Below are 57,395 nucleotides of genomic sequence, written 5' to 3' on the forward strand. Positions count from 1 at the left end.
CTTCATGGTCAGGTGTCCGCCTTGTTTCTTGGGCATGCTGGAGCACCTCCTTCCGGCGCCCAAGGAGGAATGCCAGCATAGCAAGCGGAAACATGGCATGGCTAGTCAGTTTTGACAGACTTAAGTTAGACAAATATACGTTCGAAATGTCAATCTTGGGGGAAGTGCCGGAGTGCTAGCCCCAAGTTGAGTTGCCTTTGGGGGTTGTGCCCAGGTCGGTGCCGGGTGCGAGGTTTCCGTAATCGCCGGATTCGATGGCCTCGAGCACGGCCGGGTACATGAGGTACGCGGAAACCGCGTTCAGGACCAGCGCGATACTGCATACGGCGATACCGATTATGCAAGACCGTTTAAGTCGCTTCGCTGGCGCGGCGACATCGGTCAACCTGGTAGACAGCGCGTTCAGCTTCTTGAGCGCGATGATGGCGCACACCAGTCCGGCGGTTGCAAGGAACACGCCTCCAATGAACAAAGATACCGGCCCGGCGATGCTTGCCACCATGACGAGGTTCTGGGCCACCTTCAGGTCGCGAACGTCGCGTTCGTTGGGCCGCAGCCTCGGGCCTTGGTTCGGAGGTTCGGGGTATCCGGGTGGCTTGGGTGGCTGATTTTGGTCATCCATAGTCGATTTCGTCCAATCTGTCAAAATATCGCGTCTCTGACCTGCGGTTTTATAAACGAGGCTTTGAGAGCCGTTCTAAGGCCCTATCTTGCCCTTCGACGAGTCCTAGGTCATGGAAACAGGGCGTTTTCTAGCGCTTCGCCCACGCACTATAGCATGCCGTGTCCTTGGGAGCGTTCCGCAGCTTCCAAATCCACCGTAGCGGCATGGAGGCGTTTCAGGCTCTCGTCCAGCTCCTCGCGCTGGTACTCGAGCACGGTCTCTTGCGCCCGCAAGATCGACAGGCGTTCGGCCCGGGTGGTGCCGCCACGCTTGCAGAGGCGCACGAAGTACTGGATGCCCTCGATGGACAGGCCGCTTTTGCGAAGCGCCTCGACCAGGTGCAGTTGGGCAACGTCGGCCTCGGAGAACGTCCGCACGCCGCGCTTGTCGCGATGAAGGTTCGGGAAGAACCCGCACTTGTCGTAATAGCGGATGGTGAAAGCCGAGATTCCCGTCAAGGCGACAACGTCGCCGATGCCGTAGATCGGATCGGCTTGCGTAGCCGGGACGTCAACGATCCGGCTATTATGTCCCTCGTCGCCCATAGGCCTCCTCGGAAGTCGACTTGAGTACGGGCTTAGAGTTACTCTAACCAATAACGATTTTAACTTAGAGTAACTCTAAGTGCAATATGAAAGCCTCGACCTATCCGGAACCGCTATGCGCCGATGCCGCTGCTGCCGAACCCGCCGGCGCCCCGATCGGTAGCAGGAAGATCCCCACACGAATCAAACACGGCCTCGGCCACGCGCATGATGACAAGCTGCGCGATACGGTCCCCCCGCTTGACCTCGAAAGGCTCGCGCGGGTCTAGGTTGACGAGGATGGCCTTGATCTCGCCACGGTAGTTGCTGTCGATGAGCCCCGGTGCATTCACGAGCGATACGCCGTGCCTCGCCGCCAACCCGCTGCGCGGCAGGACGAAACCAGCGTAGCCGACCGGAATGGCGACGGCAATGCCGCAGGGCACGAGCTTGCGCTCGAACGGCTGCAGCGTCTCGTCGATCGTCGAGCGCAGGTCGACGGCAGCATCGCCCGCGTAGGCGCAGGCAGGCACCGGAAGTTCGGCATCGAGCGCCTTGAGGGGAATCGCGAGGCGCTCCATCAGCGCAGCCCCTCGAGGGCGGCTGCGAACTCCTCTACGTTTTGGAAGTCCTTGTAGACGCTCGCGAACCGCACGTAGGCAACATCGTCGAGCTTCGCCAGACGCACGAGAACCATATCGCCAAGTTCCTTTGACCTGATCTCGTTGCAGGAGGCGTTGCGAAGCTCGGTTTCAATACTATCGACGAGCGACGCTATCTGCTCGGGTGAGATAGGCCGCTTCCCGCAGGCAATGAGCAGGCCGCGCATGAGCTTCTGGCGGTCATAGGCTTCGGAGGACCCATCCGCCTTGATAACGATGAGCGGGTTCTCGCCCAAACGCTCGTAGGTGGTGAATCGACGGCCGCAATCAAGGCATTCGCGTCGGCGCCGGATAGCCGTGCCATCCTCGGAAGGGCGCGAGTCCACCACTTTTGATTCGGGGTTTCCGCAGGAAGGACAGCGCATGAAAGGCTCCTTTGCTCGATTTTGGATCAGCCTAGCATACAAGATATTGTGCTTCAATCCGCATTGTCGATCCCTGCAAAAAAACCGCCCCCTGCGGAAAGGAGGCGGTCCGAAGCGGGTGTGGATCTCGGCTTCACCGGTGTTCGACCACGGGGAAAAGGTCAAAGCTCCACCCTTACATGGGTGTCGCCGAGCCCTCTCCCTTCGGCACGGCCAACGTCGAACACCCATCGTGTTGCGGTGAGCGCGTCGAGGAAGCGCTCGTCGTGGGACACGAGCATCAGGGCGCAGGGACAATCGGCCAGCACGTCCTGCAAGGCTTCGACAGAGCGTATATCCAGGTGGTTCGTCGGCTCGTCCATGACGATGAGATGCGGTCGTCCTGTCAGGCCCTGCGCCAACAGGAGCTTGCGCACCTCGCCGGGGCTCAAGTCGTCTCCCTCCAAGATGCGTGCCGGCGGCGAATCGAGCCGGGCGACAATGGAGAGCAGGCGCCCGCGCTCTGCCGGCGCGAGAGCCTTCACCGAGGCGAGAAGGGCGCGCGCCCGGTCACTTCCTATCTCTTGCGGGACGTACACCATGCCCTCTTCCGGCATTTGCCGCAGCACTTCGGCAAGCAGCGTCGATTTGCCTGCACCGTTCCTGCCCACCAGGCCGATGCGGTCGGTGTTGCCCACGTACAGCTGCGGATGGTGCAGCATGCGCCCCTCGCCCAGCGTCAGGGACCCGGCCTCGCATCGGACGAGCACCGTGCGCGCGGCGGGCTCGGCTTCCAGGTCGAGCGCACCCTCGTACACCTTGGCGACGCGAACCTCGGCCATGCGCTTCTCTGCACGCTCGACTTTCTTCCCCATCTGCGACGAGAGCCGCCCGGTCTTGCCATCCTGGCCGGAATAGATGGCCAGCTTGATCTTCGCGCGCCCGTCATGGTCGTGCCGGTCGAGATGCCGAGCCGAGCGCCGTGCAGCCGAACGCGCCGCCACCCCGTCTCGACGATTGCTCTCCGTCTTGAGGCGCGCCAGTTCGCGACGGGCATGGGACCGCTCCTCTACGGCAGTCTGGCGGCGTAGGTCTAGCTGCTCCTTCGCCTGAGAGTACGTGCCGGGCACGGTCACAGCACGCCCTCGATCCACGAACACGCACGAGCTCACCAGCCCGTCGAGCAACGCGCGGTCGTGCGAGACGAGAAGGCCCGTCCCGCGATACTCGGCAAGCGCACGCGCCACCAGTTCGCGGGTTTCAGCGTCGAGGTGGTTTGTGGGCTCGTCGAGTGCAAGCAGCACAGGATCGGCTGCGAGGGCACATGCTATCTGGATACGCTTGCACTCGCCATGTGACAGGGTGTCGTAGCGCCATAGCCATGCGTCGTCGATGCCGAGCAGGTAGCGCAGGCGCACGGCCTCGGGGCGGTAGTCGTAGGAGAACTCCTCGAGCCCCGTTGGCGCGACATCGGTCGACTGGGCGCAGAACGATCCTGCGACCTGCGGAGAAACGCTTCCTTTCTGGGGCTCGAGCATCCCGCATACGATCTTGAGCAACGTGCTCTTGCCGGCTCCGTTCGGGCCGACCACGCCGGTCCAGCCGGGCGCGAACACGGCGGATGCGTCATCGAGCGCCAAGGCATCGGCGCCGTCGTAGGTATAGGTAAGATGGCGGGCTGAAACGAACACGGAAGGGCCTCCCTTCGAGAGGCACCGGATTCAATGCTTTTCGCGCTGGCAACCTGGCGCCGATGAGACGGCGAGGCTAGGGATAGGAACATCAAGGAACAGCAACGAAAGCGCACCCGGTGCGGAGCTTGCATGACCTGGCGGGTGCCCGAAGGCTTTCGTTAGAACTTCATGTTCCTTGTCTCCTTCTCGAAGGCCGCATTCACAGCAGCCTGTCTGGGATTTCGGTTCAAAAGGCAGTCTACCACATGAACCTGCAAGGAGGAAGGGTCCTGCGGGGTGGAAAGGCGATGGAACGGCAGCGCCATGGTGGCGAGGATGCCGCGCAGTCACAGAAATGCAGTATCCATGGGCGTTCCGAAGTCGCTAGAAGCTGATGAAAATGCTGAGGAAGGCGAAAACGGAGAAGACGCATCCGGCAAGAGCGCCTTGCCACGGCCTCACACGGCCGTAAGCGCGACCTGCCGCACTGCCATGACGAAGAACCCGCGCCATCTCCGTAGCGCCAAGTCTGCGAGCACGGCACGCAGCAGACGGTACCTGACGCGCGTGCGAATGCTGCAGCGGCGCGCAAGCACCTTGGGAACCGCTCCCTGGAAACTCGATGATAGCCCCGGCTGCGGATACACGGTTGAACTCCGGCTGCAGGGCCGACGTGCCATCGAAGGGGCACCGCATCTCGAAATTCTTCATCTTTCTGCCTCCTAGGCCTTGCGTAGAACCTTTGTTCGCATATATAATAGAACGAACAAAAGTTCATGTCAATACGTATTTAAAACATTTGTTCGTTCAAGGGAAAGGAACGGGGCATGTCCGACAAAGTGACGAAACGCCAGAAGGCGGTGCTCGACTGCATCGAGGAGTGCATCCGCGAGAAGGGCTACGGTCCCACGGTGCGCGAGGTCTGCCAAAGCTTGGGCCTTTCCTCCCCTTCGACAGTCCACGTGCACCTCAAAGCACTCGAGGACAAGGGGCTCATCAAGCGCGATCCCCTCAAGTCGCGTTCCATCGCGCTCACCTATCCGCTTGGCGATGCAGAGAGCACTTCCAACGTCATCAAGCCCAGCTTCAACAAGGTGGTGAACGTGCCGCTCGTGGGCAATGTGGCGGCCGGCTCCCCCATCCTCGCCGAGGAGAACATCACCGACACCATCTCGCTTCCCACCGACATCGTGGGCGATGCACCGTCGTTCCTGCTGTCGGTACGGGGCGAATCGATGATCGAGGCGGGCATCAACGACGGCGACTACGTGGTGGTGAAAGAACAGCCCGTCGCCAACAACGGCGACATCGTCGTGGCCATCATCGACGACGGCGCGACGGTCAAGCGCTTCTACAAGGAATCCGACCATATCCGCCTGCAGCCGGAGAACTCCACGATGGAGCCCATCATCACCACCGACTGCTCCATCGCGGGCAAGGTAGTGGCGGTGTTCCGTCGCCTGTAGGCGACGCCTTGCGGGGCCCTGCCGAAGGAGCGAGACGCCCTGTTGGATTACGGCCCCTGCAGGAGAAACGCCGGCCTTGGGATGAGGGGCGCTCGTTCGTCCCGAGACCGACCGGTGATCCGAGATCGCGTCATCCGGTCGCAAACTACTTGGTTAGAGTTACTCTAACCAAGTAGTTTGCAGCTTTCTGAAAGGGACGTGCCTAACAGTCCTTCTCCGCCACGTAGGGGCGAAACAGGCCGGCAAAGGACGGAGCAGCCAACATGACGAGGTGCGTACCGTCCTCCTCGTGCTTTTCCGACAGGATATGGCAACGCTCGTGCGCGAGGGAGACGAGATCTCCCCGGTTGTAGGGAATCACTATGGCGAGATGCTCGTCCTGCGCCGAGGCGACACGGGCGATATGCCCGACAAGCTCGCTTATGCCCTCCCCTGTTGCCGCCGATACGAATTGGGCCTGTGGATGACGCGCCTTGAGAGCATCGAAATGTTCCTTGTCGAGCAGGTCGCATTTGTTGAATACGAGCACGCGAAGCAAATCTTGAGCTTCGATCTGCCCGAGCACGTCCTCCACCGCAGCGATCTGCGCCTCGTACTCGTCCGACGACGCATCCACCACATGCAGCACGAGATCGGCTCCCGTGATCTCGTCGAGCGTGGACTTGAACGCCTCGATGAGCGTGGTCGGCAGCTTCTGGATGAACCCGACCGTGTCGGTGACGGTGATCTCGCGCCCTTCGGGCAGCTCGAACTTGCGCGTAGTGGAGTCCAGCGTGGCGAACAGCTTGTCGTAGGCCAGCACGTCCGCGTTCGTCAAGCGGTTGAGCAGGCTCGACTTTCCGGCGTTCGTGTAACCGGCCAGCGCCACTTTGAACATGCCGCTCTCGTAGCGGCTCTCGCGCTGGATGGCGCGTACCTCGGCCAGGTGCTTGAGCTCGCGCTTGATGGACGTGATGCGCTTGCGCACCATGCGACGGTCGACCTCGAGCTGGCTCTCGCCCTCGCCGAAGCGCGAGCCCACGCCGCCGCCCATGCGGTTCGAGGCCAAGTGGGCCCACATGCCGCGCAAACGCGGCAGCAGGTACTCGTTCTGGGCGAGCCGCACCTGCAGGCGGCCCTCCTTGCTGGTGGCATGCAGCGCGAAGATGTCGAGGATGAGCGCCGTGCGGTCGATGACCTTCACTTCCTTGCCGACTACCTTCTCGAGGTTCGACTGCTGCGAGGGCGTGAGCTCGTCGTCGAACACCACGAGATCGGCCGCGTGGGCGCGTGCCAGCTCGGCAACCTCCTCGGCCTTGCCCGAGCCGACGAACGTGCGCGGGTTCGGCGCGTCGAGCTTTTGCGTGGTGACGGCCGCAACGTCGGCGCCCGCCGTGTCCACGAGACGCTCGAGCTCGGCAAGCGACGAGGCCAGCGGCCAGGAGGCGCCGGGGCGGTCGACGCCCACCAGCACGGCCTTCTCGCGGCGCTCTTCGGAAACGGGGATCGCGCCCCGCGTGATTACGGATTCAAATTCAGACATGGAGCCAACCTTTCGAAGCAAGAAGGGACACGCCGGCGCGGATGGCGGCGTGCGGAGACAGTCGGGCGCGGTCGCAACCGCTAGAGAAACGCGTGTGCTGTCTGCATGATAGGTGCTCCGATCTTGAAGGCTCGGCAGGGTCGGCCTGCAGAACCGTATCATACCACAAGCTCGCCCTGCTGCGGAAACGCTCAGGCAACGACGCCTCCCACCAAGGAAAGCGCCTCGGCTGCCTGGGCCGCGGGGTCAGGGTCGGTTGCATCTATCCAGCGGATGCGCCGGTCCTTGCGGAACCAAGTGCGCTGCCGCTTCGCGTAGCGGTGCGTGGCCGTCTTGATGCACGACGCAGCTTCCTCCATCGTCGTCTCCCCCTCGAGGGCGGCGACGACCTCCTTGTACCCGATAGCCTGGGGAGCCGTGATGCCGTCCCGGAATCCGCTTTGCAGCAAACGCGCCACCTCGTCCACGAGCCCGGCGTCGAACATGGCGTCGACGCGCGCGTCGATGCGCGCGTTGAGCGCCGTCGGATCCACGGACAGCCCTATGAAGCATGCCGGTACCAGCTGTGGGATGCTCGCCAGCTTCGCGCGCTGCTCGGCCAGGCTTGTGCCGTCCTCCAACAGCTCGAAGGCGCGCACGACGCGCTTGACGTCGGCGGCGGGCACGATGGCGGCACTCGCGGGATCGCGCTCGCGCAGCAGCTCCCACAGGGCGCCGGCGCCTTGCTCGCCGGCAAGGCGGTTGTAATGCTCGCGCACAGGATTGCCCGTTTGCTCCCCCTTCGGGAACTCGTAGGCGTCGATGGCCGCGCGCACGTACAGGCCGGTGCCGCCGCACAGCACGGCACGCCTCCCGCGCGCGGCGATGTCCTCGAAGCAGGCGCGGGCGTATTCCTGGAAGAGGGCCGCCGAGTACGGCTCGCCGGGGTCGGCGAGGTCGAGGCCGTGGTGGGGCACAAGCCGCTCGTCGGGGGCGAGCTTGCCCGTGCCGATGTCCATGCCGCGGTACACCTGCATGGAATCGGCGCTCACCACCTCGCCATCGAGCGCGAGGGCGACGGCCTGCGCAAGGGCGGACTTGCCCGAGGCTGTGGGGCCGACGATGCAGACGACGGGGTCAGCGCCCATCCGCCGCCTCCGCGGGCGGCACGGCACCGCCCGCCACCTCGCCTGCCAGGTACCACGTCTTCGCCTCGTCGATGCGCACGCGCACCGTGGTACCGGCCAGCTCCTCGATCGAGGCGCCTTCGGGCAGCGGCGCATGCACGGTCTGGTTCTTCGGGCTCTTGCCCGCGAGCAGGCCCGCATCGCGCTTGGAAGCGCCCTCCACCAGCACGTCGACCGTGCTCCCCAGGTCGACCTGGTTCGCCTCGAAGGCCCGCTTCTGCACGAGATCGACCAGACGGTCGAACCGCCCCTGGATCACGTCGCGTGGCGTGGGATCGTCGACCGAGGCGGCAGGCGTGCCCTCGCGCTTGGAGTAGATGAACGTGAACACCTGGTGGTAGCCCACCTCGTCCACAAGGCGGTACGTGTCTTCGAAGTCCTTCGCCGTCTCGCCGGGGAATCCCACGATGATGTCGGTGGAGAGCGCGATCTCCGGCAGCGCCTCGCGCAGCTTGCGCACGAGCTCCAGGTAATGGGCGCGCGTGTAGCGGCGGTTCATGGCGGCGAGCACGGCATCGGAGCCGGACTGCACGGGCAGGTGCAGCGCCGGCATGAGCGAGCGCAGCGTGCCGAACCTGCCGATGACCTCGTCGGTGAGGTCCTTCGGATGGCTCGTCGCGAAGCGCAGGCGCTCGATGCCCGTGGCGTCGAGCGCATCGAGCACGGCCGCGAAGCGGGGCGAGCCGTACAGGTCGCGGCCGTAGGAGTTCACGTTCTGGCCCAGAAGGGTGATCTCCTTCACGCCGGCGGCCACGTAGCCCTCCGCCTCGGCTACGATATCCTCGAGCGGGCGCGACTTCTCTCGGCCGCGCACGTAGGGCACGATGCAGTACGAGCAGAAGTTGTTGCAACCCTGCGCGATGGGAAGCCAAGCGGCCCACGCGTGCTCGCGCGCCGTCGGCAGCTCCGAGGCAAACGACGAGCCGGCGTCGAGCACCTCCACGTGATGGCCCCCCTCGTCGAGCGCCTCTTCCAGCAGTCGCGGAAGCGAGCCCAGGTTGTGCGTGCCGAACACCACGTCCAGGTGCGGCAGCTCATCGACGAGCTTCTGCCCGTCGCGCTGCCCGATGCAGCCGCCCACGGCCACGACGCGCTTGGACAGGGGGGTGCCGGCGCGCAGCGGAGTGTTCTTGAGCGAGGCCACCTGACCGTAGAGGCGCGTGTCGGCGGCTTCGCGCACGCAGCACGTCATGAACACGACGAGGTCGGCATCCTCGATGGCATCGACGGGCAGCGCGCCCAGGCCTTCGAGCATGCCGGCGACGCGCTCGGAATCGTGCTTGTTCATCTGGCAGCCGAACGTGCGGATGCAGAACGCGAGGTTCGTGAACGGGGTATGCGTGTGCATGGCGATCCTCAGTGCGCAGGGGCGGACGGGGCGGCTTCCGCTTCCCCGCCGGCAGCGGGCATGGAGACGCCGCGCGTGTAGCGCGGTTCGACTGCGAAGCGAATGGCCGTGCGGTACTCGCCGTCGATAACGATGTCCGCAAAGGAGGGCACGCAGGCGATCTCGATGCCCACGGGCGACAGGAAACCGCGCGAGATGGCGATGGCCTTCACGGCTTGGTTCACCGCTCCGGCCCCGACGGCCTGTATCTCCACGCCGACGCCGTCCTTCACCATGCCGGCGATGGCTCCGGCCACGGAAGCGGGCGACGATTTCGATGAAACCTTCAGGCAGCCGATGTCCGGCTTGTGCTCGGGTGCGGTCATGCATATCCTTCGTCGTTTGAGTACGTTGCTCGTGCGTTTGGCGTGCGTTCAATATGCGTGCGGCGCCCGCGCGCCGCTTTTTCACGGTACCGTTATTCTAGCTATTAATGGTATGGCGTGCAACCTGCGGATATGGCCGTTCGCCGACCAGGCGGCGCAGCTTATGCGGAACTTAGCGGAGCTTGCTCACGGGGATATGGATGCGGATGCCGTCCTTGCCCACGCGCACCTCGGGCTGCACGTCGGGCTCCAAGTAGTAGCGTTGCGCGACGTCGCGGTAGGCGGCGGCCACCTGGCCCGCGAAGTCGTCCAGATCCTCGCGGGCCAGCTTGAGACCCCGCGCGTCTTCGGAGGCGGACGGGGCTGCGGTGCGCGGGGCTGCAGGCTCGGGAGCGTCGTTGCCGATGCGCACGCGGTCGAGCAGAGGGGACAGCGGCGTTATCTCGCCGTCCAGCACGCGGCGCGCCGAACGCTCGGACAGGGCGAGCCCCAGCGACCCGGCTATGCCCGCGAGCTCCGCCGGGTCTGCGGCGAGGGCCAGGCGCTTGCACACGGGCAGCTCGTCGGCATGCCCGAACGCGCGCGATGCCGCCGTGAGCGACGAGAGGCCGAACGCGTAGAGCGTGGCCACGACGTCGGTCACGGAGCCCAGGTAGACGGTGCAGTCGCGGCGGCACTCGAGAGCGAACTCGCACACGGTGCGCAGAATGTTCTTCGGCCCCCGCACGGCCACGGTCCCCGCGTCGGTGCGCTCGAAGACGGGAAAGCTGGACTGGTCGGCCTTCTCCCCCACGCGTGCCAGGTCTGTCTCCACGACGAACGAGGAACCCAGACCTGCATCCGAGGCGGCTATGCGCGCCGTCTCGGCGTTCACGGCGATGGAGTACAGGGCCATGCCGCGGCCGTGCACGCCCCACTTGTCCAAGTGCATGGTATCGAGCTTGGAGGTGACGCGCGGCTCGAACACCCGCTCGTGCAGAGCGGGCGGAACGCCGTCGCCGTCGTCCACCATGACGATGCGCCGGCGGCCGCCCTCGCGGGACACGGCCGCGAACACGCTCTTGGCATGGGCGTCGCGCGCGTTGCGCAGCATCTCGATGACGATGTCCTCCGTGGAGCGGATGTCGTGGGCGGCTTGCCGCCGCTCGGCCTCCGCGCTCCTCAAACGGACGAAACCATCCCCGAGGTCTGCCTCGACCCGGAGATGGCTGTCGCCGCTGACGTTCTCTATGAAGGCTTCCAGCGAGCCGTCGGCCATGCCGGGGTCGCCTTACTTCGCGACGCCGACCGCGCGGCTCTCGCGGATGACCACGACCTTCACCTGGCCGGGGTACTGCATCTCGTTCTCTATGCGGTGCGCGATGTCGTGGGCGAGCACGGTCGTGGCGGCCTCGTCCACCACCTCGGGCTCCACCATCACGCGCACTTCGCGACCGGCCTGGATAGCGTAGGTGCGCTCCACGCCCTTGTAGGAGTTCGCGATCTCCTCGAGCTTCTCGAGGCGCTTGATGTAGGCGTCGAGCGTCTCCTTGCGGGCGCCGGGGCGGGCAGCCGACACGGCGTCGGCGGCCTGCACGAGCACGGCGAGCACGCTCGAGGGCTCCACGTCGTTGTGGTGCGCCTCGATGGCATGGACGATGTCCTGCTTCTCGCCGAAGCGGCGCGCCAGGTCGGCGCCGATGACGGCATGGCTGCCCTCGACCTCGTGGTCGACGGCCTTGCCCAGGTCGTGCAAGAGCCCTGCGCGCTTGGCCGGGATGGGGTCGAGCCCCAGCTCCGCAGCCATGACGCCCGAGAGGTAGGCCACCTCGAGCGAGTGGTTCAGCACGTTCTGGCCGTAGGAGGTGCGGTAGCGCAGGCGGCCGAGCGTGCGCACGAGCTCGGGATGCAGGTCGTGGATGCCGGTGTCGAAGGCGGCCTGCTCGCCCGCCTCCTGCACGCGCTGGTTCACGAACGCCTCGGCCTTGCCGAACATCTCCTCGATGCGCGCCGGGTGGATGCGCCCGTCGGCCACGAGGTTCTCCATGGTCACGCGGCCTATCTCGCGGCGCACCGGGTCGAAGCACGAGATGGTCACGCACTCCGGGGTGTCGTCGATGATGAGGTTCGTGCCGGTGAGCTGCTCGAACGAGCGGATGTTGCGGCCCTCGCGCCCGATGATGCGGCCCTTGAGGTCATCCGACGGGATATGGATGGCGCTCACCGTGTTCTCGGCGGAGTGGTCGGCCGCCACGCGCTGGATGGCCAGGCTCAGGATGGAGCGGGCCTTCTTGTCGGCCTCGGCCTTCGTGCGGGCCTCGGAGTCGCGGATGATGGCGGCGGACTCGTGCACGACCTCGTCCTTGAGGGTGTCGAGCAGCTCGGCTTTCGCCTCCTCCGGCGTCATGCCGGCCACGCGCTCCAGGCGGCGGTCGATCTCCCGGGCAGCTTCCTCGAGGTCGCGCTCGCGACGGTCGAGCTGGCCCTGCTGGGACGATATCTGATGCTCGCGGGCGTCGAGCGACTCCACGCGGCGATCGAGCGACTCCTCGCGCTGCGACACGCGGTTCTCCGCGGCGCGCACCTCGCGCATGCGCTCCTTGTTCTCGGCCTGGGCCTCCTGCTTCAGCTTCAGGACTTCGTCCTTGGCTTCGACGATGGCCTCGCGACGCAGTGTTTCGGCTTGACGTTTCGCGTCGGCCACCACGGTCTCGGCCTCTTGCGCCGCACGTTTCGCGGACGAGCTGGCCAGGAAGCGGGCACCGACGAAGCCGAGGGCGATGCCTATCACGGCACCGATGAGCAGCCAGATGATCTCGGGCATGCCTCCCCCTTTCGTTTTGGTTTCTGATATGCGTTGTTCACATTGCTCGGTTTACATAAAAAGGCCGGTTCCACGAACCGGGCATGAGCGAAGAGCACGCAATACGGGGGCGATCATATGGAATTGTATCTATATGAAATACCCTATCGGGTACGTCTCACTCAAGCTATACCACATGATAAGGCTTGTTCCCCATTTGGTGAAGTCCTGTCAGAAAAATAGCGGAAAACGAGGTCGGTGGGCGGTTTTGAGCTCTGCGGGCCGCGCTGCATGCGCACAATGCAGGCAATCAGCACTGGCACTCCTCCCCCTCGCTCCAAACACGGGCGGCGGTGGAAGCCACCGACGCTCCGAAGCCCTTCTGGACAAGGCGGCGGAACGCGGCGTCGCGCCCGTTCTTCGCGCGGGGAGGCTTGCGGTCGAGCAGGGCGAGCGCGCGCTCCACCTCGCTCTCGTGGTCGACGGCGAACTCTTCGGGCCAACCGGGCACGACGGACGCGTCGATGCCCAGGGCGTCGAGCTCGGCCGCGATCCCCTGGGCCCCGCGGCCCTGGGACAGGCGGCTGCGCACCAGCACCTCGGCATAGCGGGCGTCGTCAACGAGCCCGCAGGAGAGCGCACGGTCCACCGCGGCGGACGCCGCCTCGGGCGCGAAGCCCTCGCGCGCGAGGCGCGCCCGCAGCGCGGCCGAGGCTTGCTCGCGCGCGAGGGCGAGGCGCTCGATCTTGCGGAAGGCGCGCTCGGCTTCGTCGGCAGCGGAGGCTCCGGTTCGCGCCGCCAGCGGGACACGGCCCCCGCTCGAGTCTGCAGGGCTGCCGGCTGCGGCGCCCAGGCCGTCATCCTCCTGCGAGAACCCGGGCACCACGCGGCCAAGGCAGTCGGCTGCATCGCGAAGGGCTCGAGCGCCCGTGCAGGAAGAGCGGGAAGCCCTGCGGAAAGCCCCGGCGCCCTCATCGGGGGCGCAGGACCCCTCGGAGACCTCCGCCTCTCGACAGGGGCCGACGGCTCCGCGGGAGGCGCTGTCCTTGCAGGCGGGCGACGATCCCTCGATGGCGGCTATCTGGGCACGCAGGCGCGCCTTCACCTCGGCGTCGGACATGCTACTTCTTTTTGGCAGGCTTCGCCACGGGAGACAGCGCGTCGGCCTCGTCGGCGGTGCGGGTGATAACGGGGATCTCGAAGGCCTCGCGTACCTTGAGCTCAATCTCCTCGCGCAGGTCGGGATTCTCCTTGAGCGTCTGCTTCGCCGCCTCGCGGCCCTGGCCCAGGCGCTCCTCGCCGTAGGTGTACCACGCGCCGCTCTTCTTGGCCACGCCGGCCTCCACCGCCATGTCGACGATGCAGCCTTCTCGCGAGATGCCCTCTCCGTACATGAGGTCGAACTCGGCCTGCTTGAACGGCGGCGCCACCTTGTTCTTCACAACCTTGGCGCGCACGCGGTTGCCCGTGATCTCGCCGTCCTTCTTGATGGAGTCGATACGGCGGATGTCGATGCGCACGCTGGAGAAGAACTTGAGGGCGCGGCCGCCCGTGGTGGTCTCGGGGTTGCCGAACATGACGCCGATCTTCTCGCGCAGCTGGTTGATGAAGATGCAGGTGGTGTTCGACTTGGAGAGCGAGCCCGCCAGCTTGCGCAGGGCCTGCGACATGAGGCGCGCCTGCAGGCCTACCGTGGTGTCGCCGATCTCCCCCTCGATCTCGGCACGGGGCACGAGCGCGGCCACGGAGTCCACGACCACCGCGTCGATGGCGCCGGAGCGCACGAGCATGTCGCAGATCTCGAGGGCCTGCTCGCCGGTGTCGGGCTGAGAGATGAGCACCTCGTCGATATCCACGCCCAGGCGCGCCGCGTACACCGGGTCGAGCGCGTGCTCGGCATCGATGAACGCCACAATGCCGCCCATGGCCTGCGCCTCCGCGAGGATCTGCAGCGCGAGCGTGGTCTTGCCGCTCGACTCGGGGCCGTACACCTCGATGATGCGGCCCCGCGGCACGCCGCCGATACCGAGCGCGGCATCGAGCGGCAGCGCGCCCGTGGGGATCACGCCGATGTTGAGCTCCTTGCCGTCCTCGCCGAGCTTCATGATGGATCCTTGCCCGAACTTCGACTCGATCTGGTCGGTCGTGAGCTTGAGCATCTTCGCTTTTTCGTCGTTCATGGTCCTTCTTCCCCCGGCGTAGCGGCTTTTCGTCATTCCTCTATTATGCGTACATCTGTTTGTCTGTCAAGACGTGCAGCCTGATTCGCTGCTGGAAAAGCATACTGCCGCAACCTTGCACGGCAACCGGAGAAAAGCCGTCGGGGAGCCGCCGAAACCTTGCGCGGACCACGCGCGGCGACCGTGCAGACCTTGCAGGAACCTTGCCCGCTCACCGTGCGGACCTTGCCCGTTTCCAGTGCGAGTCCAGCGGAAATGCAACGAGGCCCGCAGCGGCGCGGAGCATCATTTGCCAGCGCCCTCCAAGGCCTCTTCCAGCCGCTCCAGCGCGGCGCGCACGGTCAGCAGGCGCACCTGGCCGCGATCACCCGGGAACTCGTGCAGGCGCGCCTCGGCGCCCTCCGCATCGGCCAGCCCGATCCACACCGTGCCCACCGGCTTCCCCGGCTCGGCCCCGCCCGGCCCGGCTATGCCCGTGACGGATACCGCCACGTCGGCATCCATATCGCGCCGCGCGCCCTGGGCCATGGCGCGCGCCGTTTCCGCGCTCACCGCGCCGTGCCGCTCAAGCGTCTCGCGCGGCACGCCCAGAACCTCGTGCTTCACGTCGTCCACGTAGCTCACCACGCCGCCGCGCACCGTCTCCGAGCTGCCCGGCACGCCGGTGAGCACGGCGGCTATCAGGCCCCCGGTGAGGCTCTCTGCCGTGCCGAGCCGCACCCCGGCCCGCCGTGCGGACCCGAGCACCCTGCGCGCCAGGGCGTCGAGGGCCTCGGGCTCGATGGAGGCCGCCTCGGCATCCGTGATCGGCCGGGACTTCCCTGCCGCGCCCGCAACGGCCGCGCCTTCCATGGGAACCGGCCCTTCGGCCGGCGCGCCGTTCCCGGAGTCGCCCGCAGGCGCGTCCTTGGGCTTGCGCCCGAACCCTATGAGATGGCGCGCCTTCGCGATGTAGTCGAGCATGGACACCACGGTCAGCACGAGCGCGACGATCATCACGCCCCAGCTCAGCACCCACAGCCAGTCGTTGAAAGCCGCGTTCAGGCTGCCCACCATGTAGGAGTCCTTCACGCAGAACAGCACGATGGCGACCATCTGGAACACGGTCTTGAACTTGCCGTACCAGCTGGCCGCGATGACCACGCCCTCGCTGGCGGCCACCATGCGCACGCCCGACACGATGAACTCGCGCGCCAGGATGACGAGCGCGACCCAGCTGGGCAGCGACCCCAGCTCGATGAGCGCGAGCAGCGCCGCGGCCACGAGTATCTTGTCGGCCAGCGGGTCCATGAACTTGCCGAAGTCCGTGACCTCGCCGCGGCTGCGGGCCAGGTAGCCGTCGAGCCAGTCGGTGCACGATATGAGGATGAAGATGCCGGCCGCGATGAGGCTCTTCGCATCGTCGGCCACCTGCGGCAGCCCCAGCCACTGCGGCCACGGGCTGATGAGCACGACCACGAACACCGGCACGAGGCAGATGCGCGCGAGCGTGACGATGTTGGCGGGCGTCCACAGCTTGTCGGTCGAAGCCGGCCTCGCCTGGTCGGTTGGGGCCATGGGCCTGGATCACGCCCCTTCCATCTCATAGAGCAGCGTGTCCCCTATCGTCACGCGCACGACCTGCCCCACCTCGCCGGCCTCGAGGTAGGTGACGCCGTCGACCTCGGGAGCCTGGCACATGGCGCGGCCGAACAGCTGCCCGTCCTCCTCGCGGCCCTCCACGAGCACATCGAGCTCGCGGCCGATACGCTCGGCAACGCGCGCCGCGCACACGGCGTCCGCCACGTCGCGCAGGCGCTGGGCCCGGTCGGCTTTCTCGTCATCGTCCACCTGGCCTGGCAGGTCGAACGCGCGCGTGCCCTCCTCGCGCGAGTAGGGGAACACGCCCACGTAGTCGAAGCCGGCATCCTCCACGAAAGCGCAGAGATCCTCGAACTGGTCGTCCGTCTCGCCGGGGAATCCCGCGATGAGCGTCGTGCGCAGCGTGGCGTCCGGGATGCGGCGACGCACGCGCGCGAGCAGCGCCTCGAACTCGTCGCGCGACCCTGTGCGGTTCATGGCGCGCAGGATCCCCGCGTCAACGTGCTGCAATGGGATGTCGAAGTAGTCGCACACGTTGGCATGTGCCGCCACGGCCTCGAGGTACTCGTCGGTCAGCCCCTCGGGTTGCAGGTACATGACGCGGAACCACGTGCCGGGATGCTCCTCGGCCAGCGTGCCCACGAGCGCGGCCAGCGTCGAGGGCTCCTCGAAGTCCGCGCCCCAGCGGCCCGTGTCCTGGGCGATGAGCACGATCTCGCGCACGCCGGCCGCCACCTTGGCCGTCACCTCGGAACGCACGTCGTCGAGCGGGAAGCTGCGATAGCGTCCGCGGATGTACGGGATGGTGCAGTACGAGCAGAAGCGGTCGCAGCCGTCCGATATCTTCACGTAGGCCGACACGGGGCCGCGCTCCTCCGCCCCGGCGCCCGCGTCCTCCAGGCTCTCCGCCCCGGGCGACGCCTCGCCGATGACGCCGGCCAGCACGAGCGCGATGTCGTCCTCGCGCGAGCAGGGCACGAAGGCGCCCGCCTCGGTCAGCTCGGCCTCGAGATCCTCGCCGTAGCGCGCCGGCATGCAGCCGGCCACGACGAGTGCGGCCCCGCCGTCGCGCACGTTCGGCAGGTCGGCCGCCTCGAAGATCGCCTCGAGGCTCTCCTCGGTGGCCGCCTGTATGAACGAGCACGTGTTCACCACGATGGCGTCGGCCGTCTCGGGGTCGTCCGTCAGCGCGTAGCCTGCCCCGGTCGCCCGGGCGCGCATGTGCTCGGTGTCCACCTCGTTCTTGGCGCATCCCAGCGTGACGAACGCCACGGACTTCCGGCCCTCGCCCCCGCGCGCCCTCTCGTTGCCCACCGCGCGGCCTAGCGGTAGTTGACGTACTGGAGCGGCTGGCCGTAGTCCTGGCCCTTCAGGAAGGCGATGACCTCTTGGAGCGTGTCGCGGGAGGTGCTCGACACGCGCAGCTTGTCGCCCTCGATCTGCACCTTCACCTTGAGCTTCGTGGCCTTGATGTCCTTGTTGATCTTGCCGGCCGTGTCCTTGTCGATGCCCTCGACGACGTTGGCCGTCTGGCGCACGCTCTGCCCGGCCGCCGGCTGCACCTCGCCCCACTTCACGGCGCCCAAATCAATGCCGCGCTTCACGAGCTTCGAGGCGATGACGTCGATGACCTGCTTGGCCACGAACTCCGCCGGGGCGGCCACCGTGATGGCCTTGTTCGCCTTGTCGAGCGTGATCTCCGCGCCGGAATCCTTCAGGTCGTAGCGCTGCGCGAGCTCCTTCTTCGCCTGCTGGAACGCGTTGTCGACCTCCTGCATGTCCACCGTGGACACGACGTCGAAGCTGCACTCTTTCGCCATGGGTGCTCCCTTCCTCATCGGCCCGCCAAGCGCGCGGGCCGTCTCGTTTTTTCGTTTCCGACCAGCATACCGCATTTCGTCCCGCCCGCGCCGTGATTGCAGGCGAGTTACACAGAGCTCGAAGGGAACGGGACGAGACGGCTCTTCTTCGTCAGGGACCCTAAGGGTGCGAAGGAAAAGGGACGGCGAGCGGCTTTTTCTTTACCAGCCGGCGAGTTTCGCAAGGTGCGAAGGGAGGGGCCGAGGCGTTCTTCTCCAACAGCGGCCGAGAGCATGCGCGCAAAAATGGCCGTCCCGGGCGCGCGGCAACCTCGGAGGCTGGCCGGATGCGCCGGGGCGGCCGGCATCGAACGCGCGTCCTCGGCCAGCCGAGTCAGGGAGGCAGCCCGAACATGCACGTAGGCGATCAGCCGACGAAGGGCTAGGCGGCCGGCGTGCTCGCGCCGTCCGTCGTGCCAGAGCCGGACGAGCCCGTTCCCGCTGTGCCGGCTGTTCCCGCCGTGCCGGCGGTCGGATGGTCGGCCTTCCACTGCTCGAGGATGGCCGGGAAGTCCACGCTGAAGGAATAGATGCCGGTGCTCTCGTCGCCCGTCGACTCGAGCTTCGTCCCGTCTACGGTGACGGTCACGCCGCCAGGGTTCGAAGTGACGATCTTGAACGTGCCGGTGACGTCGAACTCCTTCTTGGCAGGTCCGTCGACGGTGCCGCCCGAGGTGATGTTTCCGTCCTCGTAGATGTCCATGTACACCGACTCCCCCGACGCCACCTCGTACACGACCTTGGCGCTCGTGGGCGCCACCGGCGCAGGCGGCGCGACGGGTTCCTGGGAGCCCTCGTCCCCCTCGCCCTGGGTGGTGTCGTCGATGCCCGTCACGGGCACGGTCGGCAGGTCCTCCTCGCCGCCGCCCTTGCCCCCGAACGCGAACACGAGCACGACGACCAGCACCACGAGGATAACCGCTCCCGCAATGAGGAACGGGAGCTTCGACTGCACCCCGCTCGGGGCCTTGGGCCCCGCGTAGAAGTTCGTGTACTGGCCGTTCGGCAGCGCCGAATGGCGGCTCGTGTGCGTGCGGCCCTCGGAGTAGACGCGCCCCCCGGCTGCCGGAGCCGCACTGCGGCCGTAGTCGGAGCGCGTGTAGGCGGTGCGATCGTCGTAGAGCGTGCGCCCGAACGCGTTCTGGCGCGGCACCCGCTCCTCGGGCTCCTCGGGCGGGACCGGACGCGCGACGCCGGAGCGCTTCGTGCGCGACGTGCCGCCCATGTCGAAGCCGCTCGGCCGTACATCCGATCGCGCGCGGCCCACCTGGTAGGCGTAGGCCTCGTCCAGGTACATGCGGGTGATCTCGGTGGGGTTAAGCCCTAGAAGGCGCGCGTAGGCGTTCACCATGTTGCGCGTGTAGCCGCGTGGGGGCATGCGCGCGAAGTCGTCTTCCTCGATGGATCGCAGGATATCGGGCCTGATGCGCAGGCGCCGGGCCGCCGTGGACAGATCCATGCCCTTCCGTTCGCGGGCTTCCTGCAAAACCGTTCCGAATGTCACCTGTGCCACGTCGCTACTCCTCGCATGAGTCCTGCGCCTCGAACGCCTTCAACGTTTCCAACTCCATGGCGTCCACCAGGACCTCACGGGGCTTGCTGCCGTTCGGCGGCCCCACGACGCCCTTTTCCTCGAGCATGTCCATTATACGCCCGGCGCGCGAATAGCCAACTTTCAGGCGCCGCTGTATGTTCGACGTCGAGCCGAGGCCGCTCGACACCACGATCTCGGCCGCCTCCCACACAAGGGGGTCGTCCGAGGTGCACGAGCCGCCGCTGCCGTCCGGCTGCGACGCGCCCAGCGTGATGAGGTTCGTCTGGAGGATCTCCGAGTGGTACTCGGGCTCGCCCTGCGCCTTGAGCAGCTCCACCACGGCGTTGATCTCGTCTTCGGACACGTAGCAGCCCTGGATGCGCTGGGGCTTGGCGTATTCGGGCTTCGACAGCAGGAGATCGCCCAGGCCGATGAGGCGCTCGGCGCCCGGCGTGTCGAGCACGACGCGGCTGTCGATGCCGCTGGCCACGTTGAACGCGATGCGGTTCGTGATGTTCGCCTTGATAAGGCCCGTGACCACGTTCGTGGACGGGCGCTGGGTGGCCACGATGAGGTGGATGCCGGCCGCGCGCGCGAGCTGCGCGATGCGGCTGATGGAGAACTCAACCTCCTTGCCCACGTTCATCATGAGGTCGGCCAGCTCGTCGATGATGATGACGATGTAGGGCAGCTCGTCGCCCAGCTCCGCGGCCGGCGGCTCCTTGCCCTCCTCCACGGCCTTCTCGATGGCGGCCTGCTCGACCTGAACCTTGGCGTTGTACTGGCCGATGTTGCGGGCGCCCACCTTCGAGAACACCTTCAGGCGCCGCTCCATCTCCGCCACGCCCCACGACAGGGCGCTCGCCGCCTCGCGGGCCTCGGTGACCACCGGCACGTAGAGGTGCGGGATGCCGTTGTAGGGCGTGAACTCCACGCGCTTCGGGTCGATCATGATGAAGCGCACCTCGGCGGGCGTGGCGCGCATGAGGATGGACATGATCATGGCGTTCACGGACACCGACTTGCCGGAGCCCGTGGTGCCGCCGATGAGCAGGTGGGGCATCTTGGCCAGGTCCGACACGATGGAGCGCCCCTCCACGTCCTTGCCGATGGCCACCTGCAAGGGGCCGGCCGGGGCGTCCTTCAGCACGTCGCCCAAGAGCACGGTCTGGCGCGTGCGGTTGGGCACCTCGATGCCCACGTAATTCGTACCGGGGATGGGCGCGAAGATGCGCACGCCGGGCGCGGCGAGCGCGAGCGCGATGTCCTGCTCGAGTGCCGTGATGCGGCTCACGCGCACGCCGGCGGGCAGGTCCACCTTGAAGAGCGTCACCGTGGGGCCGGCCACCCAGCCCACGACCTCGGCCATGATGGCGAAGCTCTCGAGCGTCTCCTGGAGGCAGGCCGCCGTCTCGGTGAGCTCGGCGTCGGTGGCCTTGTCCTTCTTGGCAGACGTGCTGGTGGCCAGGATGTCGAAGGGGGGCAGCTCGAAGCCGTCCGCCGGGCGGGGGGTGGCAAGCGGCGTGGCCGAGGAGGACGGCGCCTTGGGAGAGGAGGCCTTCTTCTCGGCGTCGGCTGCGGCCCGCGCGCGGCCGAGCTTGCGCGTCAGGGGCTGCTCCACGGCGTCGGGCGCGTCGAAGGGCGCGCGCCGCCCGCCGATGACCTGCGTGTCGAGCGAGGACGAGGGATGCTTCGGCTTGCCCTTCGCCTCCTCGCCGGCCGCGGCGCCTTCGCCCCGGCGCCCCTTCCTGGCACGTGGCAGCACGCTCGTGGGCGCGGCGCCCTCTCCTGCCGTGAGCGGCACGAAGCCGCCCGCCTCCCCGGCCTTCTTCACGCGGGCGTAGGCCGGTGCTCCCAGCACGTCCCCATCCCCCTCGGCCTCGGCGCGCCTGTCCTGCACGCGCTCGATGAGCTTCGAGAGCGAGAAACCGATGACCACGAATCCGGCCGCCATGACGCCGAACATGATGATGCACGAAATGACCTGCCCGAACAGCGTAAAGCCCACCCAGGCGACGCCGGCGCCCACGTAACCGCCGCGTGCGGAGAGCTGCACGGGGTCGAAGAGCGCCGCCGGCGCCCCCTCCTCGCCGGGAACCAGCGGCGTGAACAGCGCCAGCAGCACGAGCACGGCGGCCAGTATCATAACGAGGCCCACCGACACGCGCGCCGGAACGCGCTCGCGGTCGAAGCGAATGAGGAAGCTCGCGCCGATGACGAGCAGGAAGAACGGCAGCAGGTAGGCGCCCAGGCCGAGCGTCAGGTGCAGTGCCGTCGAGACGAACGACGTGACCACGGCATTCGTGGGCATGACGGCTGCCACGAACAGCACGACGGCCGCCACGGCGAACGCGACGCCCGTGATGTCGCGGCGCGTGCGATCGTCGATGAGATGCCCGTCTGGGGCAGGGGCGGCCTTCGCGGCCTTGCCGCCGCCCTTGCGGGCGCTCTTCTCGGCGGGCGAGGCCGCCTTGCCCTTCGGCTTGGCGCCGGGGGACGGTTTCGACTTGTTGGATGCGGGTGCTGACTGACGGGCCACGGCCCAGCTCCTTTTGCTGCGTTTAGAGTGCGTTTCTGGTTCGGTTGCGCGGCCGGAGAGCCGCATGCGCGCAGGCGCATGCGGCCATTATAGCCTAAACTTCCAGCAAGTTCACGATGGCCATGGGGCGCTGCTTCGTGCGCTCCCACAGAAGCGAGAGCAGCGCGTCGCGGGCGGCCTTCTTGAGCTCCTTCTGGCCGCCTCCCTTGCCCAGCTGGCGCTTGAGGGCGTTCTTCACCGTGGTGCGCGCCTCGCGCACGAGGTAGTCGTCGTCGCCTCCCGTGATGCCGTGCATCTCCACCTGCACCTCGCCCACCACGTCCTTGCGCTTGGACGAGATGGCGGCCGCCACCGAGGCGAAGCCCTGCGAGCCGAGCGCGTTGCGCTCGTCGAGCACGTCCTGCGACGTGTCGCCCACCGACAGGCCGTCCACGAACACGATGCCGCTTTGCACGGTCTCGCCGCGCTTCACGCCCCTGCTCGAAAGCTCCAGGCCCTCGCCGTTCTCGCAGATGAACACGTTCTCGGCGGGCACTCCTGTCGCCTCGGCCAGCTTGGCATGGGCGCGCAGGTGCGTGGCCTCGCCGTGCACGGGCATGAACGCGTTCGGCTGCACGATGGACAGCACCAGCTTCAGCTCCTCGGCGCCGGCGTGGCCGGACACGTGCACCATGGCGCGCTTCTTGTCGTAGACGTCGGCGCCTATCTTCGCCAGCGAGTTGATGACGCGGGTGACGGCCTTCTCGTTGCCGGGCACCGGCGTGGCCGAGATGATGACGGTGTCGCCCTGCTCCAGGTCGATGGTCTTGTGCTCGCCGTTCGCGATGCGGGCCAGCGCCGAGAGCGGCTCGCCCTGGCTGCCCGTGCACATGATGACCACCTGCTCGGGCGGGATGCCCTTGAGGTCGTAGGCGTCCACGATGTCCTCGTCGGGGATGTTCAGGTAGCCCAGGCGGCGCGCGATATCGGTGTTCTGGATCATGGAGCGGCCCGTGACCACGACCTTGCGGCCGTTGTCGCGCGCGGCGTCGCAGATCTGCTGCATGCGGTGGATGTGGCTGGCGAACGAGGCGATGATGACGCGGCCGCGCGCTTGGGAGATGATCTTGCGCAGCTCCTTGCCCACCTCGGCCTCCGAGGGCGTGAAGCTGGGGTTCTGGGCGTTCGTGGAGTCGCTCATCATAAGGTCGACGCCCGCCTTGGAGAACTTCGCAAGCGCGCCGAAGTCGGTGGTCACGCCGTCGATGGGCGTCTGGTCCAGCTTGAAGTCGCCCGTATGCAGCACGTTCCCGGCCGGGCTCTGGAAGAACACGCCCACGGCGCCCGGGATGGAGTGGTTCACGGCGAAGAACTCGGCCGTGAAGCAGCCGAGCTTCACCTGGTCGCCCGGCTTGATCTCGATGAGCTTGGCGTTCTTGATCTTGTGCTCGGCGAACTTGCCCTCGATGAGGCCGAGCGTCATCTTCGTGCCGTAGATGGGCACTTGGCGGTCGAGGTCCTTCATGAGGTACGGCAGCGTGCCGGTGTGGTCCTCGTGGCCGTGCGTGATGATGATGCCGCGCAGCTTGTCGGCGTTCTCCAGCACGTAGGTGTAGTCGGGCAGGATGAGGTCGATGCCCGGATGATCGTCGTCGGGGAACATGAGGCCCGCGTCGTCCAGGATCATGTCGCCCTTGCACTCGAACACGGTCATGTTCTTGCCGATGGCGTCGAGGCCGCCGAGCGGGATGATCTTGAGCGTGGCGTTCGGGTCCTTCTTCGGCGAGTTGAAGTTGGCGCGGCGCGCATTCTGCTGGCCGCCCTGCTTCTGCTGGCCCTGCCCCGCCTTAGAAAGCTGGGGACGGCGATGCTCGAGCTGCACGTGCTTGTAGGAGCGCGTCTTCTTCTCGGCGCCGCGCGCGGCTCCCTTGGCGCCGTTGCCGTTGCCCCCGCCGCGGCCGTTGCGGGACTGCTCCTGCGAACGGCGCTCGGAGCGCTGGTTGTTCTGCTGTTCCATAAGTACCTTGTCTTTCCGGTCTTGCGCGATCGGGTGCGCATAGACGAAGAGCCGGGATTCCCGGCTTCGCCTCGGCTCCGCTACCGCCGCAGCCGCCCGTTCGGGCGATCCTGCGGGCAGGGCGCTCCGATAGGAGGCGCGCCCGCTCGTCGCGGTTTGTCTTGCAGCGTCGCCCCGGGGCGACGCAACCTTGCGTTGTCAGTTTCGGACGCGCCTTACGCGTCCAGCACGCCGACTTCCCTCATGATGGCGGCCAGGCGCTCGGACTGCTCGGGGGTGGCGTCCACCAGAGGAAGGCGCACGCCTCCCACCGGGAAGCCCAAGAGCTTGAGCGCCTCCTTCACGAGGATGGGGTTCGACGTTTCGAACAGGCCCTTCATGAGCGGCATGAGCGCCTCGTTCGCGGCCGCAGCCGCCTCCCAGTCGCCTGCCGCGCACAAGTCCACGATCTCCTTCATGCGCCCGGGCGCCACGTTGCCGATGGTGGAGATGACGCCGGCGCCTCCCAGCCTCATGATGTCGTAGGTGGCGGCGTCGTCGCCCGAGTACACGGCGAAGCCTTCCGGCGCGTCTTCGACGATGGCCTTCACCTGGTCCAGCTTCCCCGAAGCCTCCTTGACGGCCACGACGTTGGCGCACTCGTGCGCCAGGCGCAGCGTGGTCTCGGCCTCCATGTTAACCACGCAGCGGCCCGGGATGTTGTACAGGATGATGGGCAGCTCCACCGCGTTCGCGATGGTGCGGAAGTGCTGGTAGATACCTTCTTGCGGGGGCTTGTTGTAGTACGGCACCACGCACATGAAGCCGTCGACGCCAAGCTCCGCCACCTCGCGCGCGAAGTCCACCGTGTCGGCCGTGCAGTTGTCGCCCACATTCGCGATGACGGGCACGCGGTCGCCCACGGCCTCCACCACGGCGCGGAACAGGTCGATCTTCTGCGGATAGAACACGGTCGGGCTCTCCCCCGTCGTGCCGTTTATGATGAGCGAGTCGCTGCCGCCGTCCACGAGGCGCGCGGCGAGAGCCTGGACCTTGTCCACGTCGAGCTCGCGGTTCTCGTCGAACGGGGTGACCATGGCCGGTATCATGCGGCCGAAACGGGGCTCTTGCGACATGCTGACTCCTCATCTCACTGCACGGCGGCGGGCGGATGGCATCCGCCGCGCCGAACCTTGCCTATCGTACAAACGTTTATTATGCCATGGGCGGAGGCTTGGTACCGCCCTCACGCCATGAAGTTCTCCAAACCTACAATCAGGCCCGACCGCCCGCCCACGCTGCGAATGCCCAGCAGCACGCCCGGCATGTACGACTCGCGGTCCCACGAGTCGTGGCGGATGGAGAGCGTTTGGCCGAGCGAGCCGAACACGACCTCCTGGCTGGCCACGTAGCCCATGGAGCGCACGGAGTGCACCGGCACGCCTGCCACGAGCGCGCCGCGCGCGCCCTCGGCGCCCTCGATCTCCGTCTCGCGCCCGGGCGCCTCGCTCGCGCGCCCGCCGCGCGCCGCGGAGATGATCTCGGCCGTGCGCACCGCGGTGCCCGAGGGGGCGTCCTTCTTGTTGCAGTGGTGGAACTCCATGACCTCGGCCTCCGGGAAGTAGGGCGCCGCGACCTTCGCGAACTCCATCATGAGCACGGCCCCCGTGGTGAAGTTCGGTGCGTAGAAGAGGCACGTGCCCGCAGGCGCGAGCGCGGCCAGCTCCTCGAGCGCGGCGTTCGAGAGCCCCGTGGTGCCCACGACGCAATCGACGCCCGCCGGCAGCGCCGCGCGCAGGTTGCCCGCCACGACGGAGGGCTGCGTGAAGTCCACGAGCACGTCGAACTCCGCGCCACCGAGCGCCTCGGCAACGCTGGCGAACACGGGGAACGCCGCGCTTTGCCCATGCGGGTCGATGCCGCAGGCCACCTCCATGTCCGGCGCCGCGCCCACCGCCTCCACGACGGTGGCGCCCATGCGGCCCGCACACCCCGACACTGCTACTCTGATCATGCGATTCCTGCCTTTCGTTCACGGTCTGGAACATCCTACCACGCGAAGCCGACCGAAAGGCGCATCGTTACCCCGGCGGCACCGTTTGGCGGACGGCAGGAGGGGATGCTTTTTCCTGTCGGCTTCGTCTTGTCAGCCGGCCGTTGTCGGGCGTTCGGGAGCGGCCGGACCGGCGCATCCATTCAACCTCGCAGGTTGGCAGGGTGCGCCGGGGCGGCCGCCTCTGCACGCACGGTCCCGGCCGGCTGGTTTGAGGGAGGGAGATGTCGAGGCGGGGCCGCAAGCCATCGCCATCGCCTGCGGGATGCGTGGGGCTCGCGGCGGGACAGGGGGACGGCGGGACAGGGGGACGGTTCTCTTGTCCCACAGTATCCGGGACCGCAGGACAGGGGCGCAGGACAGAGGGACGGTTCTCTTGTCCCGCAGCATCTGCAGGACAAGAGAACCGTCCCTCTGTCCCTCCTCTCCCTGTCCCTGTCCCTGCGTTCTGGGGCTTTTGATACGGCCCCTGAATAAAGAAGGAGGCCGCGTCCCCGCGGCCTCCCCGTTGTTTGCTAGCCCTCGTGGCGGCGGCGCGGCGTGCGGCCGTTGCCGTTGCCGTTGCCGTTGCGGTTGCTGCGGCCGGGACGGTTGTCCCGCTCGCTGCGCTCGCTGCGGTCCTCGCGGCGCGGGCGGTCGCTGCGCTCGCGCCGCTCCCCGCCGTTGTTCGCGCCCTCGGGGGCGTCCGGCTTGTCCAGGCGGTCGAGCGAGATCTTGCCCGTCTTCGGATCCACCTCGAGCACTTCCACCTTCACCACGTCGCCCAGCGTGAGCACGTCCTCCACGGAGGCCACGCGGCCGTTGGCCACGCGGGAGATGTGCAGCAGGCCGTCCTTGCCAGGCGTCAGCTTGACGAACGCGCCGAAGTCCTTGATGCCCACGACCTCGCCGTCGAACTGCTCGCCCACCTCGGGCTCCTTCACGATGCCCAGGATCATGGCCTTCGCGGCCTCGCCGGCCGGGCCCTCGATGGCGGCGATGTGGATGGTGCCGTCCTCCTCGATGTTGATCTGGGCGCCCGTCTCCTCCTGGATGCCGCGGACTACCTTGCCGCCGCTGCCGATGACGTCGCGGATCTTGTCCACCGGGATGTGGATCGTCTCGATGCGGGGCGCGAACTGCGAGAGCTCCTCGCGCGGCGCCTCGATGGTCTCCAGCATGGCGTCCAGGATGTGGGCGCGGCCCTCGCTCGCCTGCGCGAGCGCGCGGGCCAGGATCTCGACGGACAGGCCGCGGGCCTTGTTGTCCATCTGCAGGGCCGTGATGCCCTTCTCCGTGCCGCACACCTTGAAGTCCATGTCGCCGAGGAAGTCCTCGATGCCCTGGATGTCGGAGAGGATGACCACGTCATCGCCCTCCTTGATGAGGCCCATGGCGATGCCGGAGACCGGCGCCTTGATGGGCACGCCGGCGTCCATGAGGGCCAGCGTGGACCCGCAGGTGGAGGCCATGGACGAGGAGCCGTTGGACTCCAGCACCTCGGACACCACGCGGATGGCGTAGGGGAACTCGTCCTCGTCCGGCAGCACCGGCAGAAGCGCGCGCTCCGCCAGCGCCCCGTGGCCGATCTCGCGGCGCTTCGGCGCGCCCATGCGGCCCGCCTCGCCCGTGCAGTACGGCGGGAAGTTGTACTGGTGCATGTAGCGCTTGCCCTCGGCGGGGTCGATGGTGTCGAGGCGCTGCCACTCGTTCAGCATGCCGAGCGTCACCACGGACAGCACCTGGGTCTGGCCGCGCTGGAACAGGCCCGAGCCGTGCACGCGGGGCAGGTAGCCCGGCACGATGTAGAGCGGGCGGATCTCCTCGGGCGTGCGGCCGTCGGCGCGCTCGCCGGTGGCGATGACCATGGCGCGCATGGCCTTCTTCTCGAGCTTCTTCAGCTCGGCGGCGATGTCGCCCTTCCAGGCGGCGCGCTCCTCGTCGGAGAACTGCTCGGCCTTGATGCGCTCCTTGAGCTCCTCGACCTTGCCCATGCGCGACAGCTTGTCGGCGTCGTGCAGCGCGGCGGACATCTCGTCCATGAACGGCGCCACGCGGCTTGCGATGGCCGGGTCGGCCACGTGCACCGGCCACTCGACCGGCTGGATGTTCGCACGGTCGAGGAAGCGCTGCTGCACCTCGCAGAACGCGGCGATGGCCTCCTGGCCGAAGGCCATGGCGGCCAGCATGTCCTGCTCGGAGATCTCGTCGGCGCCCGCCTCCACCATGGAGATGTAGTCGGCCGTGCCGGCGATGGTGAGCTCCAGGTCGGAGTGCTCGGACTCCTCGAACGTCGGGTTCACGATGAACTCGCCCGTCTCGATGTCGCGGCCGATGCGCACGCAGGCGGCAGGGCCGTCGAAGGGGGCCGCGCCCAGCATGAGGGCGGCGCTCGCGCCCATGACGCAGATGGTGTCGGGCGGGTTCACGCTGTCCACCACGAGCGTCGTGCACACCACGTGCACCTCGCGCTTGAAGCCGTCCACGAAGCCGGGGCGGATGGGACGGTCCACCATGCGCGCCGTGAGCGTGCCCTTGTCCGAGGGGCGCGCCTCGCGCTTCAGGTAGCCGCCCGGGATGCGGCCGACGGCGTACATCTTCTCGATGAAGTCGACCGTGAGCGGGAAGAAGTCGTAGTCCTTCTCCTGCCCGATGACCGCCGTGACCAGCACGGTGGTGTCGCCCTGCGTGACGACCACGGAACCGGTCGCCTGCTTGGCCAGCTCGCCCGTCTCCAAGCGGTACTGCTTCCCGTACAGCTCGAAGGATTCGACGATTTTCTCCATATGCACATTTCTTTCTCTTCGCCTTGGACGCCCTAGTGCGGCCAAGCTTCTTCGGCGCCGTCCGCCCCCTGCGGGCGGGCCGCGAGCAGAAGCGCCCTTGCGCTTCCGACCGCTCTATACAGAAGGAAGCTGCGCGCTTCCGGCTGTCCTTTCCCCGCCGTCCCCGAAGGACGGCGCCCCTCCGACGCGCGGAGGGCGGCGGGCGGCTTGTCCGGCAGGTCCCCGCCGCCGCCTATGCGCGGGAGCCCGCATGTGCGGGCTCCCGGTTCGTGCTAGATGTTGTCGCGGATGCCGAGCTTCTTGATAAGGGCACGGTATTCCTCGATGTCGCGGTTCTTGACGTACTTCAAGAGGCCGCGGCGCTTGCCGATGAGCATCATGAGGCCACGCTGCGTGTGCTTGTCCTTCTTGTGCACCTTCAGGTGCTCGGTGAGGTTGCGGATGCGCTCCGTGAGGATGGCGATCTGCACTTCGGGGCTGCCGGAATCGCCCTCGCCCTTGCCGAACTCCTTGATGAGCTCCGCGGTGCGCTCCTTCGTGATGCTGAGCTTGTCGGCCATGGTTCCACCTTTCCTTGGGCGCGCTCGCGCGCCGCCTCGTCATCGCCCCCGCCCGGCCAGGGCGGTTGCGTTCGTTGCGCTCCCCTCTGGGTGGGCATGCGGTGAGACATGCGGACCAAGCGGAGAGTGCCTGCGTTTTCGCAGCCTGCCTATTGTAGGCGATGCCGGAAGGGCGGGCAAGCGCCCGTGGCCCTCACCCACAGGTTGCCCACATTGCGGCCGCCGGCAGGGCCTCGGCCGCTACCGCACCAGGTCCAGCTCCATGAACACGTCGGCCAGGGGGTTGTCGTCGTAGCGGTCGATGTCGCGGAAGCCTAAGCGGCGGTAGAGGCCGATGGCGTTCGCGGACGTGGAGATGGTGTCGAGGCGCATGGCCCGAAAGCCCCGGGAGCGCGCGAGGCCGATGGCCTGCTCGGCCAGGCGCCGACCCCAGCCGTGCCCTTGCAGGCGCTCGTAAACGAACAGCGTCTTGAGCTCGCACACGTCCTTGGAAAGCGCCCGCACGCCCACGCAGCCGGCCACGTCGCCGCCGTCCTCGACAAGGCACCAGAAGGCCTCGTAGGCCGCCTCGACGTCGAGCAGGTGAGCATGGCGCCTCCGGGTCGAACGTGCGCCCCGACTCGGGCAGGCAGCGCGCGAGGAAGGCGCGCAGGGGGGCGGCGAGGTCGGGGCGGTAGGGCTCGATGATGGGCATGGGGCTCCTCTCGGTCGGTTGCGTCCCGTGCGGGCGGCGCGGGCACGTGCATAACGCCTTCATGATAGCGGCCCTTTGTTGCCGATCGATTTCAAGCTGGAATTTCGGGAACGCGCGCTGCGGGCCGCGCCCGGATGCCGCGTGCGGCGGATACGGCGGCCGCCCTCCTCACTTCCCCACGCTCGGGCCCTGCGGGATCCATACGGTGAACGACGTAAGGCCCGCGTCGCTCGTGGCGTAGATGTCCCCGCCGTGGGCGCGCGCGATCTCGCGCGCGATGGCGAGCCCGAGCCCCGCGCCGCCCCCGTCCGAGCCGCGTGCGGCGTCGGCGCGGAAGAACTTCTCGAAGATGCGCTCGAGGTGCTCGGGCGACAGCTCGCGGCCGCGGTCGGTCACGGTGAGCTCCCACCACACGAAGCCGTCCGGCGCGACCACGAGCCCCGTGCGCACGCGCACCTCGGTGCCCGCATCGGCGTAGGCCACGGCGTTCTTCAGCACGTTGTTCAGCACGCGCGCCACCCGCCCCGCGTCGGCGAACACGGGCAGCTCGTCCGGCCCGTCGAACACGAGCGAGAGGGAGCGCCCCTCGGCCAGCGGGTAGAACTCCTCTATCACCTGGCTCACGAAAAGCGCGCCGTCGAAGCGCGAGCGCTCGATGGGGATGGTCTGCAGGTTGTAGCGCGTGATCTCGAAGAACTCGTCGAGCAGCTCCTCCAGGCGGTACGCCTTCGCCAGCGTTATGCCCGTGTAGCGCGCCCGCACGTCCACCGGCAGGTCGGGCGACTCCTCCAGGAGCGTCAGGTAGCCGATGATGGACGTGAGCGGCGTCTTGATGTCGTGGGCCAGGTACACCACGAGCTCGTTCTTGCGCTCCTCGGCCGCTTTCGCCGCGCGCTCGCTGCGCTCGCCCTCGGCCTTGATGCCGTTCAGGAACAAGGCCGTGGGCGCGAGCTCGCTCGGCAGCACGACGGGGCCCTCGCGCTTGGCCAGCACGTCGGTCACGGAGTCGAGCAGCAGGTCGAAGTAGCGCAGGGCCCGGTTGATGCCCGAGCGCACCACCAGCACGATTCCTGCGATGAAGCCTACGGCCACGCACACGAGGAACAGGTTCGCGATGGCCGTATGCACCCAGTAATTCTGGCCCACGAGGTTGTACGCGAGGTTCGACAGGCTCGATCCCAGCGTGTTCATGAAGCCGAGGAACAGCGCCAGGTACACGACGGCGAACACGACCACGTTCACCAGCGTGCGCCGCAGGACGCTGTTCGAGAGCCGTCTCGTCTGGTCCTGCTTCGCCTGGCTGAATCCGCTCGCATCCATCGCGCGTCCCTTCCCTCACATCCGCCGCACCCGCCGCCGGCCGTCCGTGCGACGCCGATACCGCTATCCCAGCTTGTAGCCCACGCCCCACACCGTCTCGACGAACTCCTGGGAGGAGTCGATGGCGGCCAGCTTCTTGCGCAGGTGGCGTATGTGCACCATGACCGTGTTGTTGGACTGGGCGTTCGCCTCCTCGCCCCAGACGGCCTCGAACAGATCGCGCGACGCCACCGGCCGTCCGGCGGCGCGCAGGAGGCACGCGAGGATGGCGAACTCCTTGGGCGTGAGCGCGAGCGGTTCGCCGTGGAGCGTGGCCGCGTACGCCTCCTCGTCCACCGCCACGCCGCGCGCCTCGAGCAGCTGGGAGCCGAGCGGGCGGCCGCCCTCTGCCGGCGGCGCGCTGCGGCGCAGGCGGGCTCTCACGCGGGCCAGGAGCTCGCGCGGCTTGAAGGGCTTGACCACGTAATCGTCCGCCCCCAGCTCGAAGCCCACCACCTTGTCGATCTCCTCGTCCTTGGCGGTGAGGAAGATGATGGGCACCGAGCTCGTGCGCCGAAGCTCGCGGCAGCAGGCGAACCCGTCCATGCCCGGCATCATGATGTCCAGGACGACGAGGTCGAACGCCTCGTGCGCGGCCGCGGCCAAAAGGTCGGCGCCCGCGTAGAACGTGCGCACCTCGAAGCCGCCCTGGGCAAGCAGCTGGGCTACCAGGTCGGCGATGGCCGCCTCGTCGTCGCATACCGCTATGAGCTTCGTCTCCGCCACGCCCCGCTCCTCGCCGTTCCGCGCCCTCCGGGCGCCGGGCCGCTGCGCGGCCCTCGCTTCTCCTTGCGGCCATTGTATCGGCCCCGCCCCCGCCCACGGTGTAAGGAGGGGCATTATTAAGGAAAACATAAGGGATCCGTAGACGGTTCTCAAGGGACGCGGGGGCGCTGCTTGGGGATACTGGGAGGGAGGAACCGAGGAAAGGAAGCACCCATGACGTACACGAACTCGTACCGCGCGGCGCATCGGCGGCCGGCGGGCCGCGCGGCGCGCGCCTCCGCCACCGCGCCGATGCCGCCCATAGGACGCAACGGAGCGCCCGCGTACTCGCGCACCTCCTACCGCGCACCGGCCCCCTCCGCGGCGCGCAGGCGCCGATCTCTCGCGGCGCGCGCGGCGCTGGCCGTCGCGCTCGTGGCCGCGCTCGCCGGGGTGGGCTGGTACGCCGTCGGCACGCTCTCGGCCCTCGCTCACGGCGGGGCGGCCGCTGGCACGGGCACGCCGGACGCCCCGCAGAGCACGCCCCGCAGCGCCTGGCGCGCCGGCGAGGTCCCCGCGCTCTACCAGCGCGACCCCGCCTGGTCGCAGGCCCTCTACGGCGGCGACGCGTTCGGGGTGACCGGCTGCGGCCCCACGTGCCTGGCCATGGCATACGTGGCGCTCACGGGCAAAAGCGACCTCTCCCCCGCCGACGCCGGCGCGCTGTCCGAGCGGATAGGGTGCGCCTCCTCGGACGGCACGGCCTGGGACTTCATGACCGAGGGCGCCGCCCAGCTGGGGCTTACCGCAGAAGAGCTGCCCGCCGACGAGCCATCGGTGCGCCGCGCGCTCGTGGCGGGCCGGCCCGTGATATGCAGCATGGGGCCCGGCGACTTCACCAGCACGGGCCACTTCATCGTGCTCGCGGGGATCGACGAGCACGGGCGCCTCGAGATCCGCGACCCGAACAGCCCCGAGCGCACGGCGCAGACCTGGGATTTCGATACGGTGCTACGGCAGTGCCGCAACCTCTGGGCCTATTCGGCCGCCTGAGCGGAGCGCAGCGCGCGCACGAGCTGGTCGGCGCACGACGTGGTGCGGCGGCCGCAGGTATTGCCCTCCAGCAGCGCCGCCACCTCGTCCACCGCCATGCCGCGGACGAGCTTCGACACGGCCTTGAGGTTGCCGTCGCAGCCGCCGGCGAACTCCACGTGGGACACGCGGTCGCCGTCCAGCTCGACGCTGATGGCGCGCGAGCAGACGCCGCGCGGGGTGTAGGTATGCATGGTTCCTTCTCCTTCTTCGCGGGCCGCCGCCTTGCAGCTGCGCGCCCGGCGGCGGCCCTTGCCGGACGACGCGTTCGCGGTTCAGAACAGGCCGCAGGTGAACAGGAAGTTCAGCGACTTCAGGTTCGCGCCCACGTGCTCGTGCGCCCACTGCTGGCAGAAGCGCAGCACGGCGAACGACGCGGACGGGGGGACGTCGATCTCGGCGATCTCGGCGAACGTCGAGCCCATGAGCGCCCTGCACCAGGCCACGGTCGCGCCCGGCACGTCCCGGGCTTCCACGGACGGACGGCAGGCGGGACACACGATGCCGCCCTCGCAGAAGGACAGGGGCACCGTCCCCGCTCCCGCACCGCCCCGGACTTCGGCCCCGCACACGGCGCACGACGACAGGCTCGGCCGCAGCCCCGAGAGCGCGAGCGCCTTCAGCAGGTGCGCCGCGCACACGGCCGGGGCCTGCGGCGCCTTGGAGGCGTCGAGCGCGCCGAGCGCCGCCTCGGTGAGCGCGAACAGGCGGGGGTTCGCGAGCCCCTCCTGGGTCACGCGGTCCAAAAGCTCGGCCATGGGCGCGGCGCAGGCCGCATGCTCCAAGTCGCGGCGCAGGCGCTCATGGGAGGAGGCGATGCGCGCCTCCTTCACGATGCCCAGGTTGCGGCCCTCCGAGCACAGCAGGTCGACCGAGGAGTACAGCTCCAGCCGCGCGGCGAACGGGCTCGAGGGCTTGCGGGCCCCCTTCGCCACGGCGCGCGCCTGCGAGCCGTCCTGGGCGAGCAGGGTGACGATAAGGTCGCTCTCCCCCAGCTTCGTCTTGCGCAGCACGATGGCGCGCGCCGTGTACGTCGCGCTGGCCATCGTGCCTAGGAGACGCTTACGACGTTGTCGCTGTCGTCCCAGACGATGGTGCCGCTCTTCTGCTTGGACGAACCGCGCACCGTCTCGCCGTCGAGCGTGGTCACGGCCGCTGCCGTCACGGTGAACGACGTCTGGTTGTAGCCGGTGTACTTCACGTCGTCGACCGAGACGATCTCGTAGGTCGTGCCGCCCAGGGAGATCGTGCCGATGCTGGAAAGGTAGTCCTTCGCGGCCGGCACGAGCACGCTCGCGCGCGACATGGCCACGTTCACCGTCACGGAGGAGCCCGATGCCAGCTTCTCGCCCGCGGCGGGGCTCGTGCCCACCACCGTGCCCTCGGGCACGTCCTCGGTGTAGTAGTACGCCACCTCGGGCACGTAGGAGGCCTCCTCCAGGGCGGCCTTCGCGGCATCGAGCGGCTGGTTGGCCACGTCGGGCACCGTGAAGGGCACGGCCACCGTCACGGTGATGTCCGTGGAGGCCTTCGCCTTCTCGCCGGCCTCCGGGGTCACGGACAGCACCGTGCCCTCGGCCGTGTCGGACTTCTCCTCGGCGAACGTCACGCGCGCGAAGTCCTCGGCCTCGAGCAGCTTCGCCGCCTCGTCGCGCGTCTTGCCCACCACGTCGGGGACGATGCGCGGCACCGCCACGTGGATGACCACCTCGGAGCCCTCCTCGGCGCGCCCGCCGGACCCGGGATCGGTGAGCAGCACGAGGCCCTCGGTCTCGTCGGACTTCACCTGGGTGGCGCGCACGGTGAAGCCCTTGCCCTCCAGCTGGTAGGTGGCGTCGGCCTGCGTCATGCCCGCCACGACGGGGACCACCTTGCCGCCCCAGAGCTCCATCTGGTACGTGATGCCCGCCGCAGCGGCCGCAGCGGCCAGCAGCAGCACGATCACGATGGCGACCACGCGGCCGCGGCCGTGCTTCTTCTCGCGCGGGTCGGGTGCGCGGAACTCCTTCTGCTTCGGCGCGGCCTTGCCCTCGACGCGGGGCATCTCCATCGTGTCGCCCGAGCGCCACGCGGCCGCGGGGGGCGTATAGCTGGAATCCACCAGGCACTCGTCCAAGCCCGAGAGGTCCGCCGTGACCGCGGCGCTCGGCACAGCTGCCTGCTGACCGCCGTCCGCGGCGGGAGCGTCGTCGATGTCGCCGAAGTCGAACTCGTTGCCGTCCTCGTCCACGTCGACACCCGCAAGGCCGATGACCGGCAGCTTCGCGGGATCGAGCGGGCCCGAGCCCTGCGCCGTGCGAACGGCCGGGGACGCGAGGGGCTCCGGGTCGCCGGCCGGCCGCGCAGGGGCCGCTTCTCCGGCACCGGCGTCCGGGCCTTCCGCGGCCCCCGGCCCGTCGTCCTCGGGCGCGCCCGCCTCGCACGCGGGCAACCCCTCCGCCGCCTTGTCGACAGCGGCAGCATCGTCAACGGGTGCGGCGCCGCCCTCGGCCGCTATCGAGCGCAGCGTGTCGTCGCTCGTCGATGCGGCGGCCACGGCCGCCATGCGCCCGGTCAGCGGAAACCCGCACTCGTTGCAGAATTTCGCGCCCTCTTTGTTCTCTGATCGGCAGTTCGGACAGATCATGCTCATGCGTCTCCCTCGCGAAGTCAACTCCGTTGCGTATTGTAACGGAAAATCAGCGGGCGCGGCAGGGCATCCGGACGATGGCCGGTTTCGCGACAATACCTGCAAGAGGGCGCCGCGCCGAAGCTGCAGGCAGCCCCCCGCACGGGCTTCGCCTCCCTACGCGCCCTCGCCGTAGCCGAAGCGGCGGATCTGGCTCGCGTCGCGGCGCCAGTTCTTCTTCACTTTAACGGAGAGGTCCAGGTACACGCGGGTGCCCAGCAGCTGCTCCAGGTCGGCGCGCGCCTCGGTGCCGATCTGCTTGATGGCGGCGCCCTTCTTGCCGATGATGATGCCCTTCTGGCTGTCGCGCTCCACGTAGACCGTGGCGAAGATGCGGTGGAGGTCCTTCTTCTTGTCGTACTCCATCTCGTCCACGCGCACGCCGATGGCGTGGGGCACCTCGTCGTGGAACGAGCGCAGGATCTTCTCGCGGACGAACTCGGCCACCACGACCTCGATGGGCTGGTCGGTCTCCATGTCGGCCGGGAACCACGCGGGGCCCTCCGGCAGCAGGTACACGACCTCCTCCACGAAGGCCTCCACGTTCTTGCCCGTGGCCGACGACAGGCCCACCATGGCGTCCCACGCGCCCAGGGCCTCGGCGGCCTCGCGCTGGGCGGCGATCTGCTTCTCCGTCGCCAGGTCGACCTTCGACAGCACGCAGATCTTCTTCGAGCGAGCGCGGGAGAGCTGCGCGGCCACCCACTCGTCGCCGCGGCCGATGGGCTGCGAGGCGTCGATGAGCATGGCCACCACGTCCACGTCCTCGAGCGCCTTGAGCGCCGAGGTGTTCAGCTCCTCGCCGAGGGCGTCGTGGGGCTTGTGCAGGCCCGGCGTGTCCACCAAGATGAGCTGGAAGTCCTCGCGCGTGAGCACGGCGCGGAAGCGGTGCCGCGTCGTCTGCGCCGTGTCGGACGTGATGGCGATCTTCTTGCCCATGATGGCGTTGATGAGCGTGGACTTGCCGGCGTTCGGCCTGCCCACGAGTGTGACGAAACCTGACTTGAAGCCCTCGGCGTGCGGTTGGAAATCCATAGCGTGCATCCTTATGATCGATGTTTGGGGCGCCCCCGGTCGCCCGTTCCAGCAAGGGGAAGCGGCCGTTTGCTAGCCGAAGAAGAGAGCCCACGCGCGCGGGCCGAACACCACCGCGGCCACGACCAAGGCCACGACGGCGAACACGAGCACGGCTCCCGCCCCGCAGTCCTTCGCCCTGCGGGCCAGCTCGTGGTACTCGGGCGACACGAGGTCGACCACGCTCTCGATGGCCGTGTTCACGCACTCGGCCGCGAACACGGCGGCGATGCAGAGGATCACCGCGGCCCACGAGGCCCCGTCGATGCGCAGTGCGAAGCCCAGCGCCACGGCCAGCACGGCTATGCCCAAGTGTATCTTCATGTTGCGCTGCGTGCGCACGGCATAGGCGATGCCGTCCCACGCGCACTTGAACGCGCAGACGAGCGAGAAGCGCGAGCGGGCGCCCTTGTCCGCGTCGTTGCGCACGAAGCCCTCGCCGCAGCAGGGGGGCTCGTCGCGCGCGTCGCTCCCGCCCCTGTCGGGAACGTCCACGAGATCGTCCTCCACCGCCGTTTCCGCAGCCACGCCGCCTCCCCGCCTCTCCGCTACACCGTGCGCTTCGACCACGCCTCGAGGATCTCGGCCTCGCGCTTCTCCATGACCTCGGCCTCGTCGTCGGCGATGTGGTCGTAGCCGCAGAGGTGCAGCAGGCCGTGCACGAGCAAGAGGCTGATCTCCTCCTCGAACGACGTGCCGAACTCGCGTGTCTGGCGGGCGGCCACGTCGGGCGCGATGATCACGTCGCCCAGCTCGTAGACGGGGTCCTCGGCCAGGGTCATGGCCGACAGGTCGTCGTCCACGCCGTCGCATTCGAAGGACAGCACGTCGGTGGGGCCTTCCTTGTGGCGGTACTTCTCGTTGAGCGCGGCGATGGCCTCGTCGGTGACGAAGCTCACGGACACCTCCGTGTTGAAGGGCTTGTCCTCGCGAGCGAGCACGAACTGCGCCAGCTCGTGCAGCGGCAGCTTCTCCAGCTCGTCTTTGCGGTAGTCGTAGTTGATCTGGATGTCCATGTTGCTATGCCTTCCTGGTGGCCTCGTCGTAGGCGGACACGATAGCCGCCACGAGCGAGTGGCGCACCACGTCCTTGCCCGTAAAGTCGCAGAATGCGATGTCGTCGATGCCCGAGAGGATGCCCCGCACGCCCTTGAGGCCCGAGATGCCGCGCGGCAGGTCGAGCTGGGTCACGTCGCCCGTCACCACCATCTTCGAGCCGAAGCCCAGGCGCGTGAGGAACATCTTCATCTGCTCGGGCGTGGTGTTCTGCGCCTCGTCGAGGATGATGAAGCTGTCGTTCAAGGTGCGCCCGCGCATGAACGCGAGCGGGGCGATCTCGATGACGCCGCTCTCGATGAGCTGGGTGGCGCGCTCCATGTCGGTCATGTCGAACAGCGCGTCGTAGAGCGGGCGGATGTAGGGGTCCACCTTCTCCGTGAGGGTGCCGGGCAGAAAGCCCAGGCTCTCCCCCGCCTCCACCACGGGGCGCGTGAGGATGATGCGGCCGACCTCCTTGCGCTTGAGCGCTGCCACGGCCATGGCCATGGCGAGGTAGGTCTTGCCGGTGCCCGCCGGCCCGATGCCGAAGGTGATGGTGTGCTCGCGGATGGCGTCCACGTAGCGCTTCTGGCCTGCCGTCTTCGGGCGGATGGCCCGTCCGCGGTACGTGAGCAGGATGTCCTCCCGCAGCGCAGCGGGGCTGAACTCGGCCGTGCGCAACAGGTCGATGGCGTGGCGCACGTACTCCAGCGTGGGCTCGCCGCCGCCTTCCACGAGCTTGATGAGGTCGGAGAACAACGCCGTGAGCGACTGCACCTCGAGCGGGTCGCCCTCGAGCACGATGGTGTCGCCGCGCACGGTGATGCGCGAGGCGAACGCATCCTGCACGACATGGAGTATCTCGTCGGCCGGCCCGACGATGAGCGCCATGTTCACGCTCTGCGGGGCCGTGAGGGTGATTTGCGTCTGGTCTGTCATGGGGGCATTGTACCACGTACGGCTGCGACCGGCCTCGATGTCATCGAACCGACAAGGGAATATAGTGCAGGTGCCCAAATGAGCAGCGGCGGGCATGGAAACGTCGCCGAGAGGGCCCGGAGCGCAAGGCGGGCAGGAGAGGCGGAGAAACGCTTGCAGGCCGTTCGCCGGCGAGCGCGTCACGCGAGCCGGTAGGCCCACAGCGCCTTCGTCTGGCCGAGCACCGCGTCCACGTTCCAGCTCCGGTTCGAACGCTCGGCCGAGTACGGGTCGTTGACGGTAAGGTTTCCCGCGTCGTCGATGCCCGTGACGACGAAGAAGTGCCCGTTGTCGGTGAAGTCGCCGGGCCCGACGTTGCAGATGAGCACGGCCCCGCCCTCAAGCGCGGCGCGCACGCTGGCCGCGTCGGCAGCGACCTCCTTGCAGGAGAGGCCGAGCGAAGCCGCCTCGCTGACGAGGAACGTCGCGTCGGTGCCGTCGAACTGCGTCTCGTAGCCGCCCTCGCTCGCGCGCCTGCCCATGTCGTAGGGCGAGAGGTCGCCTTTGCCGGTGAGGCCCTGGTAGACCATGGCGAGCGACGTGGGGCAGCAGCCTGTCAGCGCGAACGCCGTGGAGCTGTAGACGGTGGATCCCCAGCGGGCATCCCACTGGTAGAGGCGCGGCACCTGGCCGGAGGCAGGGTCGTCCGTGCCGAGTGCGCTCTCGGCGGGGTAGGCATCGGGGAACGTGCGCACGAAGGGCAGGGCCTCGGGCTCCGTGGCCGCCAGCTTGAGCAGCTTGTACTGCACGGCCGCCCCGTCGACAGCGTAGGCGTCCGGATGGGCGGCGATCCATACGGCGTCGTCGCTCGTCTCAGCCGCCTGGACGAGCCGGGCGGCCAGCTCGTCGCCGAGCACGGCCTTGAGCTCGCCCTCGTCGATGGGATCGCGCGGCGCCTGCTGCTGGACGGGGGCCTGGTCGGCCTCGTCCGGCACCGGCGCCGCCTCGCCGGCGGCCATGCAGCCGCGGACGCCCGCGACGAGCGCGATGACGAGCACGACCGCGACGACCGCGATCGCGAGGCGCTTGGGCCCGACGGCGCGCACGAGGTTCGTCGCAGCCTCGGAGAGGGCGAAGAGGGGCTCCGGGCCGTGCGCCTCCGACGAGCGTCGATTGCCCGTTCCGGGACGGCTCGAACGGAGGCGGCCCGAGCTTATCGGCCCATGCGCGTCGGGCGCATCGGGCGCGACGCTCTCGCCGCGTGAAGCGGGCGCCCCTCCGCGCATGCGGGCCTGGCGCTCCTCGAGCCTCCTCCGCGCCCGCTCGCGCGCCTCGTCATCGGCCATCGGCGCCTCCCGTCCTCTCCCGGTCATCCGGGAAACCATATCACACCTGATCCTATGGGGGAAGCTTCCCACACGCACGCCATATGGCAGAATGCGCGGGCAATGGAGCGGATCGGGGCATCGGCCCACGCCGGTTCGCAGAGGCCCGTCCGCGTTCGTTTCGGGGAGGGCAAGCACCGCGAATGGTAGGAAATCACCGAATTCGGAAGTTGAGGGCGACCCGAAGTCGCCGAAGCGGAGGTTGAGCCGGAAAGGAGGAATCGCGACCAGGCACTATGCCGGAAAGCGCTTCCCGAAGCCACCGAGACGGGGCATAGTTTTCCGAATTCGGTGATTTTATGCCGTTCGAGCGCGCATCCGAGGCGAAAGGCCCGGTCGATCCAGGCACCGGGCGCACAGGCAGCGAGCCGATGCCCGAACGAGCCTGCGCCGGGAGACGCCGTGCTACATCGTCGCCTTCACGAGCGTGCCCAACGGGGCCCCGACGGGAGCGGGCAGCTCGAAGTAGCTTTCCGACATGGCCACGCCACCTTCCTCGACCAGCGCGAGCTCGACGGTTCCCACGCGGCGGGCGCGCTCGGACGCGCGCAGCTCGTCGCCGAAGGCGCGCAGCGCGGCGGCTCGGGCCGCCTTGACCTCGGTAGGCACCTGGTCGGCTCGCGCGGCGGCGGGCGTGCCGGCGCGGCGCGAGTACGGGAAGGCGTGTATCTTCGCGAAGCGGCAGGCGCGCGCGAGGTCGAGCGTCTCCTGGAACTCGGCGTCGGTCTCGCCCGGGAAGCCCGCGATGATGTCGGTGGACAGCGCCAGCTCGGGCACGGCGGCGTAGAGCCGCTCCACGAGCGCGCGGAACCGCTCCGCGTCGTAGGGGCGCGCCATCTCGCGCAGCACCTTCGAGCTTCCCGCCTGCAGCGGCAGGTGCAGATGGCGGCAGACGCGGCCGTCGGCGGCGGCGAGGAGGTCGATGAGCGCGTCGTCCACGTCGCGCGGCTCGACGCTCGAGATGCGAAAGCGCACGGGGAGCGCGCCGGGCTCGTGCAGGTCCGCCGTCTCGTCGAGCAGGCGGCGCAGCAGGCCGGCCAGGCGCGTCGCGGACGGGTCGCGACGCCCACCGTCGCAGTACGAGCCCAGGTTGATGCCCGTGAGCACGATCTCGCCCGCGCCCGCCCGCGCGTACGCCGCGCACTCGCGCACGACCTCGTCGGCGGGGCGGCTCGTCGCCCGGCCGCGCGCCACGTGCACGATGCAGTACGTGCACGCGTTGTCGCACCCGTCCTGCACCTTGACCCCCACCCGGGTGCGGAACCCGGACCCGATATGGAGCAGGGGGGCAACGTCACCCTGCTCGATGGGAGCGCACGCAGTTTCGGAAGCCCCGCGCGCCGCGCCGCGGGAAGGGCCTGCGGGCCCCTCGGCTTGCACGGCGGAGACGTTGGCGGGATCGGCAGGCTCGCCGGCCGCACTGCGGGAGGAGCAGGCCTCGCACCAGTCCCGTATCGCATCGGCGAGCTGGGCCTTCCCCACCACGGTGACGCGGGCGTCGAGAGCCTCGTAGAACACCGCATCGATGGCGGCGGCACAGCCGGTGACCAGGACGCGGGCGCGATCGTTCGCGCGCAGGGCGCGGCGCACGGCCTTGCGGGTCTTCTTCTCGGCCTCGCCGGTGACCGTGCACGTGTTGACCACGATGAGGTCGGCTTCCGCTTCGGGCGTCTCCACGCCGCACGCGGCGAGACGCGCCGCCGCGTCGTCCGACTCGACGCGGTTCACCTTGCACCCCAGGTTGACGACGGCGAAGTTCATCGCGCGCCCGCCCTCGCGCGACGCTCCAGCTCGTACAGCACGAGCGCGGGCGCCACGATGCCGGCGGTCTCCGTACGCAGGATGGACGGGCCGAGCGACACGAGCGAGGAGCGGGGGTTGCAGGCCGAAAGCGCCTCCACCTCACGCTCGGTCAGGCCGCCCTCGGGCCCCACCACCACGGCCACGCGAGCGCCCTGCGCCGCCGGGCCGCCGCCGAGCGCACGGTCGAGCGCGACGTCGAGCCGCGACGCGCTGGGAGCCTCCTCCCAGCACACGAGCACCGCCGCGGCCGTCTCCAGCAGCGCGCACGTCTCCCCCAGGCCCGCCGGCTCCCGCACCTCGGGCACGGCCGGCTGCCCCGACTGCATGGCCGCGCTCTTCGCGATGGCGCGCCAGCGCCCGGCCTTCGCCGCCGCCTTCTTCGCGTCGAGCCGCACGACGGAGCGCTCGCATGCCAGCGACACAAACGCCGCCACGCCCAGCTCGGTGGCGTGGCGGATCACCGTCTCCATCTTGTCGCCCTTGGCCAGGCCTTGCACGAGCGTCACCGACGGGCCTGCGTCCGCGCGCTCGAAGCGCTGCGCGATGCGCACGAGGGGCACCTCGCCGTCGAAGGACACGATCTCGCAGGCGAAGTAGTCCTGCGCGGCATCCACCACCGCGATGCGCTCGCCCGGCGCCAGCCGAAGCACGCGCGCATGCCTCGCGTCGTCCGCCGCGAGGCGCAGCGGGAACGACTCGCCAACCTCGTCGGCGAGCACCTGCTCGTCGAGGTAGAAATGCTGAAGGGACATCGCTCGCCCGCTAGTTGAAGGCGTCGCGCAGCTTCTGCAGGGGCGTGCGCTCGTCGGAGACGTCCTCGCCCAACTCCTCGGCCAGCTGCTCCAAGAGCTCGCGCTGCCTCTTCGTGAGCTTCTTGGGCACCACCACGTTCACGTGCACGAACATGTCGCCGCGCGCGTCGCTGCGGAACTTCGGCATGCCGAAGCCCTTCACGCGCACCACCTGCTCGTTCTGGCAGCCCTCGGGTATGCGCACCTGCACCTTCTCGCCCTCGAAGATGCCGTCGATCTCGATCTCGGCTCCGAGGGAGGCCTGCACGATGGACACGTTCGCCCGCGCGTGCAGGTGATCGCCGTCGCGCTCGAAGAACTCGTGCGGCTGGATGCGCACCGTGACGATGAGGTCGCCGGGCGCCGCGCCCTGCATGCCCGCCTCGCCGAACCCGGACAGGCGCAGCTGCTGCGAGTCGCGGATGCCCACCGGCACCTCCACGGTCACGCGCTGGCGGTCGGGCACGCGGCCCTGGCCCTCGCATTCCGGACACGGGTTCTCCACCGAGCGGCCCGTGCCGTTGCAGGTCTTGCACGTGGTGGCCGTCTGCATGTCGCCGAGGAACGTGTGCTGCACCGAGACCACGCGGCCCTGGCCGCCGCAGTCGGGGCAGGTGATCTCGCGCCCGTCGGGGCCGAGGCCCGAGCCGTCGCAGTCGGGGCACGGCGCCAGGCGGTCGTAGACGATCTCCTTCTTGGCGCCCGCGGCCACCTCCTCCAGCGTGACGCGCAGGCCCACGCCCATGTCGCGGCCCTCGCGGCGCTGCTGCTGGCGCCCGCCCGCGGCCCCGCCGAAGAACGAGCTGAAGATGTCGCCCATGCCGAAGCCGCCGCCGAACAGGTCCTCGAAGTCCACGTAGCCGCCGCCCCCGTAGGGGTTGCCGCCGCCCGCCGCGCCCGGTATGGTGCCGAAGCGGTCGTACTGGGCGCGCTTGCCGGGGTCGCTCAGCACGTCGTACGCCTCGTTCAGCTCCTTGAACTGGTCCTCGGCGTCGGGCGCCTTGTTCACGTCGGGGTGAAGCTCGCGCGCGCGGCGTCGGAACGCCTTCTTGATCTCGTCCTCCGTGGCGTTCTTGGAAACGCCCAGAACCTCGTACAGATCCTTGGCCATTGCTCTTGCAGTACCTTCCTCGTTTGACGGCGCCCCTCGTGCGGGCGCCGTGCAAGCCCTATACGTCCTGAAGCGCCGCGCTCGCGATGCGCACCGCCCGCAATACCTTCGAATAGTCCATGCGCGTGGGCCCGATGACGGCCACGACGCCGGCCGACTCCCCGCGCCCGTAGCGGCTGGCCACCACGGACACGCCGGCCAGCTCCGCCGCGTCGTTCTCGCGCCCGATGCGCACGCTGGGCGTGCCGTCGCCCTGCCGCACGGCGTCGTCCAGGATGTGCAGCATGACCGTGTCGTCCTCGAGCACCTGCATGACGGGCAGCAGCGCCTGCGACTGGCTGAACTCGGGCTTCGTCAGAAGCGAGCTCACGCCCAGCCGATGGGCGCGCGACAGCTCGCTCTCCTGCAAACACGACAGCACCTCGTCGAGCGCCATGCGCACGAGCGGGTCGCGGAACGCCTCGGCCATGCCCTGGCCCAGGCCGTCCTCGATCTGCTGGAGCGACTTGCCCGTGAACACGTCGCCCAGAAACGCCTGCACGCGCGCCAGGTCGTCCGAGGACACCTCCTCGGCGAACTCCATCTGGCGGTTGAACACCTGGCCGTCCTCGGTGACGAGCACCACGAGCGCGCGGTACGCGTTGAGCGAGATGAACGAGAGCTGCTTGATATGCAGGTTCAGAACCGACGGCGCCAACACGATGGAGAGGCAATCGGTGATGCGCGTGAGGGCCGACGACGTCTGCTCGAGCAGCGCGTCGAGCTCGCTCGCGCTGCGGCGCAGCTCGTCCACGACGGGGCGGTAGCGCTCGTCCTCGCCCGCGAGGTCGGTGGCAAGCAGGTTGTCCACGAACGCGCGGTAGCCGTGGTCGGTGGGGATGCGCCCGGCCGAGGTGTGCGGCTGCGTGATGTAGCCGCCGTCCTCGAGCACCGACAGCTCGTTGCGCACGGTGGCCGGGCTCACGCCCAGTTGGTAGCGCTCCGTGAGCGTGCGCGAGCCCACCGGCAGGGCGCACGCGACGTATTCCTCGATGAGCGCGGCCAGCACCCGCTGCCTGCGATCGGATAGCACGCCTCTCCACCTTCCTCTCTCGCTTGACCGGTCTCCGCCGCGCGCCCGAGCCGGCTTTCGGCACGCACCCGCGGCAGCGCCGCTCTGACGAGTCGGCGCCGAGCACCTATTTTAGCAGCCGATGCAAGAGAGTGCTAAGAAAAGCGAAGGAAATGTGCATATGGGCGGAGCCGGGCGGCCGGGAGGAGCGCGGGGAAGGGTCGCCGGCGAAGGCCCTACGCCAGGTCGAACAGCCTTCCGTACAGCTCGTTGCCGCACAGCCAGCCGCGATCGGTGGGGCGCCAGCGCCCGCCTTCGTGCACGACGAGGCCCTCCCCCTCCAATTCTGCGAGCACGGCGGGGGCGTCGGGCAGCAGGACGGCGGCGCACGCCACCTGCTCGTCGGACACGCCGCAGGTCATGCGCATGCCCAGCATCAGGTCCTCGGCGGCCATGCCGCGCGCATCCAAGTCGTCGGTCACCCGCCCGTCCTGCACGCGCATGCGGCGCTCCGCGTTCTGGGTCATCGTGGCCGCCGAGCGGCCGAGCCCCAGGTACGGCACGCCCGTCCAGTACGCGATGTTGTGGCGGCACGCGAAGCCGGGGCGGGCGTAGCTCGCCACCTCGTAGCGCTCGTAGCCGGCCTCGGCCAGCACGCGCGCGGCGATCTCCATGTGCGCGGCCTCCACGTCGTCGTCGGGCTCTTCCAGCTCGCCGGCGAGCACGGCGGCATCGAAGGGCGTGTGCGCCTCGATGGTCAGCGGGTACACGCTCACGTGCGCCGCGCCGAGCGCCGCCGCCTCGCGCACGCTTGCCTCGAAGCTCCCGGCGCTCTGGCCGGGGATGCCGCACATGAGGTCCACGCTCACGTTCTCGAAGCGCGTATGCGCCGCCTCGATGGCGCGGCGCGCGTCGTCGGCCGAATGGGCGCGCCCGAGCGTGCGCAGCACGTCGTCGTCGAAGCTCTGCACGCCGATGGACAGGCGGTTCACCCCGAGCGCCCACACGTCGCGCACCATGCGCTCGGTCAGGCTCTCCGGGTTCGCCTCCATCGTGCACTCCACCTCGGGCGTCAGGTGCATCGACAGCGACAGCGTGTACAGCAGCATGGACAGCCGCGCCAGGCCGATGTGGCTCGGCGTCCCGCCGCCCGCGTACACCGTCTCGAGCGCCCCGAGCTCGCCCTCCTTCGCCTTGCGGCGTATCTGCAGGCAGAGGTCCTCCACGTACGCGTCGATCTCCGGCGCGTCGGCCGGGACGGCCGAGGTGGCGAAGTCGCAGTACCCGCACCGCCTCACGCAGAACGGAAGGTGGAGGTACAGGGCGCGATAAGGGTCGTGCGGCATGGTCTAGCCCTCCTGTTCATGCTCGCCCAGCAAGGCGAGCAGCTCGTCGAACACGCGGTCGAAGTCCTCGACGGACACGCAGGCGTTGATCCTCGCGCGCGCCGCGGCGGCGCCCGGCAGGCCCGCGAGGTACCACATGGCGTGCTTGCGCATGCGCACGATGTTCTTCCCCTCCCGCTGCGAGAGCAGCCGCGCGTGGCGGCGGGCCATGGCGATGCGCTCGCGGGCGCCGGGGGCCGGCGGCTCGGCCGCGCCCGCGAGCGCGGCCTTCGCCTGGGCGAACACCCAGGGGTTGCCCTCGGCGCCGCGGGCGATCATCACCGCGTCGCAGCCGGTGCGCGCCGTGAGCGCCACGGCGTCGACGCCCGTGCGAACGTCGCCGTTGCCGATGACGGGCACGCCCACGGCCTCCTTCACGCGCGCGACGACGCCCCAGTCGGCGCTGCCGCGGTAGAGCTGCTCGGCGAAGCGGCCGTGCACCGCGACGGCGCACGCGCCCGCGTCCTCCATGCGGCGTGCGAAGTCCGGCGCCGTCTCCTCGCCCAGGGCCCAGCCGCGGCGGAACTTCGCCGTCACGGGATGCGACACGGCCGAGCGCACGGCGCGCACGATGGCGGCGGCCAGCCCAGGGTCGCGCATGAGCGCCGAGCCGTCGCCCTTCGACACGATCTTGCGCGCAGGGCAGCCCATGTTGATGTCGAGGTACGCCAGCGACTCCCCCATCTCGTCCTCGATCCAGGCGGCCTGCGCGGCCATGGTGTCCGGCTCGTGGCCGAACAGCTGCACGGCCACCTGGTCCTCGCCGGGCGCGAGGTGCAGTAGATGGCGCGTCTTCTCGTTGGCGTAGGAGAGCCCCTTCGCCGAGACCATCTCGGTGAAGGCGAGGTCGGCTCCCTGCTCGCGGCAGAGCGCTCGGAACGCCTCGTCGCTCACGCCCGCCATGGGCGCGAGGAGAAGGCGGTGCTTTTGGAAGAACTCGTGCATATCCTGCTTCCTTTGCCCGCGTTTTCGTCACGGCATGTCGAAAAACGCGCGGTTTGGCAATTGCGATCCATCGTCGAAAAAACCGACCTGGGATTATAGCGGTATCCTGTAGCGAGCACGCTTCGAAACGCGCTTCTCGATTGCCAAACCGCGCGTTTTTTGGCAGGAAGGGCGTTCGGGCGCGGCATGCTCCCGGCACCGTCGCCCTTGCGAGAAAGCGTCGCGCGCGGCCTTGCGGCTTCGGCGGCGCAACCCGCCCCGGAATGGCAGCCGGCGCGCTACGCCCACACCACGCGGCTCTTGCGGTCGTGCGCCGTTCCCTCGGCGGCGGCGTGGCCGAGGGCGCACACGCCATGCACCTCGGCCGTGGCCGGCACGCCGAGCGCGTCGAGCTCCGCGCGCACGGCGGGCTCGTCGCAGATGCCCTGCAGCTGGTTGATCCACACGCTGCCCAGGCCCAGGCTGTGGGCGGCCAGCATCATGCCCTGCATCGCGCAGCCGTCGTCCTCGCGGCCGAACGGGGCGCCCTTCTCGTGCGCCACGATCACGATGGCCGCGGGGCCGTACATGTCGTAGGCGTCGCGAGCGAGCGCGACGCGGATTACCTCGGCCAGGCGCGCGACGCGTTCGCGGTCGCCAACCACCACGAACGTCCACTCCTGGCGGTTCATCGCCGAGGGCGCCCACTGCCCGCATGCAACGATGGCCTCCAGGTCCTCGCGCGCGACGGGCTCGTCCCGAAACGCGCGCACGGAACGGCGGGACAGGATGTTCTCTATGACCGGGTTCGTTCTCACCGGGTTCCTCCTTCTCATGTCGGTTCGAGGACGGCCGGGCGCATGCACGTCCCGGCGCTAGGCAGCCAGCAGGTCGATCATGCTGACGCCTGCGAATACCAGCAGCACCACGACGCCCGCCACGGCCAGCAGGCAGCCGCAGCCGAGCGCCATTTTCGTGCCGCCCGACGTGGAGGCCCGCACCTGCTCGCGCGCGGCCTTCTTCTCGTCGAACGGATCGTCCAACCAGTCGAACTCTTCGTTCTTGCCCATGTTCTCGCACCTATCAGTCGCAAAGCGGGGACGCCGCCCCGAACCACCAATGCCGTTGCTCAGAGAACCCTTGCCAACACGAAGCCTACCAACACAGCAACGGCCGCCAAAGCCACCGAGCCGACTACACGGCGCTTCAGCAAGCCCCAGCCCTCATCGTCCAAACTGCCCAGGTCGTTGGGGAGCGCCTTGCCCCGCTGCCTGTAAAACAGATGCACCGCGAGCGCAGAAAGGACTGCGATGGCGATGATGCAGATTGCGAGAACAGCTCGATCCATAGGCTAATCGTCCACCTTCAAAATGGCCATGAACGCCTCCTGCGGCACTTCCACGTTGCCGATGTTCTTCATGCGCTTCTTGCCGGCCTTCTGCTTCTCCAGGAGCTTGCGCTTGCGGCTGATGTCGCCGCCGTAGCACTTCGCCAGCACATCTTTTCGCTTCGCCTTCACCGTCTCGCGGGCCAGCACGCGCCCGCCGATGGCGGCCTGGATGGGCACCTCGAACATCTGGCGCGGGATGATGCCGCGCAGCTTCTCCGTGAGCACGCGGCCGCGGTCGTAGGCCTTGTCCTTGTGGATGATGAACGACAGCGCGTCCACCGGCTTGCCCGACAGCAGGATGTCCAGCTTCACCAGCTTGGAGGGCTTGTAGCCGTCGAAGTCGTAGTCGAGGCTCGCGTAGCCCTTCGTGTTGGACTTCAGCTTGTCGAAGTAGTCCATGATGAGCTCCGACAGCGGGATCTCCCAGATCATCTCCACCGTGGTGGGCGACAGGTAGTTCATGGTGACGAACGTGCCGCGCCGCGCCGTGGTGAGCTCCATGACCGCGCCCACGTAGTCGGGCGGGATGAGGATCTTCGCCTTGAGGTAGGGCTCCTCGATGCGCTCGATCTCGCCGGGGTCGGGCATCTCCTGCGGCGAGTGCAGGCTGATCATCTCGCCGCCGGCGCGGTACACGTGGTACTCCACGGAGGGCGCGGTGGCCAGCAGGTCCAGGCCGAACTCGCGCTCGAGGCGCTCCTTGATGACCTCCATGTGGAGCAGCCCCAGGAAGCCCACGCGGAAGCCGAAGCCGAGCGCATGGGACTTCTCCGGCTCCCAGGCGAGCGCCGGGTCGTTGAGCGAGAGCTTCTCCAGCGCCTCCTTGAGCGGCTCGTACTGGTCGCCGTCGATGGGGAACAGGCCGGTGAACACCATGGGCTTGGCGTCGCGGTAGCCGGGCAGCGGCTCCTCCACGCCGCCGCGCACGGCGGTGATCGTGTCGCCCACCTTCACCTGGCGCACGTCCTTGAGGCCCGTGACCAGGTAGCCCACCTCGCCCACCGAGAGCTCGGGCATGGCCGTCTCCGCCGGGCGGCGCGCGCCTACCTCCTCCACGAGCACCTCGGTGCCGGTGGCCATCATAAGCACCTTATCGCCCTTCTTGAGCGAGCCGTCCACCACGCGGATGAGCGCCACCACGCCGCGGTAGGGGTCGAAGTACGAGTCGAAGATGAGCGCGCGCAGCGGCGCGCCCGGATCGCCCTCGGGCGCGGGGATGTTGTACACCACGGCCTCGAGCAGATCGTGCACGCCCGCGCCGGTCTTGCCGGAGGCGAGCACCGCGTCGTCGGCGGGGATGGCGAGGCCCTCCTCTATCTCCTCGCGTACGCGGTCGGGCTCGGCGGCGGGCAGGTCGATCTTGTTGATGAGCGGGATGATCTCCAGGTTCGCGTTCATGGCCATCATGGCGTTGGCCACCGTCTGCGCCTCGACGCCCTGCGTGGCGTCCACCACGAGCACGGCGCCCTCGCATGCGGCCAGGCTGCGGCTCACCTCGTAGGTGAAGTCCACGTGGCCCGGCGTGTCGATGAGGTTGAACTGGTAGGTCTGGCCGTCGTCGGCCGTGTAGTCCACGCGCACGGCCTGGCTCTTGATGGTGATGCCGCGCTCGCGCTCGATGTCCATGGTGTCGAGCAGCTGCTCCTGCATGTCGCGCTGCGCCACGGTGCCCGTGAGCTCCAGGATGCGGTCCGAGAGCGTGGACTTGCCGTGGTCGATGTGCGCGATGATGGAGAAGTTGCGGATGAGGTTCGGATCGGTGGTCATAGTAGCTTTCTTCTTCGGGCGGTGCACGGGCGAAAAACGTGTTTTCGGGAATTTCCCCATGAAAACAGGGTCAACGTTTGGTATTCTATCGCATTGTGTATCCAGCGATACGTGCGTGCGATGATCTTATCGCCAAATCTGCAGACGTGGCTGCATTACGGATTCGTCCTCGCTGGTGACCGATTGGTCTGCGAAACAGAGAAATCCCGCCTGTTTCCATCGCATCGCCAACGCCCGCGCCTGGCGCGGGAGGCTCCTCCGGGGCCTTGTTGCGAGGCAATCGGCCACCTTGCGGCCACGCGGAGGGCATCGCCCGCCCGTATCGCTGGAGGCGCAGCGCGATTCGTATCGCAAGACAAGGCAAACGATTTTTTTGGAGGAACGAACCACATGGCGAACATCAAAAGCCAGAAGAAGCGCATCATCACCAACGAGAAGTCCCGCATGCGCAACCGCGCGGTGAAGAGCGAGCTCAAGACCGCGACCCGCCGCGTGAAGGACGCCGTGGCCGCCGGCAACGGCGCCGAGGCCTACGCCGCCGCGCTCGCCGCCTGCCGTCTCATGGACCGTGCCGCCTCGAAGGGCGTCATCCACAAGAACCAGGCCGCGAACCGCAAGAGCGGCATCATGCTGCTCATCAAGGATGTCGTGACCGACGCCGACCGCGCCGCCTACGTGAAGCCGGCCAAGAAGGAGCAGCAGAAGACCGGCTCCAAGAAGGCCGCGGCCAAGGCCGAGCGCCTGGCAGCCATGAAGGCCGCCTCCGACGAGAAGGCGAAGCGCCGCGAGAAGACGCTGAAGGAAGAGGCCGCCGCCCAGAAGCGCAAGGCCAAGGAAGCCGAGGAGGCCGCCAAGGCCGAGGCCGAGGCCGCCGCTGCCGAAGAGGCCGCCGAATAGGCTCGATGCACCAGGATCGCCCGCGATCCGTCCGCATATCAAGGAAGAGGAAGCTCCCGGTGAAACGGGGGCTTCCTCGGTATTTGGGGATCGAAATCCCCGGTGCGTTCGCGGATGCGGGGCGGAACGGACGGCGGCCTTTTCCATGGCGCGGCGAAGCAGAGGGCTGGACGTCGGATGGCGCGATTCGCGCGCCGCATGCGTCGCGAACCGGCACGGGCGCGCATCGCGAGTCACGCACGCCCTCCGCGCTCTTGAGGGATGCCGCGCGCCTTCCCTACCTCCCCGCCGTTACCTCCAGCACCCAGTCGAGGAAGGCGGCCTGCGCATCCGCGCCGCTCTTCATGGCGCGCTCGGTGTCGCGTGCCGAGACGATGGCATGGCGCAGCTCGGCGGCGGTGAAGCCGCGGGCCCAGGCGGCGTGGCTCTTGCAGCGCCAGTCGGGCATCTTGAGGGCGGCGGCCACGCCGCGCGGGTTGCCGCGGTCGGCCAGGGCGCGGGCGCACACGAGCTCGCGCAGGCGCGTCGTGCACATGGCCAGCAGGGCGTGGGGCGACACGGACTCCATGCGTCCCAGCAAAAGCAGGCACTTGCGGACGTCGCGGGCGGCGAATGCGTCCACGAACTCCCAGGGCTTTACTTCGGCCGTCCGCGCCACCAGCCCCATGATCTCATGCTCGTTCACCGCATCGGTCCCGCGGTGCGCCAGCGCGATCTTCTTGAGCTCGCTGTCCAGATGGACGGTGTTCTCGCCTACCAGATCCACCAGTGCGCGCGCAGCCCCCTCCGTGAGCGTGACGCCGTGGCCCACGGCCATGGCCCGCACCGTCTTCGGCAGCTCGTTGCGCTTGAGCGGGGCGCAGTCGATGACGGCCGTCTTGCCGTGGGCGGCCACGGCCTTGTGCAGGCGCGTGTTCTTCGCCAGCTTCTCGGCAACGAGAGCGAGCACGGTGGACTCGCTCGGCGATGACAGGTACGACACGAGGGCCTCGGCGTCCGCCTTCTTCAGCTTGTCGGCCCCGCGCACCTCCACGAGGCGCACGGGGCTGGCGAACGGCACGGTGTTGCAGGCCGCCACGATGTCGCCGCCGAGGGCAGTCTCTCCATTGAACTCGTCGGCATTGAACGACAGATCGCCCAGCGCGGCCAGGCGGGCGCGCAGGCGCTTCATCACGGTGTCGCGCTTGAGCGCGTCCTCCCCCACGATTAGGTAGACGGGCAAAAGCGGCGCTTCTTGTTTCTTGTTCGTCGGCATGCCCCGCATTCTACCGCAGCGCCGCGACCGCGATGCCCTGCGCGGTGGATTTGCATGAAACATCCCCCGCCTCGTCGGTACGCCACACCTGCGCCCCGGCGTCGGCCAACTCCCTCAGCGTCTTGTCGGCGGGATGGCCGTAGCGGTTCCCCGCCCCCACGCTCACCAGCGCGATGCGCGGGGAGAGCGCGGCTGCCAGCTCCGGCGTGAGCGCGTTCTTCGAGCCGTGGTGGCCTACCTTGAGCACGTCCACGCGGCCGACGAGGCCCTGCCCCTCCAAAGCGGCCAGCTGCTCGTGCTCCGCGTCGCCGGCGAAGAGCGCCGTCCAGTCGGGCGCCCCGTCGCCGTCGGCGCCGGCGCGCGCCAGCAGGCACAGGCTGTCGGCGTTGCCGCCCTCGTCGGCGAAGCGGGCGGGCCACACCACCTCGAGGTCGAAGGCGCCCACGCGCAGGCCGTCGCCCTGCGCGAGCCCCTGGACGGCCCCTTCTCCCACAAGCGTCGCCGCATCGCCGCGCAGGCGAGCGCAGGCATCGCAGGAGCAGGCGAGCGCATCGGCGGCCACGAGCACGCGATCGACCTGCACCACGCCCTTGAGGGAGGCGAGCGCGCCCATATGGTCGTCGTCGCCGTGAGTGACCACCACGGCATCCAGGCGGAACACGGCATGTCGCGCGAGCGCCTCGCGCAGAAGGCGCTCCTGGTTGCCCGTGTCAACGAGCACGGCGGCCCCGCCGCTGCGGACGACGAACGCATCGCCCTGCCCCACATCGAGCATGACGATCTCGTCGCCGGCGAGCCGCGGGACGACGACCACGAACGCGAGGGCGGCCGCCAGCGCGCCCGCGGCGGCGAGCGCGGCGGCGCGCGGGCTCGGCGCGGGCCAGAGCACCCAGAGCACGGCAGCCAGGACGGCCGCGCCGGCAAGGGCCGGCACGATGGGCAGGTCGACGGGCACGCTCGCGCAGGGCAGCGACGCACAGGTGCGGGCGGCGGCGCAGAGCGCCTCGGAGGCGAGCGCAGCGAGCGCCAGCAGGGAGGCGCCGGCCGGCGGCGCGGCCAGGGACGCGACCGCGCCAACGAGCCCGCCGGCGCAGGCGAGCGGAAAGAGGGGCGCCGCCAGCACGTTCGCCAGCGGGGAGACGAGCGGCGCCTGCGAGAACAAGGCGGCCGACAGCGGCTGCGCGAGCACGCTCGAGGCGGCCGTGAGCGCGAGGGCCTCGGCAGCGAAGCGCGGCAGGCGCGGCGCCAGGCGGCCGATCCAGGCGGAGGCGAGCCCCGCGAACAGCACGATGCCCAGCGTGGAGAGCACCGAGAGCGCGAACGACGCCGAGAGCGCGGCTGCAGGGCAGGCGGCCACGACGCCGGCGATGCACAGGCCCACAGAGTTCAGGCTGGCCGGACGCCGCCGCGCGAAGAACGACGTCGTGCCCGCGAGCGTCATGAGCGCCGCGCGAACGGCCGATATCGGCATGGCCGACAGCACGAGGTAGCATCCGAGAAGCGCCGCCTGCACGCCCACGGCCACGCCGCGCGGCGCACGCAGCGCTTTGAGCGCGGCGCCGGCGAACGCGCACACCATGACGAGATGGGCGCCCGACACCGCCACGAGATGCGCGAGCCCGGAGGTCTTGAAGGCGGCGTAGACGTCCCCTTCGTCCAAGGCGCCGCGCGCGCCGCAGACGAGCGCCTGCATTACGGCGCCGCCGTCGCCGTCCAGACGGCCGATAGCCTCCAGGGCGCGCGCCCTGACGCCCAGCAGCGCCCCGAACGCATCGTGGCGCTCGACCAGGAAAGCCTGGCGGACGGTCGCGACGGCAGCGATGCCGCGTTGCCAGCACCAGGCTTCCGAGCGCTCGCCGGGAGCGGCCAGCGACGCATCTGCCTCGAACACGTCGCCGTAGCGCGGCACGTCCGCACCGTCGGCGAAGCGCAGCCGCACGTCCACCGCTCGCCCCGACGCCAGACGCGTGCGCGCGACGCACTGGGCTCCGTAGAGGCCCGCATCCGCATCCTCCACCGCCTCGAAGCGCAGCCGCGCCGGCGCCTCGCCGGCAGCCTCCTGCCAGGCGACATGCAAGGACGCCCCGGCCCCGCAGCCGCACGCGGCTCCGATGAGCACGCCCAGCAGGGCGCACCGCGCGAGCGTGCCGCGCCTGCAGCGCAGCAGCGCGACGGCGGCGAGCGCCGCAGCTGCGAGCGTCGAGGCGCCCACGGCGACGCACGCGCCCGCCCCCCAGGACTGCGCGGCGGAGTACACGGCGGCGCAGGACGCCCAAAGGCCCAAGCCGCACGCGAGCACCGGAGGCAGGGCCGGGCGCGGGGGCAGCGGAGGCGCGGGGCGCGGCGACATGGGTCAGCCGACACAGATCGCGTCCGCGAGCGCCGCGAACTTCTTGTCGCCGATGCCGGAGACGCACTTCAGGTCCTCGACCGTCTTGAAGGGGCCGTTGGCCTCGCGATCGGCGACGATCTTCTCTGCCGTGGAGGCGCCCACGCCGGGGAGCGTGTCCAGCTGGGTGGCCGAGGCGGTGTTGATGTTGACCTTCCCGCTCGCGCTGCCCGCCGGAGCGGAGGCGCCCGCGCCCGCCGACGCGCCGCCCACCCCCGCCGACGCTGCCTCCTGCGCGGCGATGTCCGCCTCGCTCGGCACGACCACCTGCTCGCCGTCGGACACGGTGCGCGCCAGATTGAGCGCGTCGCGCGCCGCCCCCTCGGCGAAGCCGCCCGCGGCCTCCACGGCGTTGAGCACCCGCGCGCCCTCGGCCAGGTCGTACACGCCGGGCGCGGCCACCGCGCCGCCCACGTGCACGCGCAGCGGCGCGGGAGCGGCCTGCGGAGCGCCCGCTTCGGCCGCAGCATCGGCATCCCCGTCGCCGGCCGCCTGCTCCGCACCGCCCGGTTGCACGACCGCGAAGCCCTCCGACGACGCGGCGTCGAGCAGCAGCTTGCCAGCGCAGGCCATGACGACGATGGCCACGGCCGTCACGCCCACCAGCACGGGCAGGCGCGCGCCCGACAGGTGCAGCCGCGCCCGCCACGACTGCGCGCTCCGCTGGAACGACATGACCCCTCCCTTCCTCGACCGGATGCGAGCAGGAAGGGGCCGCCCGAGTTAGACGGCGGCGCCCTTCGCCCGCCTTTCGATCATAGCGCCGCGACCTTGCACGGGAACCGTCGGAAGCACCATGCGGAGTTGACGCGGATCTTATGCCGATCCAGCACGGCAACCAGCAGAAGCTTGCACGTTTCCAACGCAGATGCAGCAAAAAGGAGGGATAAATTCGGAAGGGGTGAAATCGATCGCCTTAGGGCGTAGTCCGGACATGGCAAAGCGGGGCGCCCGGCGCCTGACCGTTCAGAATGCGCGGAAAGGGGATTCCGGAAGGAACCGACGGAAAGCCGTCACCGAAAAGCCACAGCCTCCTCCTCGATACCCGCCCTCTGCGTCAGGCGCGCGCAGGATCCCCGGTGCCCCCTTGCCTCGCGCCGGCCGCGTCTCGACGGGCCCTCGGCTTGTAGGCGGGACAGGCGTAGTCGCGCACCTCGGCGGCTTCCACCAGCTCGGCCACCCAGCGCTCCACGGGCAGCGCGGCCTCGGCCTCGCGCACAACCGGGAGCTTCGCATGGGTCTCGGGGCTGCGGGGCATGAACAGCGTGCAGCAGTCGGGCGCGTCCTGCGACGATATCTCGTAGGAGCCCAGGCGCTGCGCCTCGCCGATGATCTCCAGCTTGTCCGTGCCGATGAGCGGGCGGAACACGGGCAGGTCCACCGCGTCGTCCGTGGCGCGGATGTTGTCGAGCGTCTGCGATGCCACCTGCCCCAGGCTCTCCCCCGTCACGAGCGCCCCGGCGCGCTCACGCGCGGCCAGCGCCTCGGCCACCTTGAACATGAGGCGGCGGTACATGATGACGCGCAGCTCGGGCGGCACCGTGAGCGCTATCTCGCGCTGGTAGTCGCCGAACGGCACCGTGTATACGCGCGCGATGCAGCCCGTGCGCTCCAGCACGCGCGCGATGTCGTCCACCAAATACTCGCTCGCATCCGAGGTCTGCGGGCGCCCGGAGAAGTGCACGCCGATGCACACCGCGCCGCGGCGCGCCAGCTTCCACGTGGCCACCGGCGAGTCGATGCCGCTCGACAGCAGGCACACCACCTTGCCCGAGCTGCCCACCGGCAGCCCGCCGACGCCCGGCACGGAGCGCGCGTAGACGTACGACGCGTTCTGCACGACCTCGACCCCCACCGTGACGTCGGGGTTCTTCATGCGCACGCCCTTGTCGGGGCGCGCCTCGCACAGCGCGCCACCGATGATCTTGTTCATCTCCATCGACCCGGTGGCGAAGTCCGTATGGTTGCGCCGCGCCGCCACCTTGAACGTGGAGAACTCGCCCGCCTCCGAGAGCGCGAGCACGGCCGCGCGGGCCATCTCGTCCAGGTCGCGCTCGCACTTGAAGCCGCTCGACACGCGCGCCACGCCCGGCACGCGCCCCGCGACCTCGGACGCCGCGACGGCCGTGTCCCAGTC

At 68.8% G+C, this 57,395-nt stretch carries 51 protein-coding genes (1 of these 51 running past the window's edge); 3 read left to right on the forward strand and 48 right to left on the reverse strand.

The genetic code is table 11. From position 1 onward, the window contains the following. Window positions 1–175: 175 nt before the first annotated feature. From K9U15_RS07200 to K9U15_RS07220, 5 genes are all read right to left on the reverse strand, one after another. Window positions 176–622 (reverse strand): hypothetical protein, encoded by a 447-nt coding sequence (locus tag K9U15_RS07200; RefSeq protein ID WP_096226519.1) that lies wholly within the window; start codon window positions 620–622, stop codon window positions 176–178. A 149-nt stretch (window positions 623–771) separates the two neighbouring features. Continuing rightward, complete coding sequence (locus K9U15_RS07205; RefSeq protein WP_096226520.1) at window positions 772–1,209, reverse strand: MerR family transcriptional regulator; 438 nt, start codon at window positions 1,207–1,209, stop codon at window positions 772–774. Between the two features lie 113 nt (window positions 1,210–1,322). Then, window positions 1,323–1,769, reverse strand: a complete 447-nt coding sequence (dut, locus tag K9U15_RS07210; RefSeq protein WP_172623270.1) for a dUTP diphosphatase — start codon at window positions 1,767–1,769, stop codon at window positions 1,323–1,325. Then, on the reverse strand, window positions 1,769–2,215 hold the full coding sequence (gene nrdR / locus K9U15_RS07215; RefSeq protein ID WP_087189768.1) for a transcriptional regulator NrdR: 447 nt from the start codon (window positions 2,213–2,215) through the stop codon (window positions 1,769–1,771). Before nrdR ends, dut begins: the two co-directional genes overlap by 1 nt. 161 nt (window positions 2,216–2,376) lie before the next feature. After that, window positions 2,377–3,885 carry an ATP-binding cassette domain-containing protein gene (locus K9U15_RS07220; RefSeq protein WP_096226522.1) on the reverse strand — a complete coding sequence of 503 codons (1,509 nt, stop codon included), beginning with the start codon at window positions 3,883–3,885 and terminating at the stop codon, window positions 2,377–2,379. An 809-nt stretch (window positions 3,886–4,694) separates the two neighbouring features. Between K9U15_RS07220 and lexA the strand changes: the two genes are divergently transcribed. Next, on the forward strand, window positions 4,695–5,333 hold the full coding sequence (lexA, locus tag K9U15_RS07225) for a transcriptional repressor LexA (RefSeq protein ID WP_087189765.1): 639 nt from the start codon (window positions 4,695–4,697) through the stop codon (window positions 5,331–5,333). Window positions 5,334–5,535: 202 nt separating this feature from the next. On the opposite strand, the gene hflX is transcribed toward lexA, so the two are convergent. From hflX to K9U15_RS07330, 21 genes are all read right to left on the reverse strand, one after another. Further along, window positions 5,536–6,855 (reverse strand): GTPase HflX, encoded by a 1,320-nt coding sequence (gene hflX, locus K9U15_RS07230; protein WP_301155832.1) that lies wholly within the window; start codon window positions 6,853–6,855, stop codon window positions 5,536–5,538. Window positions 6,856–7,046: 191 nt separating this feature from the next. Further along, window positions 7,047–7,982 (reverse strand): tRNA (adenosine(37)-N6)-dimethylallyltransferase MiaA, encoded by a 936-nt coding sequence (gene miaA / locus K9U15_RS07235; RefSeq protein WP_227115584.1) that lies wholly within the window; start codon window positions 7,980–7,982, stop codon window positions 7,047–7,049. Further along, entirely contained in the window at window positions 7,972–9,369 is a 1,398-nt protein-coding gene (gene miaB / locus K9U15_RS07240) for a tRNA (N6-isopentenyl adenosine(37)-C2)-methylthiotransferase MiaB (protein WP_087189762.1), read from the reverse strand. The genes miaA and miaB overlap by 11 nt, the downstream gene beginning before the upstream one ends. A gap of 8 nt (window positions 9,370–9,377) precedes the next feature. Continuing rightward, entirely contained in the window at window positions 9,378–9,707 is a 330-nt protein-coding gene (locus K9U15_RS07245; protein WP_224767847.1) for a stage V sporulation protein S, read from the reverse strand. A 199-nt stretch (window positions 9,708–9,906) separates the two neighbouring features. Then, on the reverse strand, window positions 9,907–10,992 hold the full coding sequence (locus K9U15_RS07250; RefSeq protein ID WP_227115583.1) for an ATP-binding protein: 1,086 nt from the start codon (window positions 10,990–10,992) through the stop codon (window positions 9,907–9,909). A 12-nt stretch (window positions 10,993–11,004) separates the two neighbouring features. After that, window positions 11,005–12,537 carry a ribonuclease Y gene (gene rny, locus K9U15_RS07255; RefSeq protein WP_096226527.1) on the reverse strand — a complete coding sequence of 511 codons (1,533 nt, stop codon included), beginning with the start codon at window positions 12,535–12,537 and terminating at the stop codon, window positions 11,005–11,007. Window positions 12,538–12,826: 289 nt separating this feature from the next. After that, entirely contained in the window at window positions 12,827–13,636 is an 810-nt protein-coding gene (locus K9U15_RS07260) for a regulatory protein RecX (RefSeq protein ID WP_227115582.1), read from the reverse strand. Window position 13,637: 1 nt separating this feature from the next. After that, on the reverse strand, window positions 13,638–14,696 hold the full coding sequence (gene recA, locus K9U15_RS07265; RefSeq protein WP_087189757.1) for a recombinase RecA: 1,059 nt from the start codon (window positions 14,694–14,696) through the stop codon (window positions 13,638–13,640). Window positions 14,697–14,981: 285 nt separating this feature from the next. Continuing rightward, window positions 14,982–16,253: a CDP-diacylglycerol--glycerol-3-phosphate 3-phosphatidyltransferase gene (gene pgsA / locus K9U15_RS07270; protein WP_301155833.1), complete on the reverse strand. Its 1,272-nt coding sequence runs from the start codon at window positions 16,251–16,253 to the stop codon at window positions 14,982–14,984. Between the two features lie 9 nt (window positions 16,254–16,262). Beyond that, entirely contained in the window at window positions 16,263–17,591 is a 1,329-nt protein-coding gene (rimO, locus tag K9U15_RS07275; RefSeq protein WP_123674324.1) for a 30S ribosomal protein S12 methylthiotransferase RimO, read from the reverse strand. 8 nt (window positions 17,592–17,599) lie between these two features. After that, window positions 17,600–18,097 (reverse strand): YajQ family cyclic di-GMP-binding protein, encoded by a 498-nt coding sequence (locus tag K9U15_RS07280; RefSeq protein ID WP_096226533.1) that lies wholly within the window; start codon window positions 18,095–18,097, stop codon window positions 17,600–17,602. Between the two features lie 421 nt (window positions 18,098–18,518). After that, window positions 18,519–19,649 (reverse strand): helix-turn-helix transcriptional regulator, encoded by a 1,131-nt coding sequence (locus K9U15_RS07285; protein ID WP_301155834.1) that lies wholly within the window; start codon window positions 19,647–19,649, stop codon window positions 18,519–18,521. A gap of 4 nt (window positions 19,650–19,653) precedes the next feature. Next, window positions 19,654–22,209: a DNA translocase FtsK gene (locus K9U15_RS07290; RefSeq protein WP_123674323.1), complete on the reverse strand. Its 2,556-nt coding sequence runs from the start codon at window positions 22,207–22,209 to the stop codon at window positions 19,654–19,656. A gap of 94 nt (window positions 22,210–22,303) precedes the next feature. Then, window positions 22,304–24,205 (reverse strand): ribonuclease J, encoded by a 1,902-nt coding sequence (locus K9U15_RS07295; protein ID WP_096226535.1) that lies wholly within the window; start codon window positions 24,203–24,205, stop codon window positions 22,304–22,306. Window positions 24,206–24,420: 215 nt separating this feature from the next. Next, window positions 24,421–25,320: a 4-hydroxy-tetrahydrodipicolinate synthase gene (gene dapA / locus K9U15_RS07300; protein WP_087189751.1), complete on the reverse strand. Its 900-nt coding sequence runs from the start codon at window positions 25,318–25,320 to the stop codon at window positions 24,421–24,423. A gap of 110 nt (window positions 25,321–25,430) precedes the next feature. Next, window positions 25,431–26,198 carry a 4-hydroxy-tetrahydrodipicolinate reductase gene (gene dapB, locus K9U15_RS07305; RefSeq protein WP_123674322.1) on the reverse strand — a complete coding sequence of 256 codons (768 nt, stop codon included), beginning with the start codon at window positions 26,196–26,198 and terminating at the stop codon, window positions 25,431–25,433. A gap of 554 nt (window positions 26,199–26,752) precedes the next feature. After that, the gene (gene pnp, locus K9U15_RS07310) at window positions 26,753–29,002 is read right to left on the reverse strand and encodes a polyribonucleotide nucleotidyltransferase (RefSeq protein ID WP_096226537.1); all 2,250 of its coding nucleotides are present in this window, start codon (window positions 29,000–29,002) and stop codon (window positions 26,753–26,755) included. A gap of 272 nt (window positions 29,003–29,274) precedes the next feature. Further along, a complete protein-coding gene (rpsO, locus tag K9U15_RS07315; RefSeq protein ID WP_015538750.1) occupies window positions 29,275–29,562 on the reverse strand; it encodes a 30S ribosomal protein S15 in 288 nt (95 codons plus the stop codon). A 240-nt stretch (window positions 29,563–29,802) separates the two neighbouring features. After that, entirely contained in the window at window positions 29,803–30,144 is a 342-nt protein-coding gene (locus K9U15_RS07320; protein WP_301155952.1) for a GNAT family N-acetyltransferase, read from the reverse strand. 280 nt (window positions 30,145–30,424) lie between these two features. Beyond that, window positions 30,425–31,576 (reverse strand): sensor histidine kinase KdpD, encoded by a 1,152-nt coding sequence (locus K9U15_RS07325; protein ID WP_087189747.1) that lies wholly within the window; start codon window positions 31,574–31,576, stop codon window positions 30,425–30,427. Window positions 31,577–31,639: 63 nt separating this feature from the next. Then, the gene (locus tag K9U15_RS07330) at window positions 31,640–32,341 is read right to left on the reverse strand and encodes a response regulator transcription factor (protein WP_301155835.1); all 702 of its coding nucleotides are present in this window, start codon (window positions 32,339–32,341) and stop codon (window positions 31,640–31,642) included. Window positions 32,342–32,554: 213 nt separating this feature from the next. On the opposite strand from K9U15_RS07330, the gene K9U15_RS07335 reads away from it, so the two are divergent. Further along, window positions 32,555–33,373, forward strand: a complete 819-nt coding sequence (locus K9U15_RS07335) for a C39 family peptidase (protein ID WP_227115576.1) — start codon at window positions 32,555–32,557, stop codon at window positions 33,371–33,373. Here K9U15_RS07335 and K9U15_RS07340 read toward each other — a convergent pair. From K9U15_RS07340 to lepA, 18 genes are all read right to left on the reverse strand, one after another. Further along, a complete protein-coding gene (locus tag K9U15_RS07340; RefSeq protein ID WP_087189745.1) occupies window positions 33,358–33,606 on the reverse strand; it encodes a TIGR03905 family TSCPD domain-containing protein in 249 nt (82 codons plus the stop codon). The two genes, K9U15_RS07335 and K9U15_RS07340, sit on opposite strands and share 16 nt — an antisense overlap. 81 nt (window positions 33,607–33,687) lie before the next feature. Beyond that, window positions 33,688–34,458, reverse strand: coding sequence for a DNA repair protein RecO (gene recO / locus K9U15_RS07345; protein ID WP_301155836.1), 771 nt, complete (start codon window positions 34,456–34,458; stop codon window positions 33,688–33,690). Window positions 34,459–34,463: 5 nt separating this feature from the next. Continuing rightward, a complete protein-coding gene (locus tag K9U15_RS07350) occupies window positions 34,464–36,044 on the reverse strand; it encodes a PASTA domain-containing protein (RefSeq protein WP_301155837.1) in 1,581 nt (526 codons plus the stop codon). A 153-nt stretch (window positions 36,045–36,197) separates the two neighbouring features. Beyond that, window positions 36,198–37,115 (reverse strand): GTPase Era, encoded by a 918-nt coding sequence (gene era / locus K9U15_RS07355; RefSeq protein ID WP_096226541.1) that lies wholly within the window; start codon window positions 37,113–37,115, stop codon window positions 36,198–36,200. Between the two features lie 72 nt (window positions 37,116–37,187). Further along, on the reverse strand, window positions 37,188–37,682 hold the full coding sequence (locus K9U15_RS07360; protein WP_224768046.1) for a diacylglycerol kinase family protein: 495 nt from the start codon (window positions 37,680–37,682) through the stop codon (window positions 37,188–37,190). 20 nt (window positions 37,683–37,702) lie between these two features. Beyond that, a complete protein-coding gene (ybeY, locus tag K9U15_RS07365; RefSeq protein ID WP_096226542.1) occupies window positions 37,703–38,170 on the reverse strand; it encodes an rRNA maturation RNase YbeY in 468 nt (155 codons plus the stop codon). A 4-nt stretch (window positions 38,171–38,174) separates the two neighbouring features. Then, window positions 38,175–39,131 carry a PhoH family protein gene (locus K9U15_RS07370; RefSeq protein ID WP_096226543.1) on the reverse strand — a complete coding sequence of 319 codons (957 nt, stop codon included), beginning with the start codon at window positions 39,129–39,131 and terminating at the stop codon, window positions 38,175–38,177. Between the two features lie 179 nt (window positions 39,132–39,310). Further along, a complete protein-coding gene (locus K9U15_RS07375; RefSeq protein WP_227115574.1) occupies window positions 39,311–40,456 on the reverse strand; it encodes a C39 family peptidase in 1,146 nt (381 codons plus the stop codon). A gap of 444 nt (window positions 40,457–40,900) precedes the next feature. After that, on the reverse strand, window positions 40,901–42,256 hold the full coding sequence (locus tag K9U15_RS07380) for a MiaB/RimO family radical SAM methylthiotransferase (protein WP_301155838.1): 1,356 nt from the start codon (window positions 42,254–42,256) through the stop codon (window positions 40,901–40,903). Further along, window positions 42,253–43,050, reverse strand: coding sequence for a 16S rRNA (uracil(1498)-N(3))-methyltransferase (locus K9U15_RS07385; protein ID WP_154270766.1), 798 nt, complete (start codon window positions 43,048–43,050; stop codon window positions 42,253–42,255). Before K9U15_RS07385 ends, K9U15_RS07380 begins: the two co-directional genes overlap by 4 nt. Before the next feature lie 10 nt (window positions 43,051–43,060). Next, window positions 43,061–44,200 carry a molecular chaperone DnaJ gene (gene dnaJ / locus K9U15_RS07390; RefSeq protein ID WP_301155839.1) on the reverse strand — a complete coding sequence of 380 codons (1,140 nt, stop codon included), beginning with the start codon at window positions 44,198–44,200 and terminating at the stop codon, window positions 43,061–43,063. 58 nt (window positions 44,201–44,258) lie between these two features. After that, window positions 44,259–45,272 (reverse strand): heat-inducible transcriptional repressor HrcA, encoded by a 1,014-nt coding sequence (gene hrcA / locus K9U15_RS07395; protein ID WP_301155840.1) that lies wholly within the window; start codon window positions 45,270–45,272, stop codon window positions 44,259–44,261. Window positions 45,273–45,487: 215 nt separating this feature from the next. Further along, entirely contained in the window at window positions 45,488–46,597 is a 1,110-nt protein-coding gene (gene hemW / locus K9U15_RS07400) for a radical SAM family heme chaperone HemW (RefSeq protein ID WP_301155841.1), read from the reverse strand. Between the two features lie 3 nt (window positions 46,598–46,600). After that, window positions 46,601–47,581: a tRNA dihydrouridine synthase DusB gene (gene dusB / locus K9U15_RS07405; RefSeq protein ID WP_301155842.1), complete on the reverse strand. Its 981-nt coding sequence runs from the start codon at window positions 47,579–47,581 to the stop codon at window positions 46,601–46,603. A gap of 278 nt (window positions 47,582–47,859) precedes the next feature. Then, window positions 47,860–48,378: a nitroreductase gene (locus K9U15_RS07410; protein ID WP_227115572.1), complete on the reverse strand. Its 519-nt coding sequence runs from the start codon at window positions 48,376–48,378 to the stop codon at window positions 47,860–47,862. A 57-nt stretch (window positions 48,379–48,435) separates the two neighbouring features. Further along, window positions 48,436–48,630 carry a hypothetical protein gene (locus K9U15_RS07415; RefSeq protein ID WP_096226551.1) on the reverse strand — a complete coding sequence of 65 codons (195 nt, stop codon included), beginning with the start codon at window positions 48,628–48,630 and terminating at the stop codon, window positions 48,436–48,438. Between the two features lie 59 nt (window positions 48,631–48,689). Next, window positions 48,690–48,908, reverse strand: coding sequence for a hypothetical protein (locus K9U15_RS07420; protein ID WP_096226552.1), 219 nt, complete (start codon window positions 48,906–48,908; stop codon window positions 48,690–48,692). 3 nt (window positions 48,909–48,911) lie between these two features. Then, on the reverse strand, window positions 48,912–50,717 hold the full coding sequence (gene lepA, locus K9U15_RS07425) for a translation elongation factor 4 (RefSeq protein ID WP_096226553.1): 1,806 nt from the start codon (window positions 50,715–50,717) through the stop codon (window positions 48,912–48,914). A 390-nt stretch (window positions 50,718–51,107) separates the two neighbouring features. Here lepA and rpsT point away from each other — a divergent pair, with 390 nt between their 5' ends. Then, window positions 51,108–51,614: a 30S ribosomal protein S20 gene (rpsT, locus tag K9U15_RS07430; protein ID WP_087189730.1), complete on the forward strand. Its 507-nt coding sequence runs from the start codon at window positions 51,108–51,110 to the stop codon at window positions 51,612–51,614. A 277-nt stretch (window positions 51,615–51,891) separates the two neighbouring features. On the opposite strand, the gene holA is transcribed toward rpsT, so the two are convergent. The 4 genes from holA to thiI all read right to left on the reverse strand — a co-directional run. Next, on the reverse strand, window positions 51,892–52,869 hold the full coding sequence (gene holA / locus K9U15_RS07435) for a DNA polymerase III subunit delta (protein ID WP_301155843.1): 978 nt from the start codon (window positions 52,867–52,869) through the stop codon (window positions 51,892–51,894). Window positions 52,870–52,879: 10 nt separating this feature from the next. Further along, window positions 52,880–55,219, reverse strand: coding sequence for a ComEC/Rec2 family competence protein (locus K9U15_RS07440; RefSeq protein WP_301155844.1), 2,340 nt, complete (start codon window positions 55,217–55,219; stop codon window positions 52,880–52,882). A 3-nt stretch (window positions 55,220–55,222) separates the two neighbouring features. Then, entirely contained in the window at window positions 55,223–55,933 is a 711-nt protein-coding gene (locus K9U15_RS07445; RefSeq protein ID WP_301155845.1) for a helix-hairpin-helix domain-containing protein, read from the reverse strand. Between the two features lie 382 nt (window positions 55,934–56,315). Beyond that, window positions 56,316–57,395: the 3' portion of a tRNA uracil 4-sulfurtransferase ThiI gene (gene thiI / locus K9U15_RS07450; RefSeq protein WP_087189726.1), read on the reverse strand. Its footprint extends 180 nt past the window's final position; 1,080 of the gene's 1,260 nt are visible here — the last part of the coding sequence; its start codon lies beyond the right edge, outside the window — the gene reads right to left on this strand; it ends in the stop codon at window positions 56,316–56,318.

It is taken from the genome of Gordonibacter sp. RACS_AR68, assembly GCF_030418485.1.
Taxonomy (GTDB): Bacteria; Actinomycetota; Coriobacteriia; order Coriobacteriales; family Eggerthellaceae; genus Gordonibacter; species Gordonibacter urolithinfaciens.

Bases quoted from the DNA above. Each gene is read 5' to 3' on its own strand.
- K9U15_RS07200 (WP_096226519.1), bottom strand. From the start codon at position 622: ATGGATGACCAAAATCAGCCACCCAAGCCACCCGGATACCCCGAACCT.
- K9U15_RS07205 (WP_096226520.1), bottom strand. From the start codon at position 1,209: ATGGGCGACGAGGGACATAATAGCCGGATCGTTGACGTCCCGGCTACG.
- dut (WP_172623270.1), bottom strand. From the start codon at position 1,769: ATGGAGCGCCTCGCGATTCCCCTCAAGGCGCTCGATGCCGAACTTCCG.
- nrdR (WP_087189768.1), bottom strand. From the start codon at position 2,215: ATGCGCTGTCCTTCCTGCGGAAACCCCGAATCAAAAGTGGTGGACTCG.
- lexA (WP_087189765.1), top strand. From the start codon at position 4,695: ATGTCCGACAAAGTGACGAAACGCCAGAAGGCGGTGCTCGACTGCATC.
- hflX (WP_301155832.1), bottom strand. From the start codon at position 6,855: ATGTCTGAATTTGAATCCGTAATCACGCGGGGCGCGATCCCCGTTTCC.
- miaA (WP_227115584.1), bottom strand. From the start codon at position 7,982: ATGGGCGCTGACCCCGTCGTCTGCATCGTCGGCCCCACAGCCTCGGGC.
- miaB (WP_087189762.1), bottom strand. From the start codon at position 9,369: ATGCACACGCATACCCCGTTCACGAACCTCGCGTTCTGCATCCGCACG.
- K9U15_RS07250 (WP_227115583.1), bottom strand. From the start codon at position 10,992: ATGGCCGACGGCTCGCTGGAAGCCTTCATAGAGAACGTCAGCGGCGAC.
- rny (WP_096226527.1), bottom strand. From the start codon at position 12,537: ATGCCCGAGATCATCTGGCTGCTCATCGGTGCCGTGATAGGCATCGCC.
- K9U15_RS07260 (WP_227115582.1), bottom strand. From the start codon at position 13,636: ATGTCCGACGCCGAGGTGAAGGCGCGCCTGCGTGCCCAGATAGCCGCC.
- recA (WP_087189757.1), bottom strand. From the start codon at position 14,696: ATGAACGACGAAAAAGCGAAGATGCTCAAGCTCACGACCGACCAGATC.
- pgsA (WP_301155833.1), bottom strand. From the start codon at position 16,253: ATGGCCCCAACCGACCAGGCGAGGCCGGCTTCGACCGACAAGCTGTGG.
- K9U15_RS07280 (WP_096226533.1), bottom strand. From the start codon at position 18,097: ATGGCGAAAGAGTGCAGCTTCGACGTCGTGTCCACGGTGGACATGCAG.
- K9U15_RS07295 (WP_096226535.1), bottom strand. From the start codon at position 24,205: ATGGAACAGCAGAACAACCAGCGCTCCGAGCGCCGTTCGCAGGAGCAG.
- dapA (WP_087189751.1), bottom strand. From the start codon at position 25,320: ATGTCGCAAGAGCCCCGTTTCGGCCGCATGATACCGGCCATGGTCACC.
- dapB (WP_123674322.1), bottom strand. From the start codon at position 26,198: ATGATCAGAGTAGCAGTGTCGGGGTGTGCGGGCCGCATGGGCGCCACC.
- pnp (WP_096226537.1), bottom strand. From the start codon at position 29,002: ATGGAGAAAATCGTCGAATCCTTCGAGCTGTACGGGAAGCAGTACCGC.
- rpsO (WP_015538750.1), bottom strand. From the start codon at position 29,562: ATGGCCGACAAGCTCAGCATCACGAAGGAGCGCACCGCGGAGCTCATC.
- K9U15_RS07325 (WP_087189747.1), bottom strand. From the start codon at position 31,576: ATGGATGCGAGCGGATTCAGCCAGGCGAAGCAGGACCAGACGAGACGG.
- K9U15_RS07335 (WP_227115576.1), top strand. From the start codon at position 32,555: ATGACGTACACGAACTCGTACCGCGCGGCGCATCGGCGGCCGGCGGGC.
- K9U15_RS07340 (WP_087189745.1), bottom strand. From the start codon at position 33,606: ATGCATACCTACACCCCGCGCGGCGTCTGCTCGCGCGCCATCAGCGTC.
- recO (WP_301155836.1), bottom strand. From the start codon at position 34,458: ATGGCCAGCGCGACGTACACGGCGCGCGCCATCGTGCTGCGCAAGACG.
- K9U15_RS07350 (WP_301155837.1), bottom strand. From the start codon at position 36,044: ATGAGCATGATCTGTCCGAACTGCCGATCAGAGAACAAAGAGGGCGCG.
- era (WP_096226541.1), bottom strand. From the start codon at position 37,115: ATGGATTTCCAACCGCACGCCGAGGGCTTCAAGTCAGGTTTCGTCACA.
- ybeY (WP_096226542.1), bottom strand. From the start codon at position 38,170: ATGGACATCCAGATCAACTACGACTACCGCAAAGACGAGCTGGAGAAG.
- K9U15_RS07370 (WP_096226543.1), bottom strand. From the start codon at position 39,131: ATGACAGACCAGACGCAAATCACCCTCACGGCCCCGCAGAGCGTGAAC.
- K9U15_RS07375 (WP_227115574.1), bottom strand. From the start codon at position 40,456: ATGGCCGATGACGAGGCGCGCGAGCGGGCGCGGAGGAGGCTCGAGGAG.
- K9U15_RS07380 (WP_301155838.1), bottom strand. From the start codon at position 42,256: ATGAACTTCGCCGTCGTCAACCTGGGGTGCAAGGTGAACCGCGTCGAG.
- K9U15_RS07385 (WP_154270766.1), bottom strand. From the start codon at position 43,050: ATGTCCCTTCAGCATTTCTACCTCGACGAGCAGGTGCTCGCCGACGAG.
- dnaJ (WP_301155839.1), bottom strand. From the start codon at position 44,200: ATGGCCAAGGATCTGTACGAGGTTCTGGGCGTTTCCAAGAACGCCACG.
- hemW (WP_301155841.1), bottom strand. From the start codon at position 46,597: ATGCCGCACGACCCTTATCGCGCCCTGTACCTCCACCTTCCGTTCTGC.
- dusB (WP_301155842.1), bottom strand. From the start codon at position 47,581: ATGCACGAGTTCTTCCAAAAGCACCGCCTTCTCCTCGCGCCCATGGCG.
- K9U15_RS07415 (WP_096226551.1), bottom strand. From the start codon at position 48,630: ATGGGCAAGAACGAAGAGTTCGACTGGTTGGACGATCCGTTCGACGAG.
- K9U15_RS07420 (WP_096226552.1), bottom strand. From the start codon at position 48,908: ATGGATCGAGCTGTTCTCGCAATCTGCATCATCGCCATCGCAGTCCTT.
- lepA (WP_096226553.1), bottom strand. From the start codon at position 50,717: ATGACCACCGATCCGAACCTCATCCGCAACTTCTCCATCATCGCGCAC.
- rpsT (WP_087189730.1), top strand. From the start codon at position 51,108: ATGGCGAACATCAAAAGCCAGAAGAAGCGCATCATCACCAACGAGAAG.
- holA (WP_301155843.1), bottom strand. From the start codon at position 52,869: ATGCCGACGAACAAGAAACAAGAAGCGCCGCTTTTGCCCGTCTACCTA.
- K9U15_RS07440 (WP_301155844.1), bottom strand. From the start codon at position 55,219: ATGTCGCCGCGCCCCGCGCCTCCGCTGCCCCCGCGCCCGGCCCTGCCT.
- K9U15_RS07445 (WP_301155845.1), bottom strand. From the start codon at position 55,933: ATGTCGTTCCAGCGGAGCGCGCAGTCGTGGCGGGCGCGGCTGCACCTG.